The sequence below is a fragment of the Pseudomonas grandcourensis genome (genome assembly GCF_039909015.1).
Taxonomy (GTDB): Bacteria; Pseudomonadota; Gammaproteobacteria; order Pseudomonadales; family Pseudomonadaceae; genus Aquipseudomonas; species Aquipseudomonas grandcourensis.
Genome location: NZ_CP150919.1, coordinates 2,337,973 through 2,395,643 on the forward strand (window position 1 = coordinate 2,337,973; position 57,671 = coordinate 2,395,643).

Genomic DNA, 57,671 nt, shown 5'->3' on the forward strand with positions numbered 1-57,671 from the left:
GTGGCTACGACTATCAGAGCCTGTCCCCGGAAAATTCCGAAGGCGACCGCATCGGTGGTCGCTACATGGTCGCCGCCAGCGCGGAATATCAGTATTCCATCGCCGAAAAATGGCGGATCGCGACCTTTGTCGATCAGGGCAACTCCTTCAATACACTCGAACTGCCGAACCTCAAGACCGGGGTCGGTATCGGCGTGCGCTGGGTATCGCCGGTTGGGCCGATCCGCCTCGACCTGGCCCACGCGCTGGACGACGATGGCGGCATTCGACTGCACTTTTCCATGGGGCCTGAGCTGTGAAGCGTGGTTTGAAAGTAACGCTGCTGACGATAGCGGCGCTGGTGGCAGTGGTTGTCCTGACACTGGCCACGGTGCTGGGCACGGCGACGGGCAGCCGCTGGGCGTTGGGCTTCGTGCCGGGTTTGAGCCTGGAAAACTTTCAGGGCCGGTTGGGCGGGCAGTGGAGTGCCGACCGGGTGCTGTGGCAACAGGCCGACAACCGGGTTGAGCTGAGCAAGGTGATTTTCGCCTGGTCGCCGTTGTGCCTGACCCGCATGACCTTGTGCATCGAGCAATTGCAGGCCGATCAAGTCAGTTTGATGTTCCCGCCGGGTGCCGAAGAGCCAGACAGCGGCCCGATCACGCTCCCGGAGCTCAAGTTACCGTTGGCCATCGAACTGGGGGAGATCAAGGTCGGTAGCCTGTTGTTCAACGGCAGCGAAGAACTCAAGGGCTTGCAACTGGCGGCGCACTGGACGACGGCCGGTTTGAAGATCGATGCGGTGTCGTTGCAGCGCGATGACCTGAGCCTGAACCTGTCCGGCCTGCTGCAACCCTCTGGCAACTGGCCCTTGAGCGCCTCCGGTAAGTTGACCCTGTTGTCGACACCTGAACCTTTGGCGCTGGAATTGAAGATCGACGGCGACCTGCTGAAAACCCTGAACCTGAAAGCCGACAGCAGCGGTTACCTCAACGGGCAACTGACTGGCGAACTGCAACCGCTGGTGGAAAACCTGCCGGCCAAGGTGCGGATCACCGCCGATGGCTTCAAGCCCAGTGCCGATCTGCCAGATACCCTGCAACTCAATCAGCTTGAACTCACGGGTGCTGGTGACTTGAAGAACGGCTACGCGCTGCTCGGCAAAGCCACGCTGCCCGCCGAGCAAGGGCCCGTCGCCCTGGCGCTGCAAGGCAAGGTCGACGCCAAGGGCGCGCAGATCGCCGCGCTGGACCTGACCGCCAACGACAAGCAAAGCCTCAAGCTCACAGGGCTTGTGGATTGGAGCAAGGGCCTGAGCGCCGAGGCGAAGATCGACTGGCTGGACTTCCCGTGGCACAGGCTCTATCCGCTCATCGACGAACCGCAGGTAGCGCTTCGCACGTTCACCGGCGAAGTCTCTTACACCGATGGCAAGTACCTCGGTCATTTCGCCGCGGCGGCGGATGGCCCGGCCGGCGCCTTCACCCTGGCCAGCCCGTTCGCGGGCGACCTGACGAAAATCTACCTGCAACAGATTCAACTCCAGGCCGGGCAGGGCAAGGCCGAAGGGCACCTGAACCTGCAATTCGCCGACGGCATTGCCTGGGACACCGCGCTGGACTTGTCGGCGATCAACCCGGCGTACTGGGTCGCGGAGCTGCCGGGCACACTGGCCGGGCCGCTGCGCAGCACGGGCGAGCTGAAGAAAGAAGTGCTCAGCCTCAATGCCGACCTGGACCTCAAGGGCAAACTGCGCGGTCAGCCAGCGGTGATCCAGGCCAAGGCCGATGGCCGTGGCGAACAATGGAACCTCAACGCCCTGCAGGTTCGCCTCGGCGATAACAGCATCAGCGGCAAAGGCAGCCTGCAACAGAAACTCGCCGGCCAGATCGATCTCAAGCTGCCGCGCTTGGCCCAGCTCTGGCCGCAGCTGCGCGGTCAGCTCAATGGCCGCGTGGATGTCGCCGGCACGCTCAAGGCGCCCCAGGGCAAGCTCGACCTGCAAGGCTCGCAACTGGCTTTCCAGGACAATCGCCTGCAAAGCCTCAACCTGGACGCCACGCTGGACAGTGCGCAACGGGCGAAAATCGACCTCAAGGGCAGCGGCATCCAGGCCGGCGACACTTCACTGGGAACCCTGACCGCCAGCGGCCAGGGCGACATCAGGAACCAGAAGTTGAGCCTCGATCTGCAAGGGCCGAAGCTGAAACTGGCGCTGGGTCTGGACGGTGCGCTGGAAAAAGGCAATTGGCGCGGACGCCTGGCCAGCGGTGATATCCAGGCAGGTGGCCAGGACTGGAAGCTGCAAGGGCCGGCGAAACTCGAACGCCTGGCGGACGGCAAAATCAACTTTGGCGCCCATTGCTGGGCATCCGGACAGGCCAGCCTGTGCGGTGAAGACTCGCGTCTGATGCCCGAGCCGAAGCTGCGTTATCACCTCAAGCAATTCCCGATCGACAGCCTCGCACAGTGGTTGCCGAAGGATTTCGCCTGGCAGGGCCGGCTCAACGCCGACCTGCAACTGGACCTGCCGGCCAGTGGCCCGAACGGCCAGGTCAGCGTCGATGCCGGCGGCGGCACGTTGCGCATCAAGGAAAAGGACCAGTGGCTGGACTTCCCGTACCAGACCCTGAAACTGACCAGCAAACTCACGCCCAAGCGCATCGACACCGAGCTCAACTTCGTCGGCGGCAAACTCGGCGAACTGATGGTGCAAGCGCAGCTCAATCCGTTGCCAAAGAACAAACCGTTGAGCGGCTCGTTCCGTTTGAGCGGGCTGGACCTGTCGGTGGCGCGACCGTTCGTGCCGATGGTCGAGAAACTGACCGGGCGCTTGAATGGCAGCGGCACGATATCGGGTGGGCTGCTGGCGCCGCAGGTCAATGGCAGTCTGCAACTCAGCGACGGTCAGATCTCCGGTCCTGAATTGCCGATGGAGCTGAAAAACCTGCACGTTCAAGCGCTCATCGCCGGTGAAAGCGTGCAATTGAACGGCGGCTGGAACAGCGGCAAGGCCGGGCAGGGCAGCCTGAACGGCAACATCGCCTGGGGCCAGGCGCTGGTGGTGGACCTGGCGCTCAAGGGCTCGCAGTTGCCGGTCACTGTCGAGCCATACGCCAAGCTGGAAGTGGCACCGGACCTGAAAATCTCGATGAAGGGCGACGAGTTGGCCATCGCCGGTAAAGTGCTGGTGCCCAAAGGCGACATCACCATTCGCGAGTTGCCGCCGTCGACGGTCAAGGTCTCCGATGACACGGTGATCGTCGGTCAGCAGACCGAGGAGGGCAAACCGCCGCTGGCAATGAAGATGGACATCGAAGTGGTGGTCGGCGAGGACAAGCTGAGCTTTGCCGGATTTGGCCTGACCGCGAATGTGCAAGGGCATGTGCACATCGGCGACAACATGGACACCCGTGGCGAGCTGTGGCTCAACGACGGGCGCTATCGCGCCTACGGCCAGCGGCTTTCGGTGCGCCGGGCGCGCTTGCTGTTTGCCGGACCCATCGACCAGCCGTACCTGGACATCGAGGCCATTCGCAAGACCGACGACATCATCGCCGGCATTCGTTTGAGTGGCAGCGCCGAGCAGCCGACCACGCAGATCTTCTCCGAGCCGGCCATGAGCCAGGAGCAGGCCCTGTCCTATCTGGTGCTCGGGCGTCCGCTGAGCAGCAACGGCGAAGACAACAACATGCTCGCCCAGGCGGCCCTCGGTCTGGGCTTGATGGGCAGTTCCGGGGTGACCAGCGGCATCGCCAAGAACCTGGGCATCCAGGACTTCCAGCTCGACACCCAGGGCAGCGGCGACGCTACCAGTGTGGTGGCCAGCGGCAATATTTCCGAGAAGCTCAGCCTGCGCTATGGCGTCGGCGTGTTCGAACCGGCCAACACCATTGCCCTGCGCTACAAGCTGAGCAAAAAGGTCTACCTCGAAGCCGCCGGCGGCGTGGCCAGTTCGCTGGACATCTTCTACAAGCGGGATTTCTAAGCCCGCTTAAATCAAAAGATCGCAGCCTTCGGCAGCTCCTACGGGTGTACATAAAACCCTGTAGGAGCTGCCGAAGGCTGCGATCTTTTTTGCATTATCCGACGCCATTGATCAAGTATTTACCAAGCATGCTAACTATTGCGTTGACATTCGCTGCCTAGGCAGTAACATCTCGACATACATTCACTGCCTAGGCAGCTAATTGGTGTTCAGATGAAACATTTCTCTCCAGAAGATTTCCAGAATTGCCATCTCGGCCTGTTGCTCGGGCGTGCCGCGCTGCTCAAGGACCGGATCATCGATACCCACATGGAACCCCACGGCATCACTGCCGCGCAGTTCAAGGTGTTGATCATCATTGCCCAGTTCGGCGTCGATTCGCCGGGCGAGTTGTGCCGTCACCTGTCCCTGGACAGCGGCTCGATGACGCGCATGCTCGATCGTCTGGAGCAGAAGGGTTTCCTCGCCCGCCAACGCTCCGAGGCGGATCGCCGTCAGGTGCAGTTGGTACTGACCGAAGAAGGTCAGAAGCTGGCCGACCGCCTGCCGCACATCGGTGCCGAAGCCATGAATGAACTGGCCGGAGCCATCACTCCGGAAGAACTGAAAACCCTGGAGTTGATCCTGAAGAAAATTTTGGTGGCAGCCGGTGACTCGATCACCCTGCTGCGGGTAGGTGACAAATGAGCAGTAACCCCTTGCGTACCGGCCTGAGCCTGGTGCTGTTGGCCATGAGCGTCGCCGGTTGCGCCAGTTACAGCGGCCTGAAAACCGAAGGCGTGAGCCTCGACGCGAAAAACCTCAAGGCCGGGCAATCCCTCAGCGGTGTGACTTTGTCGCCCGCCGCCTGGCCGGAAAGCGACTGGTGGAAAAGCCTCGGCGACCCGCAACTCGACGGCCTGATCCGCGAGGCCCTGCGCGACAGCCCGGACATGCAGATCGCCGACGCCCGTGCCCATCAGGCCAGCGCTGCCGCTTCCGCCGCCGACGCCGAGCGGATGCCGACCCTGGATGCCAGCGCCGGTGTCAGCCGCTCGCGCCTGGCCCGGGACCAGGACCCGCGCGGGCAGGGCGACGCGTACGCCACCATTCGCAACATCAGCACCGGTTTTAATTACAACTTCGACCTGTGGGGCGGTCAGCGCGATGCCTGGGAAGCGGCCCTCGGCCAGGCCCGCGCCGCCGAAGTTGACCAGCAGGCTGCGCAACTGACCCTGGCCGCCGATGTCGCCCGGGCCTATAGCGATCTAGGCCAGGCACACATCGTCTACGACCTGTCCAATGAAGACCTCAAGCGCACCCGGCAAATGCTCGACCTGAGCCAGCGGCGCCTGACTGCCGGGATCGACAGTCAGTACCAGTTCCAGCAGACCGAAAGCCTGGAAGCCACCTCCCAGGCCAACCTGATCGACGCCGAAAAGCGCTTGAACAGCGCGAAAATCGCCCTGGCCGTTCTGCTCGGCAAAGGCCCGGACCGCGGCAATGAAATTGCCCGCCCGAACATTCTTCAGCCGGGTGCGGTAGCGCTACCTTCGGTGCTGCCGGCCGAGTTGCTCGGGCGTCGCCCGGACCTGGTGGCCGCACGCTGGCGGGTCGAAGCGGCGAGCAAAAGCATCGATGCCGGCAAGACCCGGTTCTATCCCAACCTGAACCTCAGCGCCGCTGCCGGTGCCGAATCCTTGTTGGGCGATGCGATGTTTGGTTCGGCCAGCCGCTTCTTCAACATCGCACCGACGATCTCGGTGCCGATCTTCGACGGTGGCCGTTTGCGCGCCGACCTCGATTCCCGCGACGCCGATTACGACCTCGCGGTGGCGCAGTACAACAAAAGCCTGGTCAAGGCGCTGGGGGATGTCAGTGACAGCATCAATCAGCTTCGTGATATCGGCCGGCAGATCGCTGCCCAGCAGCACGCCACCGACATCGCCCAGGATTCCTACAACACCGTGGTCCAGCGTTACGGTTCCGGCATCGGTAACTACCTGGACGTGCTCAGCATCGAGCAGCAGTTGCTCCAGGCCCAGCGCCAACTGGCCAACCTGAATGCCGAGCAGATTGACCTGTCGATCCAACTGATGCAGGCGCTGGGCGGCGGTTTCCAGCCTGAGGCCATCGCCTCGGCCAACGCCACGCCAGCCACGCTGACCCACTAATTCAAGGTACTTGTCATGGCCACTGCCGATACAACTCAACCTCCTGAAAACACCCAGGGCAACCCCAACTCGGGCAAGCGCAAGTTCATGCTGCTGGTACTGGCTGCCGCCGTCGTGCTGAGCGGCGCGGGCGTCTGGGCCTACCACGAGTTCTACGGGCGCTGGAGCGAAAGCACCGACGACGCCTATGTGAACGGCAACGTGGTGGAAATCACCCCGTTGGTCACCGGTACTGTGGTCAGCATCGGCGCCGATGACGGTGATCTGGTTCATGAAGGCCAGGTGCTGGTGAACTTCGACCCGAACGACGCCGAAATCGGCCTGCAAAACGCCCAGGCCAATCTGGCGCGTACCGTGCGCCAGGTGCGTGGCTTATACAGCGATGTGGACGGCATGAAAGCCCAGGTCAACGCGCAGAAAGCCGAAGTGCAAAAGGCCCAGGACAACTTCAACCGGCGCAAGAACCTCGCGGCCGGCGGGGCGATTTCCCAGGAAGAACTGTCCCACGCCCGCGACGACCTGACCTCGGCGCAAAACGCCTTGGCCAACGCCGAGCAAAAGCTCAAGACCACCAGCGCGCTGGTCGATGACACCGTGGTTTCATCGCACCCGGACGTGATGGCCGCCGCCGCGCAATTGCGTCAGGCGTACTTGAACAACTCGCGCAGCGTGCTGATTGCACCGGTCACCGGTTACGTGGCCAAGCGTTCTGTACAGCTTGGTCAACGAGTGCAACCTGGCACCGCGCTGATGGCGGTGATTCCGCTGGATCAGCTGTGGATCGACGCCAACTTCAAGGAAACCCAGCTGCGCGACATGCGCATCGGCCAGCCGGTGCAGATCGAGACTGACCTGTACGGCAACAGCGTGAAATACAGCGGCACCATCGATAGCCTCGGCGCCGGGACCGGCAGCGCCTTTGCCCTGCTGCCGGCGCAGAACGCCACCGGCAACTGGATCAAGATCGTGCAGCGCGTGCCGGTGCGAGTCCACGTCAACGCCGAAGAACTGGCCAAACATCCGCTGCGGGTCGGCCTGTCGACCATGGTCGATGTGGACCTGCACGATCAGAGCGGACCGGTGCTGGCGCAACAGCCACCGCAGAAGGCGTCGTTCAGCACCAACGTCTACGACCGTCAGTTGACCGAGGCCGACGCGATGATCACCCAGTTGATCCACGACAACAGCGCCGCGGTCAGCAAGACCGCGCAACGCTGATTCGCCAATCCGTCAGCTGCGCCGGCAACCGGCGCAGCGCCAGACCCGCTCCAAAAAAATCAGCTTCAAAGGATTCGCGATGAGCAATAACGCGTCTTTCACACCGCCCAGCCTGCTGCTCAGCACCATCGGCCTGTCGCTGGCGACCTTCATGCAGGTGCTCGACACCACCATCGCCAACGTGGCGCTGCCGACGATCTCCGGCAACCTGGGCGTGAGCTCGGAGCAGGGCACCTGGGTGATCACCTCGTTCGCCGTGAGCAACGCCATCGCCTTGCCGCTGACCGGTTGGCTCAGTCGGCGTTTCGGCGAGGTGAAGCTGTTTGTCTGGGCGACGCTGCTGTTCGTGCTGGCTTCGTTCCTGTGCGGGATTGCCACCTCGATGCCGGAACTGGTGGGTTTCCGGGTGCTGCAAGGGGTAGTGGCCGGGCCGCTGTACCCGATGACCCAGACCTTGCTGATTGCGGTTTACCCCCCGGCGAAACGGGGGCTGGCGCTGGCGCTGTTGGCGATGGTCACGGTGGTCGCGCCGATTGCCGGGCCGATCCTCGGCGGCTGGATCACCGACAGCTACAGCTGGCCATGGATTTTCTTCATCAACGTGCCGATCGGTCTGTTCGCGGCATGGGTGGTGACCCAGCAGATGAAAAAGCGCCCGGTGGTCACCAGCCGCCAGCCGATGGATTACGTCGGTCTGATCGCGCTGATCATTGGCGTCGGGGCTTTGCAGATCGTGCTCGACAAGGGCAACGATGCCGACTGGTTCGAATCCAGCTTCATCCTGATCGGCTCAGTGATTTCGGTAGTGGCCCTGGCGTTCTTCGTGATATGGGAAATGACCGACGAACACCCGGTGGTCAACCTGCGACTGTTTGCCCATCGCAACTTCCGCTACGGCACCATCGTGCTGATCCTGGGCTATGCCGGGTTCTTCGGGATCAACCTGATCCTGCCGCAGTGGCTGCAAACGCGGCTGGGCTACACCGCGACCTGGGCCGGTTTTGCCGTGGCCCCGCTGGGGATCCTGCCGGTGCTGCTGGCGCCGTTTGTCGGCAAATACGCACCGAAATTCGACATGCGCCTGCTGGCGGGCGGGGCGTTCCTGGCCATCGGCCTGAGCTGTTTCATGCGCGCCGGTTTCACCAATGAAGTCGACTTCCAGCACATCGCCATGGTGCAGCTGTTCATGGGGATCGGCGTGGCGCTGTTCTTCATGCCGACCCTGACCATCCTGCTCTCGGACTTGCCGCCGAGCCAGATTGCCGACGGTTCGGGGCTGGCGACATTCCTGCGGACCCTGGGCGGCAGCTTCGCGGCGTCGTTGACCACCTGGATCTGGATCCGTCGGGCCGATCAGCATCACGCCTACCTGACCGAAAGCATCACCCCCTTCGATCCGGCGACCCGCGAAGCGCTGACCAACCTGGGCGGGGCAGGGGCCAAGGCCTATACGCAGCTGGATCAGATGGTGGTCAGCCAGGCGTACATCATGTCCACGGTGGACTACTTCACCTTGCTGGGCTGGATGTTCTTTGGGCTGATATTGATTGTGTGGCTGGCCAAGCCGCCGTTTACAGCGAAGGCCGGGCCTGCGGCTTCCGCGGGGCATTGAGTCAACGCAAGCCCCTGTGGGAGCGAGCTTGCTCGCGATGGCGGTGGATCAGTCAACAGAGATGTTGAATGTTAATCCGCTATCGCGAGCAAGCTCGCTCCCACAGGGTTCTATGTTCGGCTGTTAGTTCGCGGGTGCTTCGAGTTGCGGCGGAGGCGTGAAATCAAAGGGCGCCAGCGCAAACCCTTGCTCATCCACCTGCAACGCCCACCCTTGCCGATCCCAATCCCCCAGCACAATGCGCCTGGCCGCTTGCTCGCCAAGCTGCAACTTGTGAATCGCCGGACGGTGGGTGTGCCCGTGGATCAAGGTCTTCACGCCGTATTCCTGCATGATCCGCGGAATCTCCTCGGGCGTGACATCGACAATGTCATTGGCCTTCATCCGCGTTTGCGCACGGCTTTCACTGCGCAGCTTGCGCGCCAGCTTGTGCCGGGTGCGCAGCGGCAGATGCCGCAGGATGAACAGCGTGATCGGGTTGCGCAGGTAGCGGCGCAGCTTCATATAGGCTTCGTCGCGGGTGCAGAGGCTGTCGCCGTGCATCAGCAGCACCGGCTCGCCGTTGAACTGCACGACACTCGGATCCTTCAGCAGGGTACAGCCGGCTTCTTTGCAGAAGGCCTTGCCGAGCATGAAGTCGCGATTGCCGTGCATCAGAAAAATGGCCGTGCCGCTGTCGCTGATGTCGCGCAGGGCCTGGCAGATGGAGCGCTGGAAGGGTGTCATGGCGTCGTCGCCAATCCACACCTCGAAGAAGTCGCCCAGGATGTACAACGCACTCGCCGAGCGGGCGCGTCCGGCGAGCAAATCCAGAAACGCCCGGGTAATGTCCGGGCGCTCCTCTTCCAGATGCAAGTCTGAAATCAGCAATATCACTCAATGATCTCGGCTTTCTCGATGATCACGTCGTCTGCTGGTACGTCCTGGTGGCCGGACTTGGAGGTGGTGGCCACGCCTTTGATCTTGTCGACAACGTCGGTGCCGGCGGTCACTTTACCGAATACCGCATAGCCCCAGCCCTGCACGTTCTTGCCGCTGTGGTTCAGGAAGCTGTTGTCGGCCACGTTGATGAAGAACTGCGCGGAAGCCGAATGCGGCTCCATGGTGCGGGCCATGGCAACGGTGTACTTGTCGTTGGAAAGACCGTTGTCAGCTTCGTTCTGGATGCTTGGGCGCTTGTCTTTCTTTTCTTTCATGCCTGGCTCGAAACCGCCGCCCTGGATCATGAAGTTACCGATGACACGGTGGAAAACGGTGTTTTCGTAGTGACCGGCTTTAACGTACTCAACGAAGTTGGCCACGGTGATCGGGGCTTTGTCGGCGTTCAGTTCGAGGACGATGTCGCCATGGTTGGTAGTCAGTTTGACTTGGGTCATGATCGGTACTCTTTTGAGATGAAGCATATCTAAGGAATTCGTGGTGTTGGAACATCGCGTCCCGCCACCGGTTCAGCCTTTTTGGCCAAGGTGCGCAGTTTAGCGTGCCAGACGCGAATTTCGAGGCTGTTTTTTCATTTACGGCCTATTAAATACGACGGTTTACAGAGTGCGCTCTGTCAGGTACTTGACGGCATCGGCTATGATAGCGGCTTTGTTTTGTCCGGCCTTCATTACGGCCACGCACTTGTACGTTCAAGGATCCTATGAGCAAGCCCACTGTCGACCCTACCTCGAATGCCAAGACCGGCCCTGCCGTGCCGGTCAACTTCCTGCGGCCGATCATCCAGGCAGACCTGGACTCGGGCAAGCACACGCAGATCGTCACCCGTTTCCCGCCTGAACCCAACGGCTACCTGCACATCGGCCACGCCAAGTCGATCTGTGTGAACTTCGGCCTGGCCCAGGAGTTCGGCGGCGTCACGCACCTGCGTTTCGACGACACCAACCCGGCCAAGGAAGACCAGGAATACATCGACGCGATCGAAAGCGACGTCAAATGGCTGGGCTTCGAATGGTCCGGCGAAGTGCGCTACGCCTCGCAGTATTTCGACCAGTTGCATGACTGGGCGGTGGAGTTGATCAAATCCGGCAATGCCTACGTCGATGACCTGACCCCGGAACAAGCCAAGGAATACCGTGGCAGCCTGACCGAGCCGGGCAAGAACAGCCCGTTCCGCGACCGCTCCGTGGAAGAGAACCTGGACCTGTTCGCCCGCATGAAAGCCGGCGAGTTCAAGGACGGCGCACGGGTGCTGCGAGCAAAGATCGACATGGCCTCGCCGAACATGAACCTGCGTGACCCGATCATGTATCGCATCCGTCACGCTCACCACCACCAGACCGGTGACAAGTGGTGCATCTACCCGAACTACGACTTCACCCACGGTCAGTCGGACGCCATCGAAGGCATCACCCATTCGATCTGCACCCTGGAGTTCGAAAGCCACCGTCCGCTGTACGAGTGGTTCCTCGAGCACTTGCCGGTGCCGGCCAACCCGCGCCAGTACGAGTTCAGCCGCCTGAACCTGAACTACACCATCACCAGCAAGCGCAAGCTCAAGCAGTTGGTCGATGAAAAGCACGTCAGCGGCTGGGACGACCCGCGCATGTCCACGCTGTCGGGTTTCCGCCGCCGTGGCTACACGCCGAAATCGATCCGCAACTTCTGCGAAATGATCGGCACCAACCGCTCCGACGGCGTGGTTGACTTTGGCATGCTCGAATTCAGCATCCGCGACGACCTCGACCACAGCGCCCCGCGTGCCATGTGCGTGCTGCGTCCGCTGAAAGTCGTGATCACCAACTACCCGGAAGGCCAGGTCGAGAACCTCGAACTGCCGTGCCACCCGAAAGAAGACATGGGCGTGCGCGCGTTGCCGTTCGCCCGTGAAATCTACATCGACCGTGAAGACTTCATGGAAGAGCCGCCGAAGGGCTACAAGCGCCTGGAACCGGCCGGTGAAGTGCGCCTGCGTGGCAGCTACGTGATCCGTGCCGACGAAGCGATCAAGGACGCCGACGGCAACATCGTCGAACTGCGCTGCTCGTACGATCCGGACACCCTGGGCAAGAACCCGGAAGGCCGCAAGGTCAAAGGTGTGGTCCACTGGGTGCCGGCTGCGGCCAGCGTCGAGTGCGAAGTGCGTCTGTACGATCGTCTGTTCCGTTCGGCCAACCCAGAGAAGGCCGAAGACAGCGCCAGTTTCCTGGACAACATCAACCCTGATTCGCTGCAGGTACTCACCGGTTGTCGTGCCGAGCCTTCGCTGGGCAATGCACAGCCGGAAGACCGTTTCCAGTTCGAGCGCGAAGGTTACTTCGTCGCGGATATCAAGGACTCGAAACCAGGTCAGCCGGTATTCAACCGTACCGTGACCCTGCGTGATTCGTGGGGCCAGTGATTCAAAGGATTTAACGTGCTTACGATCTACAACACGCTCACCAAGAGCAAAGAAGTCTTCAAGCCGCTCGATGGCAACAAGGTGCGCATGTACGTGTGCGGCATGACCGTTTACGACTATTGCCACCTGGGCCACGGCCGCAGCATGGTCGCGTTCGACCTGGTGACGCGCTGGTTACGCTTCAGCGGCTACGACCTGACCTATGTGCGCAACATCACCGACATCGACGACAAGATCATCAACCGGGCCAACGAGAACGGCGAGTCGTTCGAAGCGCTGACCGAGCGCATGATCGCGGCGATGCACGAAGATGAAGCGCGCCTGAACATCAAGAAGCCGGACATGGAGCCGCGTGCCACCGACCATATCCCGGGCATGCACGCGATGATCCAGACCCTGATCGACAAGGGCTACGCCTACGCCCCGGGCAATGGCGACGTGTACTACCGCGTCGGCAAGTTCATGGGCTACGGCAAGCTGTCGCGCAAGAAGATCGAAGACCTGCGCATCGGCGCCCGCATCGAAGTCGACGAGTCCAAGCAGGACCCGCTGGACTTCGTATTGTGGAAAGCCGCCAAGCCGGGCGAGCCGAGCTGGGAATCGCCGTGGGGCGCCGGGCGTCCGGGCTGGCACATCGAATGCTCGGTGATGTCCACCTGCTGCCTGGGCGAGACCTTCGACATTCATGGCGGCGGCAGCGACCTTGAGTTCCCGCACCACGAAAATGAAATCGCCCAGAGCGAAGCGGCCACCGGCAAGACCTACGCCAACGCGTGGATGCATTGCGGCATGATCCGTATCAATGGCGAGAAGATGTCCAAGTCCTTGAACAACTTCTTCACCATTCGCGACGTGCTCGACAAGTACCACCCGGAAGTCGTGCGTTACCTGCTGGTGTCGAGCCACTACCGCAGCGCCATCAACTACTCGGAAGACAACCTCAAGGACGCCAAGGGCGCCCTGGAGCGTTTCTACCACGCGTTGAAAGGCCTGCCGAACGTGGCTCCGGCCGGCGGGGAGGCGTTCGTCGAACGTTTCACCACGGTGATGAACGACGACTTCGGTACGCCGGAAGCCTGCGCGGTGCTGTTCGAGATGGTCCGCGAGATCAACCGCCTGCGTGAGAGTGATCTGAACGCAGCGGCCGGTCTGGCAGCCCGTTTGAAAGAACTGGCCAGCGTGTTGGGTGTGTTGCAGCTCGAAGCTGATGACTTCCTGCAAGCCGGCGCCGAAGGGCGTGTGGATGCAGCTGAAGTCGAAGCGCTGATCGCTGCGCGCCTGGCGGCACGTGCCGGCAAGGACTGGGCCGAATCCGACCGCATCCGCGACCAGCTCACTGCCATGGGCGTGGTGCTGGAAGACGGCAAGGGCGGCACGACCTGGCGTCTGGCTGACTGATTGCTGTAGTGCTTACAAAACAAAACCCGCCTTGTGCGGGTTTTTGTTTATGGGTAACTGAAAGTCTGCTGGTGCCTTGACTGACGCCATCGCGAGCAGGCTCGCTCCTACATTGGGTTTCCGCCAGGTTTGAGTTTTGTGAGCAACATAGATCCCCTGTAGGTGCGAGCCTGCTCGCGATGGTCTCAAGCCGAATACTACCGGTGCGATTCGCTCGTCATTCAGTCTGCCGCAATCGCTTGTAAAGGGTATTGCGGCTGACCCCAAGGCGCCGGGCCAGATACGAAATATTCCCCCCCGCCGCCTGCAACTGCCGGTTCAAATCCTCGACATCATTCAGGTCCACGGCCAACGGCTCCGGCGTATCGACCGGTTCCATCTCCAGATCGACAAAAAAATCATCCGGCAAATGCTCCGGGCGTATCGGTTGTTCCTCGGCCATCGCCAGTGCCACCTGCATCACACTGCTGACCTGACGCAAATTCCCCGGCCATGGGTGGCGGTCGAACAACTCCAATACCTCGCGGCTCAGTCCGGCCCATTGGCTGGGTTCGCGATGCTGTTCCCACAGGCGTTTGAACAGCGCCTCTTTGTCGCTGCGTTCTCTTAGCGGAGGCAGTTCCAAGGTCAGGCCGCCGATGCGGTAGTACAAATCCTCACGAAACCGCCCCAACTGTACCTGCTCGCGCAACGAGCGATTGGTCGCTGAAATGATGCGCAAGTCCACAGGGAACAACTCGCTGCTGCCTACCGGCTGCACGCAACGCTCCTGCAACACCCGCAACAGGCGCGCCTGGGTGGGAAGCGGCATGTCACCGATTTCATCGAGGAACAGCGTGCCTTTGTCGGCCTTGCGGATCAGCCCGATGCTGCCTTTCTGGTTGGCGCCGGTGAACGCGCCTTTCTCATAACCGAACAACTCGGACTCCACCAGTTCGGCGGGAATCGCTGCGCAGTTGACGGCGATGAACGCTTGTTTGCTGCGCGAGCTGGCCTGATGCAGGGCTTTGACGAACACTTCCTTGCCGACCCCGGTTTCACCATGGATCAGCAAGGGGATGTCTTTTTCCAGCAAGCGCTCGGCCTGACGCACGGCCTTTTCCACGCGGCTGTCGCCGAAATGCAGGGAGTTGAGGCTGATGGCCGCGGGTGCAGCTACAACCGGCTCGGTGAACACTCGGGGTTGAATCGATGCCTGTTTCGGCCGCTTCAACAGGCACTGGAAGCGATTGCGCCCGGAGGTTTGCAGGGCGAAGGGCAGGCCTTCGGGCTGGTTGAGCAATTCCAGCAGCGAGACCTTGAACAGGCTTTCGACACTGACCCGCGACAGGCTGATGCCCAGCAGATTGTCGGCCCGGCGATTGGCCGACAGCACTTGGCCGGTTTCATCGAAGATCAGTAACCCCGCCCATTGGCTGTCGAGGTTGTTCAGCCCGGTGTTGAACGTCAGCTGGAAATGCTGGCCGTGGAACAGGTTGAGGATCAGCCGGTTTTCCACGGTCTGGCTCATCATCTTGACCATGCCCAGGGTGTGGGAGGGCGGCAGGTAGCTGTCGCTGGACACGTCGAGCACCGCGATGACCTTGCGCTCGGCATCGAAAATCGGCGCGGCGGAACCGGTCATGAAGCGGTTGGCCTTGAGATAGTGTTCATCGTGCTCGATGTGCACGGCTTGTTCGCAGGCAAGAGCGGTGCCGATGGCGTTGGTGCCGGTGCAGCGCTCCATCCAGCTGGCGCCGGCGCTGAAACCCCGGGCCAGTTTCGGTTCGATAAAACGCTGGGTGCCCCAGGATGTGAGCACCTGGCCCTGATGGTCGGCGAGCATGATCAGGCAATTGGAGTTGCTCAGGATGTTCTCGTAGTAGGGCAACACTTCCTGATGGGTGGTTTGCACCAGTGAATGCTGGCTCTCCAGCAGTTGCGCGATGCCCGCGGCCGGCAATTGGTCGAATGCCGGCGTGCTCTGGTGACTGAGGCCGAACGCGCGGCAACGGGTCCAGGAGTCCTGGATGATGGCGTCGTGGGACAACGGCGATGCGGGTGCGGCCATGGCAGTCGATCTCTGAACAAGCTTTTATTGTTTTTATGGGTAGTTCCCTGTGGGAGCGAGCCTGCTCGCGAATGGGAGTGTCAGTCGACATTGATGTTGGCTGAACCACCGCTATCGCGAGCAGGCTCGCTCCCACAGGTTTTGCGTCTCTGGCCATGCTCGGGGAATGGCAAAAAAGCCTCCGTAGAGTGTTGTTCACTATTGTTCACTGTCAATGGGTGAGCTGTTCAATTGTTCATTTCCGATTGTTCATTTGTGTTCAGCAACGAACGCGGTTTTGCAGTCATCTTCGGGAATTTCAAGTTGAATCAATAGCTTGAATTTTTTGGCACGGATGTCGCTTAGTAGCTCCGGTCGCTTGACTCCAATAATAAAAAGGCCGAGCCATGTCACTCACCCTGGAACACGTCAGCCGCACCGTCGAGGGCCAGACCTGGATCGACGATGCCAACCTGAGTTTTGAACCCGGTTCCTTCAACGTTTTACTGGGTCGCACCTTGTCTGGCAAAACCAGCCTGATGCGCCTGATGGCCGGTCTGGACAAGCCCGACAGCGGCCGCGTCCTGATGAACGGCGTCGACGTCACCCAACGCCCCGTGCGCTTGCGCAATGTGTCGATGGTCTATCAGCAGTTCATCAACTACCCGACCATGACGGTGTTCGACAACATCGCCTCGCCACTGCGTCAGGCCGGTGTATCCAGCGAAGTGATCCAGAGCAAGGTGCTGGAAACCGCGAAGATGCTGCGCATCGAGAAGTTTCTCAAGCGCTATCCGCTGGAGCTTTCCGGCGGTCAGCAACAACGTACGGCCATGGCCCGGGCGCTGGTCAAGGATGCCGAACTGATCCTGTTCGATGAGCCGCTGGTCAACCTCGACTACAAGTTGCGCGAAGAACTGCGCCAGGAAATGCGCGAGTTGTTCAAGGCGCGCCACACCATCGCGATCTACGCCACCACCGAGCCCAACGAGGCCCTGGCCTTGGGCGGCACCACCACCATTCTTCACGAAGGCCGGGTGATCCAGAGCGGCCAGTCCGCCTCGGTCTATCACCAGCCGCAAACGGTGCTGGCGGCGGAGCTGTTCTCCGAGCCGCCGATCAACCTGATGCCGGGGCGCATTGCCGGCAACGAGGTGAGTTTCGCCAACTTCGTGCACTTCCCGCTGAACGTCGATCTGCGCCCGGTGGGCGAGGGCGAGTTCCGTTTCGGCGTGCGACCCAGCCATATCTCGCTGGTGCCGAGCAACGACGATGACCTCGAATTGGCGGTGACCGTCGAAGTCGCGGAAATCAGCGGCTCGGAAACCTTCCTGCACGTGCGCAACGAGCACTTCCTGCTGGTGCTGCACTTGCCGGGTGTCCACGAATACGACGTCGATGCGCCGATCCGCATCTACATCCCGACCCATAAACTGTTTGTGTTCGATACGCAGGGGCGGCTGGTCCAGGCGCCGGGCCGGCGTGTCACGAGGGTTGCCTGATGGCCGAAATCCGTTTGCAGAACCTCGCCCACAGCTACACCAAGACCCCGGCGGGACCGGAGGACTACGCGATCCGCGAAATGGACCACATCTGGGAGCAGGGCGGCGCCTATGCCTTGCTCGGTCCGTCGGGCTGCGGCAAATCAACCTTGCTCAACATCATTTCCGGGCTGCTCAGCCCGTCCCAGGGCCATGTGCTGTTCGACGGTAAAGCGGTCAACAACCTGACCCCGGAAAAGCGCAACATCGCCCAGGTTTTCCAGTTCCCGGTGGTCTACGACACCATGACGGTGTTCGACAACCTGGCCTTCCCGCTGCGCAATCAGGGCATGGCCGAAGCCAGGGTCCATAGCAAGGTGCAGGAAATCGCCGAGGTCCTCGACCTGCAGAACCTGCTGAGCAAAAAGGCGCGCAACCTTACCGCCGACGAAAAACAAAAAGTCTCCATGGGCCGCGGGCTGGTGCGCGATGACGTGTCGGCGATCCTGTTCGACGAGCCACTGACGGTGATCGACCCGCACCTGAAGTGGAAACTGCGGCGCAAGCTCAAGCAGATCCACGAACAGTTCAACATCACCATGGTCTACGTCACCCACGATCAGCTGGAGGCCTCGACCTTCGCCGACAAGATTGCGGTGATGTACGGCGGGCAGATCGTGCAGTTCGGCACGCCAAGGGAATTGTTCGAGCGCCCGAGCCACACCTTTGTCGGCTACTTCATTGGCAGCCCCGGGATGAACCTGATTGAGGTGCAGCCGCAACCGGGCGGTGTCGGTTTCGCCTCGACTCATCTGCCGCTGTCGGAGGCGATGCAGCAGCGTATTGCTGAGTCGGAGTGGAAAACCCTGAAGGTCGGCATTCGTCCGGAGTTCGTCCATGTGTGGGACGAGGCCTTTGATGAGGCGCTGCGGGCAAAGGTCGTACACGTCGAAGACCTGGGCACCTACAAGATCATGAGCCTCGACCTCCATGGCGCGCCGCTGAAAGTGCGCCTGGCCGAAGACAAACCGGTGCCGCAAGGCACGGCCTACATCAGTTTTCCGGCGCAGTGGCTGATGGTCTACGCCGATGAATTCCTCCTGGAAGCCCAAGCCAGCATTGAGGTGCAGCCATGAACAAGGTGCAGAACAACAAGGCCTGGTGGCTGGTGATGCCGGTGTTCCTGCTGGTGGCGTTCAGTGCGGTGATCCCGATGATGACCGTGGTCAACTATTCGGTGCAGGACATCTTCGACCAGTCCAGTCGCTACTTCGTCGGCGCCGACTGGTACAAGCAGGTGCTGCTCGACCCGCGCCTGCACGACTCGTTGCTGCGCCAGTTCATCTACTCGGCTTGCGTGCTGCTGATCGAAATCCCCCTGGGGATCGCCATTGCCCTGACCATGCCGACCAAGGGGCGCTGGTCTTCGGTGGTACTGATCATCCTGGCGATTCCGTTGCTGATCCCGTGGAACGTGGTCGGCACCATCTGGCAGATCTTCGGCCGCGCCGACATCGGTCTGCTGGGGGCGAGCCTCAAGGCCATGGGCATCAGCTACAACTATGCGGCGAACACCATGGACGCCTGGGTCACCGTGCTGGTGATGGACGTCTGGCACTGGACCTCGCTGGTGGCGCTGTTGTGCTTCTCCGGCTTGCGGGCGATTCCGGATGTGTATTACCAGGCGGCGCGGATCGACCGGGCTTCGGCCTGGGCGGTGTTCCGGCATATCCAGTTGCCCAAGCTCAAGAGTGTGCTGCTGATCGCCGTGATGTTGCGTTTCATGGACAGTTTCATGATCTACACCGAGCCGTTCGTGCTCACGGGCGGCGGTCCGGGCAATTCCACGACCTTCTTGAGCCAGACCCTGACGCAGATGGCGATCGGGCAGTTCGACCTGGGGCCGGCAGCCGCATTCTCGCTGGTGTACTTCCTGATCATCCTGTTGGTGTCCTGGCTGTTCTATACCGCCATGACTCACTCTGACGCCAACCGCTGAGGCCATCATGAGCAAGAGAAAGCTGATCCCACTGCTGATCTACATCCTGTTCCTGCTGGTGCCGATCTACTGGCTGCTGAACATGTCCTTCAAGAGCAACACCGAAATCCTCGGCGGCCTGACACTTTTCCCACAGGACTTCACGCTGGCGAACTACAAGGTGATCTTCACCGATCCGAGCTGGTACACCGGCTACATCAACTCGGCGTACTACGTGAGCCTGAACACGATTATTTCCCTGACCGTGGCCTTGCCGGCGGCCTATGCGTTTTCGCGTTATCGCTTCCTCGGCGACAAGCACCTGTTCTTCTGGCTGCTGACCAACCGCATGGCGCCACCGGCGGTGTTCCTGTTGCCGTTTTTCCAGCTGTATTCCTCGATCGGCCTGTTCGATACCCACATCGCCGTGGCCCTGGCCCATTGCCTGTTCAACGTGCCGCTGGCGGTGTGGATTCTCGAAGGCTTCATGTCCGGCGTGCCCAAGGAGATCGACGAAACCGCCTACATCGATGGCTACAGCTTTCCCAAGTTCTTCGTGAAGATTTTCATCCCGCTGATCGGCTCCGGCATCGGCGTCACGGCGTTCTTCTGCTTCATGTTTTCCTGGGTCGAACTGCTGCTGGCGCGAACCCTCACGTCGGTGAACGCCAAGCCGATCGCAGCGGTGATGACCCGCACCGTCTCGGCATCCGGTATCGACTGGGGCGTGCTGGCGGCGGCGGGGGTGTTGACCATCCTGCCGGGCATGCTGGTGATCTGGTTTGTTCGCAACCACGTGGCCAAGGGCTTTGCCCTGGGCCGGGTATGAGGAACTGATGATGGAATGGATGAGCTGGACCGTCCCCACGGCGGCATTTTTTGGTGTCATCGGCTTGATCCTGGTGGGCATGACCACCTGGGAATTGCGTTCGCCGAGCGTGCTTCGGCGAGGTTTTCTACCGATTGCCACCACCCGTGGCGATCGGTTGTTCATCGGTCTTCTCGGCAGCGCCTACCTGCATTTGCTGGTAATCGGCGTCACCGACTGGAGCATCTGGGTCGCCTTCGCGATGTCCCTGGTGTGGCTGTTGGCTGTGATGCGTTGGGGCTAGTCGAATCGCTCGGCAATGTTGCTCCGAAACTCAATAAGGAGGTCTCTATGTTCGACAAAAACAATAAGCTGCGACATAGCATTTCATTGGCAGCCATGCTGGCACTCAGCGGTTTGAGCGCGTCTGCCTGGGCCGATGCCTATGAAGACGCGGCGAAGAAATGGATCGGCGCTGAATTCAAGCCGTCCACCCTGACGGCCGATCAACAACTCGAAGAGTTGAAGTGGTTCATCAAGGCGGCCGAGCCGTTTCGCGGGATGAGCATCAAAGTGGTGTCGGAAACCATCGCCACCCACGAGTACGAATCCAAGGTACTGGCCAAGGCCTTCACCGATATCACCGGGATCAAGCTGACCCACGACCTGCTGCAGGAAGGCGACGTGGTGGAAAAGCTGCAGACCCAGATGCAATCGGACAAGAACATCTATGACGGCTGGGTCAACGACTCGGACCTGATCGGTACGCACTTCCGCTACGGCAAGACCGAATCGATCACCGACCTGATGGCCAACGAGGGCAAGAACTTCACTTCGCCGACCCTCGACATCAAGGACTTCATCGGCATCTCCTTCACCACCGCGCCGGACGGCAAGATCTACCAGTTGCCCGACCAGCAGTTCGCCAACCTGTACTGGTTCCGCGCCGACTGGTTCGAGCGTGCGGACCTGAAGGCCAAGTTCAAGGAAAAGTACGGCTACGAGTTGGGCGTACCGGTGAACTGGTCGGCCTATGAAGACATCGCCAAATTCTTCAGCGAAGACGTCAAGGAAATCGACGGCAAGCGCGTCTACGGGCACATGGACTATGGCAAGAAAGATCCATCCCTCGGCTGGCGCTTCACCGATGCCTGGTTCTCCATGGCCGGTGGCGGCGACAAGGGCTTGCCTAACGGTTTGCCAGTGGATGAGTGGGGTATCCGCGTCGAGGACTGTCACCCGGTGGGTTCCAGCGTGACCCGTGGCGGTGACACCAACGGCCCGGCGGCGGTGTTCGCCACCACCAAGTATGTGGACTGGATGAAGAAGTACGCGCCACCGGAAGCGGCGGGCATGACCTTCTCCGAATCAGGTCCGGTGCCGTCCCAAGGCAACATCGCCCAGCAGATTTTCTGGTACACCGCGTTCACCGCCGACATGACCAAACCGGGGTTGGCGGTGATGAACGCCGACGGCACGCCGAAATGGCGCATGGCGCCGTCGCCGCGCGGACCGTATTGGGAAGAGGGCATGAAACTGGGGTATCAGGACGTGGGTTCCTGGACCTTCATGAAGTCCACACCTGAGAAACAGAAACTCGCGGCCTGGCTGTATGCGCAGTTCGTGACTTCGAAAACCGTGTCGCTGAAGAAAACCATCGTCGGCCTGACGCCGATTCGTGAGTCGGACATCAACTCGCAGGCCATGACCGACCTGGCGCCGAAACTCGGTGGCCTGGTGGAGTTCTACCGCAGTCCGGCCCGCGTGCAATGGACCCCGACCGGGACCAACGTGCCGGATTATCCTCGCCTCGCGCAGTTGTGGTGGAGCCACATCGCCGAAGCCGCCAGCGGCGAGAAAACCCCGCAAGAGGCACTGGACGGCCTGGCCAAGGATCAGGACGCAATCATGAGCCGTCTGGAACGCTCGAAGGCACAAGCCACCTGCGCCCCGAAAATGAACCCCGAGCGCGACGCGCAATACTGGTTCGACCAGCCGGGCGCACCGAAGCCGAAACTGGCGAACGAGAAGCCTAAGGGCGAGACCGTGAGCTACAACGAACTGCTGAAGTCGTGGGAGGCGGCGCGTAAGTAACTTGGTTGGATTGTGAAAGGCGAACGGCACCGGAAGGTGCCGTTTTTTGTTGGTGTCTGTTCCACCGTCATCGCGAGCAAGCTCGCTCCCACAGTTGATCCATGGCATTCACAAATTTTGTGTTCACAGAGGACCCTCTGTAGGAGCTGCCCGCGAAGAGGCCATCCCGGCCACTACAAAACTTTGTCTGAGCAAATACTAGAGGATCAATTTTTGCGAAAGCGGGTAGGGCAACTGCAATCTTTTGAGGTGAACCCCCATATGCAAAAACGGCACCCGAAGGTGCCGTTTCTGTTTACTGCCGAATGTCGCTTAAGCGATCAACCCGCCAGACCCGATTGCTGAACCAGGTTCAGCAGCGGTTGTGGGTAGACGCCGAGGAAGAACGCGACCAGGGCGATGGCCAGCAGCATCACGCCGCCTGCCTTCTGTTCCCAGTGCAGCTGGGCGTCTACGCGACGCAGGTTTGGCTCGATCAGGTACAGGGTGACCATGACGCGCAGGTAGTAGAACACGCCGATGGCGCTGCCCAGTACCAGGGAACCGACCAGCCACCACTGATGGGACTCGACGCCGGTGGCGATGATGTAGAACTTGCCGATGAAGCCCGCGGTCAGCGGGATACCGGCCAGGGACAGCATCATCACGGTCAGGACGGCGGTCAGGTACGGACGGCGCCAGAACAGGCCGCGGTATTCGTACAGGGCGTCCGCGTCACGGCCTTTGTACGGCGAGGACATCAGGGTGATCACGCCGAAAGCACCGAGGCTGGTGATCACGTAGGTGACCAGATACACGCCGATGGCTTCCACGGCCAGACCCTTGCTCGCCACCAGGGCGATCAGCAGGTAGCCGAAGTGGGCGATGGACGAGTAACCCAGCAGACGCTTGAGGTTGCTTTGGGTCAGTGCCAGCAGGTTACCGAACAGGATCGACGCGATGGCGATGATGGTCAGTACGTCGCTCAGGACACCGCTGCTCGCTGCTGGCGAGATCTGGAACAGGCGCACCATCACCGCGAACACGGCCACTTTCGAAGCGGTAGCGAGGAACGCTGCGACCGGTGCCGGAGCACCCTCGTAAACGTCTGGAGTCCAGAGGTGGAACGGTACCAGCGACAGCTTGAACGCCAGGCCGATCAGCATCATGCCCAGACCCAGTTGTGCCAGCGAGCTTGGCAGGCCGGTAGCCGCCAGCGCCTGACCGATGCCGACGAAGCTCAGGGAACCCGAGTCTGCGTACAGCAACGCCATACCGAACAACAGGAACGCGGAGCCTGCAGCCGACAGCACCATGTACTTGATGCCGGCTTCCAGCGAACGCTTGTTGAAGAAGGCATAGGCCACCAGACCGTAGACCGGTACCGAGAGCAGTTCCAGGCCGACGAACAACCCGGCCAGGTGCTGCGCGCTGACCAGCACCAGGCCACCGGCGGCGGCCATCAGGATCAGCAGGTACAGTTCTTCACGGTTGCCCGGGTAACCCGTGCCGCCATCGCCGAGGTAGGCGTGGGCGAGGGTGACACAGGCGAGGGTGGCGACCAGGATCAGCGCCATGTACAAGCAAGCGAAGCTATCGATTTGCAGCAGTGGGGTCACCGCCAATGGCGCGACCTTCAAGGCTGGCAGGATCGACAGCAACGCCAGGTTCAGACCTGCCACGGAAATCAGGAAGGTCTGCGAGTGGTTGCGGCGCCAGGCGATCGCCAGCATCACCACGATGATCGTGGCGCTGGTGATCAACAACGGCGCAAGCGCGATAAAGTGTTGAGTCGTGAATTCCATAGCGCTCTTACCGGGCCGAAGCGAGTTGAGTGAAGGCGGTGCCGAGCCACTGCTGCACGCCATGCATTGTCGCGGCAGAGGTATCGAGGAACGGTTGTGGGTACACGCCGATGTAAATCAGCAGTGCGGCCAGACCGACCACCATGATCATTTCGCGACCGTCCATGCCATGCAGTACCGCATCCGATTTGGCCGGACCGAAGTACGCACGGTGGATCATGATCAGCGAGTAGACCGAACCGAACACCAGACCGGACGTGGCGATGATGGTGACCCATGGGGCGATCGGGAAGGTGCCGATCAGGATCAGGAACTCACCGACGAAGTTACCGGTACCCGGCAGGCCCAGGGACGCCGCTGCGAAGAACAGGCTGAGGGCCGGCAGGTAGGCGATCTTCGACCACAGGCCACCCATTTCACGCATGTCGCGGGTGTGGGTGCGTTCGTACAACTGGCCACTCAGGATAAAGAGTGCCGCGGCCGACAGACCGTGGGCCAGCATCTGCATCACCGCGCCCTGCAGCGCCAGTTGGCTGCCGGAGTAGATGCCGATCAGTACGAAGCCCATGTGGGAAACGGACGAGAAGGCAATCAGACGCTTGATGTCGGTTTGCGCGAACGCCAGGAACGCACCGTAGAAGATCCCGATCAGACCCAGGGCCATTGCAAACGGCGCGAACTCGGCCGAGGCATTCGGGAACAGCGGCAGGGCGAAACGCAGCAGGCCGTAGGCCGCGGTCTTCAGCAAGATACCGGCGAGGTCGACGGAACCTGCGGTCGGCGCCTGGGCGTGAGCGTCAGGCAACCAGGAGTGGAAAGGCACGACCGGCAGCTTGACCGCGAAGGCGATGAAGAAGCCGAGCATCAGGATGTACTCGGTGGTCATCGACATCTTGGTCTTCAACAGGTCGGCGTAGTTGAAGGTAATCACGCCGGTGTCGTTGAAGTTGACCAGTACCAGGCCCAGGATCGCCACCAGCATGATCAGGCCGGAAGCCTGAGTGAAGATGAAGAACTTGGTCGCCGCGTAGATCCGGGTTTTCTTGCCGTCCGAAGAACTGTGACCCCAGAGCGCGATGAGGAAGTACATCGGCACCAGCATCATTTCCCAGAAGAAGAAGAACATGAACAGGTCGAGGGCGAGGAACACGCCGACGACACCGCCCAGGATCCACATCAGGTTCAGGTGGAAGAAGCCCACATGACGCTGGATCTCTTTCCACGAGCAGAGTACCGAGAGCACACCCAGCAGACCGGTCAGCATGATCATCAACAGCGACAGGCCGTCGAGGGCCAGGTGCACGTTGATGCCGAAGCGCTGGATCCAGACGTGCTTGAACTCAAGCGCCCAGGTCGGGTCGGCGCCAGGCGCCGGGGCAAATGAATAGTCACCGTTGGCCCACAGCCAGAGGCCGAGGGAGAGCAGCAGGGACATGGTGATCAGCGCAATCCAGCGGGGGAGGGTGGCGCCGAAGCGCTCACCCATCCAGCACAGCAGGCCGCCGATGAAGGGAATCAGGATTAGCCAAGGCAGAATCATGACGGGTTCGTTTCCTTTCGCAAATTCGCAAGGTTCATATCAGACCGCTACCAGCACGACGGCGCCGATTACCAGCACGGCACCAGCAGCCATCGAGGCGGCGTACCAACGCAGTTGACCGGTCTCGGTACGGCTCAGGGCGGTGTGACCGCCTTTGGCCATGCGCGGGATCAGACCGATGGTCTGGTCGAGCGGGTCTTTGCGCAGGATGTGGCTGATCGCCAGGTACGGCTTGACGAACAGTTTGTCGTAGATCCAGTCGAAGCCCCAGGCGGCGAACCACCAGGCCGAGAGGAAACGGCCGATGCCGCTGTTGGCGACGGCGGTGACGAAGCGACGCTTGCCGAGGAACAGCAGGGCAGCCAGCAGGATACCGGCCAGGGCGATGGCGCCCGAGGCGATTTCCAGGCTGTGCTTGGCTTCGCCGCCGGCATGGCCGACGCTCTCCGGCAGCACGCCGTGCAGCGGCGGAACGATCATCGCGCCGATGGCGGTGGACAATACGATCAGCACCGACAGTGGCAGCCAGTGGGCAATGCCATGACCGGCGTGGGCTTCGGTCTTCGCTTCACCGTGGAACGCGATGAAGATCAGGCGGAAGGTGTACAGCGAAGTCATGAACGCGCCGACCAGACCTGCGTAGAGCAGACCGTCGTTGCCGCTGGCGAACGCTTCCCAGAGGATTTCGTCCTTGGAGTAGAAGCCTGCGGTGACCAGAGGCAGGGCCGCCAGGGCCGCGCCGCCGACGATGAAGCTGGCGTAGGCCAGTGGCAGTTTCTTCCACAGACCGCCCATCTTGAAGATGTTCTGCTCGTGGTGGCAGGCAACGATCACCGCACCGGAAGCAAGGAACAACAGGGCCTTGAAGAAGGCGTGGGTCATCAGGTGGAAGATCGCGCCGTCCCAGGCGCCGACGCCCAGGGCCAGGAACATGTAGCCGATCTGGCTCATGGTCGAGTAGGCGAGGATTCGCTTGATGTCGGTCTGGACCAGGGCTGCGAAGCCTGCGAGAACCAGGGTCACGCCACCGACGATGCCGACAAGGTGCAGGATTTCCGGCGCCAGGGTGAACAGGCCGTGGGTACGGGCGATCAGGTAGACGCCCGCGGTCACCATGGTCGCGGCGTGGATCAGTGCCGAAACCGGAGTCGGGCCGGCCATCGCATCCGCCAGCCAGGTTTGCAGCGGCAGTTGCGCGGATTTACCGACAGCGCCGCCCAGCAGCATCAGGGTGGCCATGACCATCCAGAAGTCGCCGGACTGGAATTTCTGCGGAGCCAGCACCAGCAGTTCCTGAACGTTCAGCGTGCCCAGCTGGGCAAACAGAATGAACAGGCCGATGGCCATGAACACGTCACCGATACGGGTCACGATGAAGGCCTTGAGTGCGGCGTTACCGTTGTTGCGGTTGCTGTAGTAGAAACCGATCAACAGGTACGAGCACAGGCCCACGCCTTCCCAGCCGAAGTACAGGAACAACAGGTTATCGCCCAGCACCAGGAACAGCATGCTGGCGATAAACAGGTTGGTGTAGGCGAAGAAACGCGAGTAGCCGTCTTCACCGCGCATGTACCAGGACGCGAACAGGTGGATCAGGAAGCCAACGCCAACCACTACACCGAGCATGGTCAGCGACAGGCCGTCCAGGTACAGGGCGAAGTTCGGGGTGAAGCCTTCCACCGCCATCCACTGCCACAACACCAGGGTGTAGTGGCCGCCTTCCGGCGGAGCGACGTTGAATTGCCAGATCACGTAGGCGGTAACGATCGCCGACAGACCGATGGAGCCGACGCCGATCAGCGCGGCCAGGTTTTCCGAAATGCGGCCGCGTGAGAACGACAGCAGCAGGAAACCAATGAGAGGGAATACGAAAGTCAGAAAGAGTAGGTTCATCCGCGCATCTCACTGGCAGCGTCGATATCGAGCGTGTGGAAGCGGCGATACAGTTGCAGCAGGATCGCCAGGCCAATACTGGCCTCGGCGGCTGCCAGGCTGATCACCAGGATGAACATGATCTGTCCATCCGGCTGCGCCCAGCGGCTACCGGCAACGATGAACGCCAGCGCGGAGGCATTCATCATGACCTCCAGGCTCATCAGCACGAAAAGGATGTTGCGGCGGACCATCAGGCCGACCAGACCGAGGCAGAACAGGATGCCGGCGACCGCCAGACCATGCTCCATGGGGATAGCAGGCATCGTCATTGCTCCTTGGCTTCGTTGCGGCCCAAGTGGAACGCCGTGACGGCTGCGGCGAGCAGCAGCATCGAGGCGAGTTCGACCACCAGCAGGTAAGGACCGAACAGGCTGATGCCCACGGCCTTGGCGTCTACGGTGGTGTGGCCGATGGCTTCACCGGTCTGGTGGGAGAACAGCACGTACAGCAGTTCCACCAGCAGCAAGGCTGCGAGGAGGACCGGGCCGCCCCAGATACCGGGCTTGAGCCAGGCGCGCTCTTGCTGAACCGAGGCCGGGCCCAGGTTCAGCATCATCACCACGAACACGAACAGCACCATGATGGCGCCAGCGTAGGCGATCACTTCCAGAACACCGGCAAACGGTGCGCCGAGGGCGAAGAACGTCATGGCCACGGCGATCAGCGAAATGATCAGGTAGAGCAGGGCGTGCACAGGGTTGGTGTTGGTGATCACGCGAAGCGTGGACACCACAGCGATACCCGATGCGAAATAGAAAGCGAATTCCATCTTTCTTCCTTAAGGCAGCAAGCTCTTCACGTTGATCGGCTGGGCTTCATTCTGCGCGGAGCCTTTCGGCTTACCGGCAATCGCCATACCTGCAACACGATAGAAGTTGTAATCAGGGTTTTTGCCGGGGCCGGAGATCAGCAGATCTTCTTTCTCGTAAACCAGGTCCTGACGTTTGAACTCGGCCATTTCGAAATCCGGCGTCAGCTGGATCGCGGTGGTCGGGCAGGCTTCCTCGCAGAGGCCGCAAAAGATGCAGCGCGAGAAGTTGATGCGGAAGAAGTCCGGGTACCAGCGACCGTCTTCGGTTTCAGCTTTCTGCAGCGAGATGCAACCGACCGGGCACGCCACGGCGCACAGGTTGCAGGCTACACAACGCTCTTCACCGTCGGGGTCGCGGGTCAGGACGATACGTCCACGGTAGCGCGGCGGCAGGTAGACCGGTTCTTCCGGGTACTGCAGCGTGTCGCGCTTGCGGAAGGCGTGGCTGAAGATCATCACCAGGCTGCGAAGCTGGGTGTAGAAGCCATGCACAATGTCAAAAATGTACTTCATGATTCTCTATCCTCACTGAGCCGCGACGGCGGGCGTGTTGAGCAACACGATCGCAGCGGTCACCAGCATGTTGACGAGGGTCAGCGGCAAGCAGAACTTCCAGCTGAAATCCATCACTTGGTCATACCGTGGGCGCGGAATCGAGGCGCGCAGCAGGATGAAGAACATGATGAAGAACGCGGTTTTCAAAGCGAACCAGATGAACGGGATCTGCGGCAGAATGCCGAACGGACCGTGCCAGCCACCGAAGAACAAGGTCACCAGCAGCGCCGAGATCAGCACGATGCCGATGTACTCGCCGACGAAGAACATGCCCCATTTCATGCCGGCGTATTCAATGTGGTAACCGTCGGCCAGTTCCTGCTCCGCTTCCGGCTGGTCGAACGGGTGACGGTGAGTCACGGCGACGCCAGCGATGAAGAAGGTCAGGAAACCGAAGATCTGCGGAATGACGAACCACAGGTTCTGCGCTTGGTATTCAACGATATCGCGCATGTTGAACGAGCCAACCTGGATCACGATACCCATCAGCGACAGGCCCATGAACACTTCGTACGATACGGTTTGCGCCGAGGCCCGCAAGCTACCCAGCAGGGCGAACTTGTTGTTGCTCGACCAGCCGGCGAACAGCACCGCGTAGACCGACAGGCCAGCCATGGCGAAGAAGAACAGGATGCCGATGTTGATGTCCGCGACACCCCAGGTCGGGGTGATCGGGATGATTGCGAAGGCAATCAGCAAGGCGCTCATGGCCACGACCGGCGCCAAAGTGAAGATCACTTTGTCGGCGAACGGCGGAGTCCAGTCTTCCTTGAAGAACATCTTGATCATGTCGGCCGCGATCTGGAACGCGCCGAACGGACCGACTCGGTTCGGACCGTAACGGTCCTGCCAGAGGGCGAGCAGACGACGTTCGACCCAGCTGAGCAGGGCGCCACAGACCACCACGGCGAGCAGAATCACCACGGCCTTGAGGACCGCGATGATGATGTCGATCACTTCAGGAGTGAACAAGGTCATTGAGCTGCCTCCTGCAGACCGTCAACGGATTTGCCAAAGATCGCTGGCGGAATGCCGGCGATGCCCGCAGGCAGTGCCACCAGACCGGCGCCCAGCTCTTCATTGATGCGCAGCGGCAGACGCAGGGTCTGGCCAGCCACGCTCAGGCTCAGCATGGCGCCGTCATTGACACCCAGGCGGTCGGCTTCGGACTTGGCCAGTGCAACATAAGCAGCCGGAATGCGCTCCTGAACCGGAGCGGCTTTCGAAGAGTTCTCTTCGCTGCCGAACAGGTGGAAGAACGGCACAACCTGCCAGGTGCCCTGGGCCGGGTTGAACGCGCGCGGAACGCTGGCGAACCAGTTCAGCGAGTCACCGGTGCTTTCGATCAGGCGGGTGCCCGGGTCGCCAGCGCGGATGTGACCGCCGACTTCGTCCTGGAACTTGTTCCAGGCTTGCGGCGAGTTCCAGCCCGGAGACCAGGCGAATGGCACTTGCTGACGCGGTTCGGCCGAGCCCGAGTAACCTTCCATCGAGAAGGCGAACGCGGTGTCCTTGTCCTGCGGGGTACGCGGTTCGTGCACGCTGATGTCGGCGCGCATGGCGGTACGACCGGAGTAACGCAGCGGTTCGCGGGCCAGTTTCATGCCCTTGATGCGGAACGCGGCGGACGGTGCGGCATCGACGATGCGATTCAGGATCGAGGTGCTGGAAGCGACGGCGGCGGTGGCGTGGTCGAGTTGGGTCCAGTCAATCGGCTGGTTCAGCAGGGTTGCGCGCAGGGCATGCAGCCAGCGCCAGCCTTCGTGAACCAGGATGCTCGCGTCCATGTACTTCGGATCGAAGACCTGGAAGAAGCGCTGGGCGCGGCCTTCCTGGCTGACCAGGGTGCCGTCGCCTTCAGCGAAGCTGGCGGCTGGCAGAACCAGGTGCGCGCGATCGCTGGTGGCAGTCTTCTGATGGTCGGCGACGATCAGCACTTTGGCGGCGGTCAGGGCAGCATCGACACGGGCCTTGTCAGTACGGGTGTACAGATCGTTTTCCAGCACGACGATGGCGTCGGCGTTACCGTCGATCACGGCTTGCAGCGCCGCGTCGACCGATTCGCCACCGAGCATGGCCAGGCCGAGGCTGTTGGCCTCTGGCACGATCAGGCTGATGGAACCGTTCTTCTCGCGCAGCTTCAGGGCCTTGGCGATGTTCGCGGCGGCTTCGATCAAGGCTTTGGAGCCCAGGGAAGTACCGGCGATGATCAGCGGACGCTTGGCTGCGAGCAGGGCATCGGCGATGCGCTTGGCCAGCTCGAGGGCTTCAGCGTCCAGACCTTCAACGGCCGGTGCGCTGGCGTCGAGGGCATGAGCCACGGCGAAACCGATGCGGGCCAGGTCGTCTGGAGCGGCGTGAACGCACTCTTCGGCGATATCGTCGAGCTTGGTTTCAGCCAGGCTGGCGATGAACAGCGGGTTCAGCGCGTGCTGGCCGATGTTCTTCACCGCTGCGTCGAGCCAAGGCTGGACGCGCATGGCGTCGGCCATGTCTTCGGCCTTGCCCTTGACCGATTGACGCAGGGACAGGGCCATGCGCGCAGCCGTTTGGGTCAGGTCTTCACCGAGGACGAAGATCGCGTCGTGGTCTTCGATGTCGCGCATGTTCGGGATTGGCAGCGGGCTGTCTTTCAACACCTGCATGACCAGGCGAATGCGCTCCAGCTCGGCAGCTTCGATACCCGAGTAGAAGTGCTCGGCGCCCACCAGTTCGCGCAACGCGTAGTTGCTTTCGAGGCTGGCGCGGGGCGAACCGATACCGACGATGTTGCGACCGCGCAGCAGGTCGGCGGCTTTATCCAGCGCTTCGTCGAGGCTCAGCTTGGTGCCGTTGGCCAGCAATGGCTGACGCGGGCGGTCTTCGCGGTTGACGTAGCCATAGCCGAAACGGCCACGGTCGCACAGGAAGTACTGGTTCACCGAACCGTTGAAACGGTTTTCGATGCGACGCAGTTCGCCGTAACGTTCGCCCGGGGAGATGTTGCAACCGCTGGAGCAGCCATGGCAGATGCTCGGCGAGAACTGCATGTCCCACTTGCGGTTGTAGCGCTCGGAGTGAGTCTTGTCGGTGAACACACCGGTCGGGCAGACCTCGGTGAGGTTGCCGGAGAACTCGCTTTCCAGGGTGCCGTCTTCAACGCGACCGAAGTACACGTTGTCGTGGGCGCCGAACACACCCAGGTCGGTGCCGCCAGCGTAGTCTTTATAGAAGCGCACGCAGCGGTAGCAAGCGATGCAGCGGTTCATTTCGTGGGAAATGAACGGGCCCAGTTGCTGGTTCTGGTGGGTACGCTTGGTGAAGCGGTAACGGCGCTCGTTGTGGCCGGTCATTACCGTCATGTCTTGCAGGTGGCAGTGACCGCCTTCTTCACAGACCGGGCAGTCGTGAGGGTGGTTGGTCATCAACCATTCAACAACACTGGCACGGAAGGCCTTGGATTCTTCATCTTCGATGGAGATCCAGGTGCCGTCGGTGGCAGGCGTCATGCAGGACATCACGATACGACCACGGGTGTCGTTCTCGTCGGTGTACTGCTTGACCGCGCACTGGCGGCAAGCGCCAACGCTGCCAAGGGCAGGGTGCCAGCAGAAATAAGGTATATCGAGGCCTAGCGACAGACATGCCTGTAACAGGTTGTCTGCCCCATCGACTTCGAGCTCTTTGCCGTCTACGTGGATAGTGGCCATGGTTCAAAGTTCTTCGTTGGCCCGGTGTCAGCGGGCGTGGCTAATGGAATCTTGTTATCCGCGTGAATCAACACAGCCGTTAAAGGCGTCATCACACGAAAAGCGAAGGGCACGGACCCTTCGCCTTTTTTAAGCGTTTACGCGCCGACTACGATCGGCCTTGCCAGAGGCGGGACGGCGGCGCTGACAGGCGCGATACCGGCTTCGAACTCTGGACGGAAGTATTTGATTGCGCTGCCCAACGGCTCCACGGCGCCCGGTGCGTGAGCACAGAAGGTCTTGCCTGGGCCGAGGAAACCGACCAGACCCAGCAGGGTCTCGATGTCGCCTGGCTGGCCTTCACCGTTCTCGATGGCCATCAGCAGCTTGACGCTCCATGGCAAGCCATCGCGGCACGGGGTGCAGAAGCCACAGGATTCGCGGGCGAAGAACTGCTCCATGTTGCGCAGCAGGGACACCATGTTGACGCTGTCGTCCACCGCCATGGCCAGGCCGGTACCCATACGGGTGCCCACTTTGGCGATGCCGCCGGCGTACATTTGTGCGTCCAGGTGTTCCGGCAACAGGAAGCCGGTACCGGCGCCGCCAGGCTGCCAGGCCTTGAGCTTGTAACCGTCGCGCATGCCGCCGGCGTAGTCTTCGAACAGCTCGCGAGCGGTGACGCCGAACGGCAGTTCCCACAGGCCCGGGTTCTTGACCTTGCCGGAGAAGCCCATGAGCTTGGTGCCCATGTCTTCGCTGCCTTCGCGGGCCAACGATTTGTACCAGTCCACGCCGTCGGCGATGATCGCCGGCACGTTGCACAGGGTCTCCACGTTGTTCACGCAAGTGGGCTTGCCCCACACGCCAACGGCGGCAGGGAAGGGCGGCTTGGAGCGCGGGTTGGCGCGGCGGCCTTCGAGGGAGTTGATCAGTGCGGTTTCTTCACCGCAGATATAACGCCCGGCGCCGGTGTGGACGAACAGTTCGAAATCAAAACCCGAACCCAGGATGTTCTTGCCCAGCAGGCCTGCCGCCTTGGCTTCTTCCACGGCACGGTTCAAGTGCTTGGCGGCGGTGGTGTACTCGCCACGCAGGAAGATGTAGCCACGGTAGGTTTTCAGTGCGCGGGCACTGATCAGCATGCCTTCGATCAGCAGATGGGGCAGTTGCTCCATCAGCATGCGGTCTTTCCAGGTGTTGGGCTCCATTTCATCCGCGTTGCACAGCAGGTAACGGATGTTGATGGATTCGTCCTTGGGCATCAGGCCCCACTTCACGCCAGTGGGGAAGCCTGCACCGCCGCGACCCTTGAGGCCGGAGTCTTTCACGGTCTGGACGATGTCGTCCTGAGCCATGTCGGCGAAGGCCTTGCGCGCAGCGGCGTAACCGTTCTTGGCCTGGTACTCGTCGAGCCATACGGCTTCGCCGTCGTCACGCAGACGCCAGGTCAGTGGGTGAGTTTCGGCCGAACGCTTGATGAGGTTGGCCGGACCGAAGGAAGTCAGGGTCATACGTAGCCCTCGAGCAATTTGGCAACGCCTGCTGGCTGCACATCACCGAACGTGTCGTCGTCGATCATCAACGCCGGCGCCTTGTCGCAGTTGCCGAGGCAGCAGACCGGCAGCAGGGTGAAACGACCGTCGGCGGTGGTCTGACCCAGGCCGATGCCGAGCTTGCTCTGGATTTCGCTGACCACGGACTCGTGGCCGCCGATGTAGCAGACCATGCTGTCGCAGACGCGAATGATGTGACGGCCCACTGGCTGACGGAAGATCTGGCTATAGAAAGTGGCCACACCTTCAACGTCGCTGGCAGGGATGCCGAGGATCTCGCCGATGGCGTACAAGGCGCCGTCCGGCACCCAGCCACGTTCCTTCTGGACGATCTTCAGGGCTTCGATCGACGCCGCGCGCGGGTCTTCGTAGTGATGCAACTCGTGCTCGATGGCCGAGCGCTCGGTTTCACTCAGGGTGAAACGGTCTGTCTGGATAAGCGTGCTGTTCATGCTTAGCGGTCCACGTCGGCCATAACGAAATCGATACTACCCAGGTACGCAATCAAGTCCGCGACCATGCTGCCTTTGATCACCGAAGGGATCTGCTGCAGGTGCGGGAAGCTTGGGGTACGAATCCGGGTGCGGTAGCTCATGGTGCCGCCATCGCTCGTCAGGTAATAACTGTTGATGCCCTTGGTCGCTTCGATCATCTGGAAGGATTCGTTGGCCGGCATGACCGGGCCCCACGAAACCTGCAGGAAGTGCGTGATCAAGGTTTCGATGTGCTGCAGGGTGCGCTCTTTAGGCGGCGGCGTGGTCAGCGGGTGATCCGCCTTGTACGGGCCTTCCGGCATGTTGCGCAGGCACTGGTCGATGATCCTGATGCTCTGGCGCATCTCTTCGACACGCACGATGCAGCGGTCGTAGGCATCGCCATTGGCGGCCAGCGGCACTTCGAATTCGAAGTTCTCGTAGCCCGAGTACGGGCGCGCTTTACGCAGGTCGAAATCGCAACCGGTCGAACGCAGGCCGGCACCGGTGACGCCCCATTCCAGGGCCTCTTTGGTGTTGTAGTCGGCGACGCCGATGGTCCGCCCGCGCAGGATGCTGTTGTCCAGTGCGGCTTTCTGGTATTCGTCCAGACGCTTTGGCATCCACTCGACGAAATCCTTGACCAGTTTTTCCCAACCGCGCGGCAGGTCGTGGGCGACGCCACCGATGCGGTACCAGGCCGGGTGCAGACGGAAACCGGTAATGGCTTCGATCACCGTGTAGGCGCGCTGGCGGTCGGTGAAGGTGAAGAACACCGGGGTCATTGCGCCGACGTCCTGGATGTAGGTACCCAGGAACAGCAGGTGGCTGGTGATCCGGAAGAACTCGGCCATCATGATGCGGATGACGTCGACCTTCTCGGGCACCTTGATGCCGGCCAGCTTCTCGACCGAGAGCACGTACGGCAGGTTGTTCATTACGCCGCCGAGGTAGTCGATACGGTCGGTGTACGGGATGAAGCTGTGCCAGGACTGACGCTCGGCCATCTTCTCGGCACCACGGTGGTGGTAACCGACGTCCGGTACGCAGTCGACGATCTCTTCGCCGTCCAGCTGCAGGATGATGCGGAACGCACCGTGCGCGGACGGGTGGTTCGGGCCGAGGTTGAGGAACATGTAGTCCTCGTTCGGGCCGGAACGCTTCATGCCCCAGTCTTCCGGCTTGAAGCGCGCGGACTCTTCCTCGAGCTGCTGCTTGGCCAGGTTCAGGGTGAACGGGTCGAACTCGGTGGCGCGGGCCGGGAAGTCCTTGCGCAGCGGGTGACCTTCCCAGGTCGGCGGCATCATGATGCGCGACAGGTGAGGGTGACCTTTGAAGTCGATGCCGAACATGTCCCAGACTTCACGCTCGTACCAGTTGGCGTTCGGCCAGATGCTGGTGACGGTCGGCAGGCTGAGGTCGCTTTCGGACAAGGCGACCTTGATCATTACGTCACTATTACGTTCGATCGACATCAAGTGATAGAACACGGAGAAGTCGACGCCGTTCGGCAGCCCTTGACGCTTGGTACGCAGACGCTCGTCCACGCCGTGCAGGTCATAGAGCATGACGTACGGCTTGGGCAGGTTACGCAGGAACGTCAGGACTTCGACGAGTTTGGCACGGGCAACCCAAAGCACCGGCATGCCGGTGCGAGTCGGCTGGGCGGTGAATGCCTCCGGGCCAAAACGGTTGTTCAGTTCGACGACCACATCCTGGTCGTCTGCCTTGTAAGGCGGGATGTACAGAGCACTGCCTGTAGTCATGGTTATTTTATCGCTTTCGGTCAACGTAAAGAATGAAACCAGGTTCTCGTTCTCTTAAAGAAGCAGATCTGGATCAGACTTCGTCGGGGCTGCGCAGGTTGGTGACTGCGATTCGCTGTTCGCGGCGCTTTTCCTTCTCGGAAGGCATCTCGGCGCGGTATACGCCTTGATCGCCGACGACCCAGGAAAGCGGGCGACGCTCCTGTCCAATCGACTCCTGCAACAGCATCAAACCTTGCAGGAAAGCTTCAGGACGGGGCGGGCAGCCTGGCACGTAGACGTCCACGGGCAGGAACTTGTCCACCCCTTGAACGACGGAGTAGATGTCGTACATGCCACCGGAGTTGGCGCACGAACCCATGGAGATGACCCATTTAGGCTCGAGCATTTGCTCGTAGAGACGCTGAATGATCGGTGCCATCTTGATGAAGCAGGTACCGGCGATAACCATGAAATCCGCCTGACGCGGCGATGCCCGGATAACCTCGGCGCCAAAGCGCGCGATGTCGTGGGGCGCCGTGAAGGCGGTGGTCATTTCCACGTAGCAGCACGAAAGACCGAAGTTATACGGCCACAGGGAGTTCTTGCGCCCCCAGTTGATCGTGCCGTTAAGCACGTCTTCGAGCTTGCCCATGAAAATGTTTTTGTGGACTTGATCTTCTAACGGATCGGAAACGGTTTCCCGCTGGCCAATCGGATACTGCTCGTTAGGAGCATCGGGGTCGATCCTGGTGAGATTGTATTGCATTGCCAAAGCCTCATTGTTTCAGCTTCGCTTGCCGCTTGCGCCGAGCTTCCGGAGCCCAGTCAAGGGCGCCCACTCGGAATAGGTAGACAAGGCCTGCCAACAGAATTGCTATGAAAACGAGAGCTTCGACGAATCCGGTCCAGCCGCTTTCGCGGACGGACACAGACCATGCAAAGAGAAAGAGGGCTTCGATATCGAAGATCACGAACAACATCGCGACCAGATAGAATTTGGCTGAGAGCCGCAAGCGGGCGCCACCTGTAGGTAGCATGCCGGACTCGAACGGTTCGTTTTTGCTGCGGCCCCAGGCTTTTGACCCAAGGAGGCTGGAGACACCCAGCATGAAGGCGCAGAGGCCGACGACGCCTAGAAGGAAAATGGCAAAGCCCCAGTTGTGGGCCATGAGTCCTGTCGCTTCGGGCATGCTGGTAATCCTTAACAGAGAGCAAGGGTCTCTGAGCTTGAAAAGAAACAAAAGCAGTGACGATATGTCGCAGCAATCAATCCCGCTGATTTTATGGCTAAACACCCGGCAAGTAAAATTCCTATAGCGAAATTTATTATAGGAATAAGGACATAGCGCGCTTCAAAAGCCCCGCAGGCCTTGCGGCTCGGGCATTAGCCGGCATTTCGCCAATTATGTTTTGTAGGGAATGTAACGAACATAGTTGCTGCTAAATGATAATCAATATTATTTGTCGCGGTTTTTAAACTGCTTGTCGTTCGGATACTCGGGAAGTTGTCTTATATGGGCGTTACTGCAAGTAGCGGAGGGGCGTGTTTTAGCGGGTTTTTCTGACAGCGAGGGCGCTCTGGATCAATGTTTTTCCGGATCATCACCATCCCCTGTAGGAGCGAGCCTGCTCGCGATAGCGGTGTGTCAGACACGGCATCTCCATCTGACGGACCGCTATCGCGAGCAAGCTCGCTCCCACAGGTTTTTTGCGGTGTTTGTTGAATCCCAGGCAAAAAAACGCCCCGAACCAGTCGGGGCGTCAGATGTGCAGCGCTGCGGTTAGCTTTCTATTCGGCCCGCAGCGGCTGATGTCTCAGGTGAAGCAGATCAGTGGAACTGTTCTTCTTCAGTCGAACCGGTCAGCGCGGTTACCGAGGACGAGCCACCCTGGATCACGGTGGTCATGTCGTCGAAGTAGCCGGTGCCCACTTCCTGCTGGTGAGCCACGAAGGTGTAACCCTTGGAGGCGTCAGCGAATTCCTGCTCTTGCAGCTTCACGTAGGCAGTCATGTCGTTGCGGGCGTAGTCGTGCGCCAGGTTGAACATGCTGTGCCACATGTTGTGAATGCCGGCCAGGGTGATGAACTGGTGCTTGTAACCCATGGCGGACAGTTCGCGCTGGAACTTGGCGATGGTCGCGTCGTCCAGGTTTTTCTTCCAGTTGAAGGAAGGCGAGCAGTTGTACGACAGCAGTTGGTCCGGGTATTCCTTCTTGATCGCTTCGGCGAAGCGACGAGCCTCGTCCAGGTCCGGCTTGGCGGTTTCGCACCAGATCAGGTCGGCGTACGGAGCGTAGGCCAGGCCGCGAGCGATGGCCTGGTCCAGACCGGCGCGCACTTTGTAGAAGCCTTCCTGGGTACGTTCGCCAGTCACGAATGGCTGGTCGTACGGGTCGCAGTCGGAGGTCAGCAGGTCAGCAGCGTTGGCGTCGGTACGGGCCAGGATGATGGTCGGAGTACCGGCAACGTCGGCAGCCAGACGGGCAGCGGTCAGCTTCTGTACGGCTTCCTGGGTAGGAACCAGTACCTTGCCGCCCATGTGGCCGCATTTTTTCACGGAAGCCAGTTGGTCTTCGAAGTGAACGCCGGCGGCGCCTGCTTCGATCATGCTCTTCATCAGCTCGTAGGCGTTCAGTACGCCGCCGAAACCGGCTTCGGCGTCAGCCACGATTGGTGCGAAGTAGTCGATGTAGCCAGCGTCGCCCGGGTTCTTGCCGGCCTTCCACTGGATCTGGTCAGCACGACGGAACGAGTTGTTGATGCGCTTGACCACGGTTGGCACCGAGTCCACCGGGTACAGCGATTGGTCCGGGTACATCGATTCGGCGGAGTTGTTGTCCGCAGCAACCTGCCAGCCCGACAGGTAGATTGCCTGGATGCCGGCTTTGACTTGTTGCACAGCCTGGCCACCGGTCAGGGCGCCCATGCAGTTGACGAAATCTTTCTCAGGACGGAAGGCTGGCTTGGCACCCTGGGTGACCAGGTTCCACAGCTTCTCGGCGCCCATTTTTGCAAAGGTGTGCTCAGGTTGAACCGAGCCACGCAGGCGGACGACGTCAGCAGCGGAGTAAGTGCGTGTCACGCCTTTCCAGCGCGGGTTTTCAGCCCAGTCTTTTTCGAGGGCTGCAATTTGCTGTTCGCGTGTCAGTGCCATGGGAGATAAACCTCGTCGCGTCTTTATGAAAAGTTGTTCTGCGGTGGAAAATTCCTGCGCTCGCTGACCAGAAGCTTTGATGGTCAAGTCGGATTCGGCGGGGAGGGCGACGGGATGAACGATCGGCTCGAGGGGAAGTGAGCAGGTAAAGGCGAACTGCGGGCGCATTCGGGCGTCGTGGGCCTTGGTGCGAACATCAGTGTGGTGCCGGGTTACCTATTACGCTTCCGTCCCTCGGGACAACTTCGTTCCAGTCGACAACCTCGTCAAACACACCTTGTGGGCGGTACAGACACGAAGCGGTTCGCGGGGTAGGTGCGAACATCGCCTCGAAGGCCCTTGCCAGGGCCTCTGATTAGCGGGAGCGAGGCCATCATGCCTTTGCTTTTTTGGCTCGTCAAACTTTTTGTAGTGCTTTTTTTCAGGCACTACATCTTTAGTCTAATGCGACTCATCAGTCAGGTTTTGGTGCTTTAGTCCAAAGTGTCGACTTTCACCCGCAATGTCATGTCGTTGCGGCTCTGGGTCGAGTAGCTGCGGGTCTGGCCCTGTTTGTCGGCCAGGGTCTGGCCGTTGACCCCGGCCAGCAGGATCCACTCACCGAGGTGGCCGGTGACGGTTGTGTCGGTGCTTTGCACGTTCACTACATCGGGACGTTCCTGGCTCATGCGGTCACGGTTGGTACTGATCGACAGGTGAACGATGTCACCGGTGACGTTTGCGGTGACGTAGAAGCCCTGGGTGACGTTGCGGTACTCGGTCTGGCTGCTGTAACCGCCATAGGAGTCGGTCTGGCTGCTGGTGATCGGCACGCTCTGGCCAACCTGGATCAGCGCCGGCGCGCCCTCGCTGGCCTGCACTTGCTGGATGCCGCCTTCGCGGCTGTCGGTGTTGTAGCTGATGATGCGGGTCTGGCTCGGCTTGGCACCGTTCACCGAATAACCCTGGTCGCCCTGGGTGTTGTTGTCGCTGGTATCGACGGTAATCAGCAGGCGCTTGGGTGCGGTGTCGAGTTGTGAAAGAAGGGCTTTAAGTTCGTCGATCTTGCGCTGATCGGCATTGACGATGAGTTGATTGCCATAGGCGCTGACCTGTCCTTCCTTGCCGATGAAATCCTGTGCCACCTGCAGCAGGTCGGCGCTGGTGCGGTAGTTCAGGGGCACGATTTCGGTGGCCGCCATGACCGAAAAACTGCAGGCCACCAGCAGGGTGCTGAGCAGGGTGCGTAGGGGCATATCCGTTATCTCCGCCAACTTGAATTGATGATAGTGCCAGTTTGTCGGCCTTGGGTGGGGCAAGTTGAATGGCGGACAGCAAAACGCCCCGGCATCCGGAGATAGCGGGGCGTTTTCGGGTGTTCTTCAGGGCCGCATCGCGAGCAGGCTCACTCCTACAAGGTCTAGCGCAATCCTTGTAGGAGCGAGCCTGCTCGCGATGGCCGCGACTAGGTATCAGGCCGAATGGCGGACCATGTCCACATGCGGAATCCCGGCTTCCAGGAACTCCTCACTGACCAAGTGAAAGCCCAGGCGCTCATAAAACGCCGTGGCTTGTACCTGGGCGCTGAGCATCTGTTGCTTCAACCCGCGCTCTTCGGCTTCGCCAATCACCGCTTGCATCAGCGCATCGCCGACCTTCAGGCCGCGCCAGTCCCTGAGTACCGAAACCCGGCCGACGTGCCCATCGGGCAGCAGGCGGGCGGTGCCAATCGGAAAGTCGCCTTCGTAAGCGAGGAAATGCACTGCATCAATGTCGTCGGCGTCCCATTCCAGTTCTGGCGGAACGGATTGCTCGGCGACGAACACCGTCTCACGAATGCGCCGGATCTCGGCGTTGTCCTTCTGCCAGTCTGCGACACGTACGTGAATCTTATTCATCGGCAAACCCCAGGCTTCCTTGCTTGACCAGTTCGCACAGCAGGCCGCGACCGTCTTCGTCGCTCAGCCAGTCGCCAAGGTTGTCGGCGTGCAGCGAGTCGGCGGCACAGATCATCTTCAGCAGTTCGCGCAGTTTGCCCGGCAGGTAACGGCTCTGGCCGCTGGCGAACAGCAGCAGGTCGTCATCGACTTCAGACCACGCCAGGCGTGCGCTCGGGTTGCGAATCAGGATCGCACCTTGCTCCAGGGCAGACATGAAGTCCTCTTCTTCGACGTCTTCCGGGCCTACTACCAGTTCCGGGTAGCGTGGCTCGGTCATGAACTGGCCGAACCAGGTCAGCAGCAGGCGCTCGTCGCTCATGTGCTCGGCCAGCAGGCCTTTCAGGCGGTCGAGTGCGTCGCGCTGGATCTGGTGAGGATCGGCAGTCGGCAAGGCGTCGGCGTCGGTGTAGCGTTCTTCGTCCGACAGGAACTGGCTGAGGAAATCAGTGAAGTGGGTCAGTACTTCAGCAGCGCTCGGTGCGCGGAAGCCGACCGAGTAGGTCATGCATTCATCAACGGCAACGCCGCAATGGGCCAGGCGCGGTGGCAGGTAGAGCATGTCGCCCGGTTCCAGCACCCATTCATCGGTGGCTTCGAATTCGGAGAGGATGCGCAGGTCGGCGTGGGCCAGCATCGGGCTCTCGGTGTTGCACATCTGGCCGATCTTCCAGTTGCGCTTGCCGTGGCCTTGCAGCAGGAACACGTCATAGTTGTCGAAGTGCGGACCAACGCTGCCACCCGGCGCGGCGTAGCTGATCATCACGTCGTCGATGCGCCAGCTTGGCAGAAAACGGAAATTTTCCAGCAGTTCGCTGACTTCCGGAACGAACTGATCCACGGCTTGAACCAGCAGGGTCCAGTCAGTTTCAGGCAGCTTGCTGAATTCATCTTCGGCGAACGGGCCGCGACGCAGTTCCCACGGACGCTCGCCATTCTCGATGATCAGTCGTGATTCGACTTCTTCTTCCAGCGCCAGGCCGGCCAGTTCGTCGGCGTCGATAGGGCTTTCGAAATCAGGAATTGCCTGACGGATCAGCAGCGGCTTTTTCTGCCAGTAGTCGCGCAGGAATTCCCGTGCCGTGATGCCGCCCAGAAGTTGAAGAGGAATATCAGGATTCATGTGTAACCTATTGAAAAAATGCACTTTTCAGACGGGAATAAAAACGCCCGGCGCGGCCGGGCGTCTTAAAAGGGTCTAGCGGTCGATCAGATGCGCTTGGCTTGTTCTACAGCGTTGCCGATGTAGTTCGCCGGGGTGAGCAATTTCAGCTCGGCCTTGGCGGCGGCTGGCATGTCCAGGCCGTCGATGAAAGTCTGCAGCGCTTGCGGGCTGATGCCCTTGCCGCGGGTCAGTTCTTTCAGCTTTTCGTACGGGTTTTCGATGTTGTAGCGACGCATCACGGTTTGGATCGGCTCGGCCAATACTTCCCAGCAGGCGTCCAGGTCAGCGGCAATCTTCTGCTCGTTGAGCTCAAGCTTGCTGATGCCCTTGAGACTGGCTTCGTACGCGATCACGCTGTGGGCGAAGCCGACACCGAGGTTGCGCAGTACGGTGGAGTCGGTCAGGTCGCGCTGCCAGCGGGAGATTGGCAGCTTGCTCGCCAGGTGCTGGAACAGTGCGTTGGCGATACCCAGGTTGCCTTCGGAGTTTTCGAAGTCGATTGGGTTGACCTTGTGCGGCATGGTCGACGAACCGATTTCACCAGCGATGGTGCGCTGCTTGAAATAACCCAGGGAGATATAGCCCCAGATATCGCGATCGAAGTCGATCAGGATGGTGTTGAAGCGGGCAATCGCGTCGAACAGCTCGGCAATGTAGTCGTGCGGTTCGATCTGCGTGGTGTACGGGTTGAAGCCCAGGCCCAGCTCGTCTTCGATGAAGGCGCGGGCGTTGGCTTCCCAGTCGATCTCAGGGTAGGCCGACAGGTGGGCGTTGTAGTTGCCGACAGCGCCGTTGATCTTGCCCAGCAGCGGAACGGCAGCGACTTGAGCGATCTGGCGCTCAAGACGGTAAACCACGTTCGCCAGTTCTTTGCCCAAGGTGGTCGGCGAGGCCGGTTGACCGTGGGTGCGCGACAGCATCGGCACGTCGGCGAAACGGATGGCCAGTTCGCGGATGGCGTTGGCGGTCTGGCGCATCAGCGGCAGCATCACGTCATCACGGCCTTCGCGCAGCATCAGGGCGTGGGACAGGTTGTTGATGTCCTCGCTGGTGCAGGCAAAGTGGATGAACTCGCTGACCTTGGCCAGTTCCGGCAGCTTGGCCGCTTGCTCTTTGAGCAGGTACTCGATGGCTTTGACGTCGTGGTTGGTGGTGCGCTCGATCTCTTTGACGCGCTCGGCGTGCTCCAGAGAGAAGTTTTCCGCCAGGGTGTTGAGCACAGCGTTGGCTTCGGCGGAGAACGCCGGCACTTCACTGATGGCAGGGTGAGCGGCCAGGCGCTGGAGCCAGCGCACTTCAACCAGAACGCGGGCACGGATCAGGCCGTACTCGCTGAAAATTGGGCGCAGGGCCTGGGTTTTGCCGGCGTAGCGGCCGTCAACAGGGGAAACCGCAGTGAGCGAAGAAAGCTGCATGGGGTGTTCTCGGACAGTCGGGCAACGAAATGGGGCGCGTATCATACATGAAAAAATCCGCCGGTCCGTCGCCAACTGACCGGCGTATTACGCGTATTGCTGAGTTCGGTGCTGTCGATGCGGGTTATTCGTTACGCATCAAGGGGTAAAGCTCTTTGAGTAATTTGCGGCGGCTGATCACCAGCTGCCAGCGATGACCGCCCAATTGCCGCCACAGGCGCGCCGAACGAATGCCGGCCAGCAGCAGGGCACGAATTTTCGAGGCGTTGCTCGGTTGTTGCAGGTTGCGCATGTCGCCGTGCACCTGGATGCGTTGGCGCAGGGTGCTCAGGGTGTCCTGATACAGCGCGCCGCAGGCGGCGATCACGTTTTCGTGGGCCGGGCCAAAGTGTTCGACCTGGGACTGAATCTGCGGCAGGCGCTTGCCGATCACGTCGAGCATGTCGTTGCGCTTGGCCAACTGACGCTCAAGGCCGAGCATGGCCAGGGCATAGCGCAGCGGCTCGCGCTGCAGGGCGCTTGGGTCGCGTTCGAGGGCGCCGATCAGTGCGCGATAGCCTTCACGCAGGTTGATGTCGTCGCCGCCGTAGACTTCCAGGGTGTCCTTGGGGTCGCGAATCAGCAGGCTGCCGAGCATGCAGGTCAGCCCGGCTTCGCTGGTCTGGCCGGTTTTGGCGATCCTGTCCACCAGCACCGCGGCGAGAAAGACGCCGCCCAGTGCTGTCAGTTGCTCCTGAATCGGGTTCATAGGGCCTGGCCCTTGCTCGTCCACGGCTCGGCGACTTCAATTACGCCGCCGCCGAGGCAGATTTCACCGTCGTAGAACACCACGGACTGGCCTGGAGTGACCGCACGCTGCGGATCATCGAAGGTCGCGCGATAACCGGTGGCGGTTTTTTCCAGGGTGCACGGCTGGTCGCTCTGGCGATAACGAACCTTGGCGGTCAGCTTGCGTGGCTGGCTCAGGTCGACCGGGTTGACCCAGTAGATATCGGAAGCGAGCAGGGCGCGGGAGAACAGCCACGGGTGATCATTGCCCTGGCCAACGATCAGCTCGTTGTTTTCCAGGTCCTTGATCAGCACATACCACGGCTCATCGCTGGCATCTTTCAGGCCGCCAATGCCCAGGCCCTGGCGCTGGCCGATGGTGTGGTACATCAGACCGTGGTGGCGGCCGATGATTTCGCCTTCGGTGGTCTTGATCTCGCCCGGTTGCGCCGGCAGGTACTGCTTGAGGAAGTCGCTGAAGCGGCGTTCGCCGATAAAGCAGATCCCGGTGGAATCCTTTTTCTTCGCGGTCGCCAGCTCGTATTTCTCGGCAATGGCGCGCACTTGCGGTTTTTCCAGTTCGCCGACCGGGAACAGGGTCTTGGCGATCTGCTCGCCGCCGACGGCGTGCAGGAAGTAGCTTTGGTCCTTGTTTGGGTCCAGACCCTTGAGCAGTTCGGTGCGGCCATCGATGTCGCGGCGACGCACGTAGTGACCGGTGGCGATCAGGTCGGCGCCAAGCATCATGGCGTAGTCGAGGAACGCCTTGAACTTGATTTCGCGGTTGCACAGGATGTCCGGGTTCGGCGTGCGTCCGGCCTTGTATTCGGCCAGGAAATGCTCGAACACGTTGTCCCAGTACTCTGCGGCGAAGTTGGCGGTGTGCAGCTTGATGCCAATCTTGTCGCACACAGCTTGGGCGTCCGCCAGGTCATCCATGGCGGTGCAGTATTCCGTTCCATCGTCTTCTTCCCAGTTCTTCATGAACAGGCCTTCCACCTCATAGCCCTGCTCGATCAGCAGGAGAGCGGAAACGGAAGAGTCCACGCCGCCGGACATGCCGACAATGACGCGCTTCTTTTGTGTGTCAGAAGGGGCTGGATCACGCATAGGGATTCAATGAGTGTCTTGAAAAAGGACGCGATTCTAGCAGGCTCAGGCCCGCAAGGCTAAAGAGAAGGACGGATCAATTCGAGGCCGAAGTGTTGGCCTGCCAGATAGTCGTCGATGCAGCGGATGATCAGCTCGCTGCGCCAGTTGTCGCTCTGCTCGATTAATTCCTCGCGGGTCAACCACTTGGCGCCGACGATGCCGTCATCCAGTTGATAGTCCGGGTGGTGTTTCAGTGGTTTGGCGATGAAGCAGACCCGCTGGTAGGTCACGCCGTTGCTCGGGGCGGTGTAGAGGTAAATGCCCAGTACGCCGGTCGGTTCGACGTCCCAGCCGGTTTCCTCGAGGGTTTCGCGCACGGCGGCTTCGGTCAGGGTTTCGTTCGGGTCCAGATGGCCGGCGGGTTGATTGAGCACCACGCGTCCGTGCTTGAGTTCTTCGACCATCAGGAAGCGGCCGTTGGCTTCGACGATGGTGGCGACGGTGATGTGGGGTTTCCAGTCCATGAGATGTCCTCAAATTCCAAAGTTGAAACACAGTCCTACAATGGATTTGTGTGAATTCTGAAAACACAAACCCCGGCACGGGGCCGGGGTTTGTGATGTTCCCTTGCAACCTTAAACCAGCGCAGCAACTGCCGCGTTGAAGGTTGCGCTTGGGCGCATGGCCTTGCTGATCAGCTCGGCGTCGGCGTGGTAGTAACCGCCGATGTCCACTGGCTTGCCCTGAACGGCGTTGAGCTCGGCAACGATGGTCGCCTCGTTCTCGGTCAGGGTCTTGGCCAGGGTCGCGAACTGCGCTTGCAGTGCGGCGTCTTCGGTCTGGGCAGCCAGGGCCTGGGCCCAGTACAGCGCCAGGTAGAAGTGGCTGCCGCGGTTGTCGATGTTGCCGACTTTGCGCGATGGCGACTTGTTGTTGTCCAGGAACTGGCCAGTGGCCTGGTCCAGGGTCTTGGCCAGAACCAGCGCCTTCGGATTGTTGTAGGTCACGCCCAGGTGTTCCAGGGACGCGGCCAGGGCCAGGAATTCACCCAGCGAATCCCAGCGCAGGAAGTTTTCTTCCAGCAGTTGCTGAACGTGCTTCGGAGCCGAACCGCCAGCGCCGGTTTCGAACAGGCCGCCACCGTTCATCAGCGGCACGATCGACAGCATCTTGGCGCTGGTGCCCAGTTCCATGATCGGGAACAGGTCGGTCAGGTAGTCGCGCAGTACGTTGCCGGTCACCGAAATGGTGTCCTTGCCATCGCGGGTGCGCTGCAGGGTGTACTTCATCGCGTCGACCGGTGCCATGATCTGGATGTCCAGGTCGGCAGTGTCGTGATCCTTCAGGTAAGCCTGAACTTTCTCGATCACTACGCCGTCGTGGGCGCGCATCGGGTCCAGCCAGAAGATCGCCGGGGTCGCGCTTGCGCGAGCACGGTTGACGGCCAGTTTGACCCAGTCCTGGATCGGCGCGTCTTTGGTCTGGCACATGCGGAAGATGTCACCGGCCTCGACAGCCTGTTCCATCAGCAGGTTGCCCTTGCTGTCGGTGACGCGAACAACGCCGTCAGCCTTGATCTGGAAGGTCTTGTCGTGGGAGCCGTACTCTTCGGCTTTCTTCGCCATCAGGCCAACGTTCGGCACGCTGCCCATGGTGGTCGGATCGAACGCACCGTTGGCTTTGCAATCTTCGATCACAGCCTGGTAGATGGTGGCGTAGCAGCGATCCGGGATCACGGCCTTGGTGTCGTGCAACTGGCCGTCGGTGCCCCACATCTTGCCGGAGTCACGGATCATTGCCGGCATCGAGGCGTCGACGATCACGTCGCTCGGCACGTGCAGGTTGGTGATGCCTTTGTCGGAGTTGACCATCGCCAGGGAAGGGCGAACGGCGTAGACCGCCTGGATGTCAGCTTCGATCTGCGCTTGCTGCTCAGCAGGCAAAGCCTTGATGCGAGCGTACAGGTCGCCGATGCCGTTGTTCAGGTTGAAACCGATCTGTGCCAGCACGTCAGCGTGCTTGGCCAGTGCGTCTTTATAGAACTCGGCAACGATCTGGCCGAACATGATCGGGTCGGAGACCTTCATCATGGTGGCTTTCAAGTGAACCGACAGCAGCACGCCTTGTGCCTTGGCGTCTTCGATTTCGGCCGCGATGAAGCTGCGCAGGGCGTTTTTGCTCAGTACCGCGCAATCGAGGATCTCACCGGCTTGTACGCTGGTCTTTTCTTTCAGGACGGTGGCGGTGCCGTCTTGAGCGATCAGTTCGATTTTCACGGCGTCAGCGGCGTCGATCAGGGCGGCTTTTTCGCTGCCGTAGAAATCGCCGGTGCTCATGTGCGCGATGTGGGACTTGGAGTCCTTGGCCCAGGCGCCCATTTTGTGCGGGTGCTTGCGTGCGTAGTTCTTGACCGACAGCGGCGCGCGGCGGTCGGAGTTGCCTTCGCGCAGAACCGGGTTCACGGCACTGCCCTTGATCTTGTCGTAACGCGCCTTGGCTACTTTGTCGGCGTCGCTGGTAACGGTCTCAGGGTAGTCCGGCAGTGCGTAGCCTTGAGCTTGCAGCTCTTTGATCGCGGCTTGCAGTTGCGGAACCGAGGCGCTGATGTTCGGCAATTTGATGATATTGGCTTCAGGCGTAACGGCCAGGGCGCCCAGTTCGGCGAGGTGGTCGGCTACGGCTTTGTCACCCAGTTGCTCGGGGAAGCTGGCCAGGATGCGCCCTGCAAGAGAGATATCGCGGGTTTCAACGGCGATATCAGCCGAGGCGGTGAACGCCTCTACGATAGGCAACAGTGAATAGGTGGCGAGGGCAGGAGCTTCGTCGGTGAAGGTATAGATGATCTTCGAGCGGGTGGGCATATTCGGATTAACTCTCTCTTCTTTGCTAAAGCGTGCGCAGAAACTCGAGGGCGCCGGGTAAGCGCGTTCGTTCAAAGTCATCCATGAGCCGAATATCGAGGTTTCGTTGCTGTGATGTTGGGTGCATCAGTAGGGTGTCAAGTAGCCGGGCTGCGGTAATAGACCGGCTTAACTGGCGGAAATGCTCGTCGTAGAGCTGTTCAACCTGACGTGACCCTTTAGTCAGCGGCGGCATTATACATAGGTAGCTGGCAATCTGCCGATGGTTCATATGCAACGAATGTCGTCCATTGGTCTAAAGGTCGCAGGGGCGAGCAGGGCGTAAGGTCATTCGTCGTGCTTGGTTTTGGCGCTTTTCCCTTTGCTTTCAGGCTTGTAGCGCGCCAGTTGTATGGCTTTGCGGCATATGGATAGAACATAGGGTTTGCGCGCCGATTCAACTGGGTTACGCTCGAACCAAGCCAGATGTTCAATCCAATCAATGGAGTTCAGCATGGGTTACAAGAAGATTCAGGTTCCAGCCGTCGGCGACAAAATCACCGTCAATGCAGACCATTCTCTCAATGTTCCTAATAACCCGATCATCCCCTTCATCGAAGGCGACGGCATTGGCGTCGACATCAGCCCGGTCATGATCAAGGTTGTCGATGCTGCTGTTAAGAAGGCTTACGGTGGCGAGCGCAAGATTTCCTGGATGGAAGTGTACGCCGGGGAGAAAGCGACTCAGGTTTACGATCAGGACACCTGGCTGCCTCAGGAAACCCTGGACGCGGTCAAGGATTACGTGGTTTCCATCAAGGGCCCGCTGACCACCCCGGTCGGTGGCGGCATCCGTTCCCTGAACGTGGCCCTGCGTCAGCAACTCGACCTGTACGTCTGCCTGCGCCCGGTGCGCTGGTTCGAAGGCGTGCCCAGCCCGGTCAAGAAGCCAGGCGATGTTGACATGACCATCTTCCGCGAGAACTCCGAAGACATCTACGCGGGCATCGAGTGGAAGGCCGGTACGCCGGAAGCCACCAAGGTCATCAAGTTCCTGAAAGAAGAAATGGGCGTCACCAAGATCCGTTTCGACGAGAACTGCGGTATCGGCGTCAAGCCGGTGTCCCTGCAGGGCACCAAGCGTCTGGCACGCAAGGCCCTGCAATATGTGGTCGACAACGATCGCGATTCGCTGACCATCGTGCACAAAGGCAACATCATGAAGTTCACCGAAGGTGCCTTCAAGGAATGGGCCTACGAAGTGGCGGCTGAAGAGTTCGGCGCGACCCTGCTCGACGGCGGTCCGTGGATGCAGTTCAAAAACCCGAAAACCGGCAAGAACGTCATCGTCAAGGATGCCATCGCCGACGCCATGCTCCAGCAGATCCTGCTGCGCCCGGCCGAGTACGATGTGATCGCGACCCTGAACCTGAACGGCGACTACCTCTCCGACGCCCTGGCGGCGGAAGTGGGCGGTATCGGTATCGCACCGGGAGCCAACCTGTCCGACACCGTGGCCATGTTCGAAGCCACCCACGGTACTGCGCCGAAGTACGCCGGCAAGGACCAGGTCAACCCGGGTTCGCTGATCCTCTCCGCTGAAATGATGCTGCGCCACATGGGCTGGACCGAAGCGGCCGACCTGATCATCAAGGGCACCAACGGCGCAATTTCCGCCAAGACCGTGACCTATGACTTCGAACGCCTGATGGAGGGCGCCAAACTGGTGTCGTCTTCCGGCTTCGGCGATGCGCTGATCTCGCACATGTAAGAAAACGCAGGCAAACAAAAAACCGCCTGATTCAAGAAGTTGAGTCAGGCGGTTTTTTTATGGCGGGATGACGGTGTGGACTTATACCGTAACGGTCTGTTGCGGGGCGGATGCCGTCGTTTTCGAAGCGTCCACCGGGTTGTCGATGTTGACCGCGTGCAGGCCTTTGGGGCCCTGGATGATGTCGAATGCGACAGCCTGTCCGGCCTTCAGGGTTTTATAACCTTCCATCTGGATGGCGGAGTAGTGGGCAAACAGATCTTCTGTCTTGCCGTCCTCAATGATGAAACCGTAACCCTTGGCATTGTTGAACCATTTGACCTTGCCGCTGACCTTGCCGCCTGACATACCCAACTCCCTCTGCAACAGACTCCATCACTGGAGTATCATCCAGTACATCCGCAGTCGAATCTGTAAATAAGATTGACTCCGCGGACCTTTTTTACCCACTGTGGGCTCTATTGGTTGTAACACCGTTTTGCCGATAGTCAAGCTGACCAGGCAGTCGGAGTTGAAATCGCTGATAGCCGCCCCCACCACTGTATTTGAACAACTGACGAACCTTTCTTTCCATGCATGCAATCAGCCAGATTCGACTAACATTCAATCAGGATCGCCCGGCTCTCCAAAAAGATCACCCGGGGGCACACGAGGACGATTCCGCAGGCATTGCTGTTCAGGAGGCAAAGCCGGCACTACAGGCGCCGCCGATGTACAAGGTGGTTTTGTTCAATGATGACTACACACCGATGGATTTCGTCGTCGAAGTGCTCGAGGTGTTTTTTAACCTGAATCGCGAGCTGGCGACCAAGGTCATGCTGGCCGTCCATACAGAAGGACGGGCAGTATGTGGAGTGTTTACCCGCGACATCGCTGAGACCAAGGCCATGCAGGTCAACCAGTACGCCAGGGAAAGCCAGCATCCGCTACTCTGTGAAATCGAGAAGGACGGTTAATCGCCGACCACTTGGGTATGAGGTGAAGCTATGTTAAACCGCGAGCTCGAAGTCACCCTCAATCTTGCCTTCAAGGAAGCTCGTTCGAAGCGTCATGAGTTCATGACCGTCGAACACCTCCTGCTGGCCCTATTGGACAATGAGGCTGCCGCCACCGTTCTGCGTGCGTGCGGCGCAAACCTCGACAAACTCAAGCATGACCTGCAGGAGTTCATCGACTCCACCACGCCATTGATCCCCGTGCATGACGAGGATCGCGAAACCCAGCCAACCCTGGGCTTCCAGCGTGTACTGCAACGTGCTGTGTTTCACGTACAGAGCTCGGGCAAACGCGAAGTGACTGGCGCCAACGTGCTGGTCGCGATCTTCAGTGAGCAAGAGAGTCAGGCGGTGTTCCTGCTGAAACAGCAGAGCGTTGCCCGTATAGATGTCGTCAACTACATCGCCCATGGCATTTCCAAGGTGCCGGGGCATGGCGATCACTCTGAAGGTGAACAAGATATGCAGGACGACGAGGGCGGTGAGTCTTCTTCCTCAGGCAATCCCCTGGATGCTTATGCCAGCAACCTCAACGAACTCGCGCGCCAGGGTCGGATCGATCCGCTGGTGGGGCGTGAGCTGGAAGTCGAGCGCGTTGCGCAGATCCTGGCGCGTCGCCGCAAAAACAATCCGCTGCTGGTGGGCGAGGCGGGCGTGGGTAAAACCGCGATTGCCGAAGGCCTGGCCAAGCGCATTGTCGACAACCAGGTGCCGGACCTGTTGGCCAACAGCGTGGTTTACTCCCTCGACCTGGGTGCCTTGCTGGCCGGTACCAAATACCGTGGCGATTTCGAGAAGCGCTTCAAGGCGTTGCTCAATGAACTGAAAAAGCGTCCGCAGGCGATCCTGTTCATCGACGAGATCCACACCATCATTGGTGCGGGTGCCGCGTCCGGTGGCGTCATGGATGCCTCGAACCTGCTCAAGCCGTTGCTGTCGTCCGGTGATATCCGTTGCATCGGTTCGACCACCTTCCAGGAATTCCGCGGCATCTTCGAGAAGGACCGAGCCTTGGCTCGGCGCTTCCAGAAGGTCGATGTGTCGGAGCCTTCGGTGGAAGACACCATCGGCATTCTGCGCGGCCTGAAGGGGCGTTTCGAAAGCCATCACAATATCGAATACAGTGATGAAGCCCTGCGTGCGGCCGCCGAACTGGCTTCGCGTTACATCAATGACCGTCACATGCCGGACAAGGCCATCGACGTTATCGACGAGGCGGGTGCCTACCAGCGCCTGCAACCGATCGAGAAGCGTGTGAAGCGCATCGAAGTGCCTCAGGTCGAGGACATCGTCGCGAAAATCGCGCGGATTCCGCCAAAACACGTCACCAGCTCCGACAAGGAATTGCTGCGTAACCTCGAGCGTGACCTGAAGTTGACCGTGTTTGGTCAGGATGCCGCGATCGACTCGCTGGCAACGGCGATCAAGCTGTCCCGTGCCGGCCTCAAGTCCCCTGACAAGCCTGTCGGTTCGTTCCTGTTTGCGGGGCCTACCGGTGTCGGTAAAACCGAAGCGGCGCGTCAGTTGGCCAAGGCCTTGGGTGTCGAGCTGCTTCGTTTCGACATGTCCGAGTACATGGAGCGCCACACCGTATCGCGTCTGATCGGTGCGCCTCCAGGCTATGTCGGGTTCGATCAGGGTGGTCTGCTGACCGAAGCCATCACCAAGCAGCCACACTGCGTGCTGTTGCTCGATGAGATCGAGAAGGCGCATCCGGAAGTCTTCAACCTGCTGCTGCAGGTCATGGACCACGGTACGCTGACCGATAACAACGGGCGCAAGGCGGATTTCCGTAACGTGATCGTCATCATGACGACCAACGCCGGTGCCGAGACCGCAGCCCGCGCTTCGATCGGTTTCACCTATCAGGATCACTCGTCCGATGCGATGGAAGTGATCAAGAAGAGCTTCACGCCGGAATTCCGCAACCGTCTGGACACCATCATCCAGTTTGGTCGCCTCAGCCATGAGGTCATCAAGAGCGTGGTGGACAAGTTCCTTACCGAGCTTCAGGCGCAGCTGGAAGACAAGCGTGTGTTGCTGGAAGTCACCGATGCAGCCCGCAACTGGCTGGCCGAAGGTGGCTACGACGCGGCGATGGGTGCTCGCCCGATGGCTCGCCTGATCCAGGACAAGATCAAGCGTCCGCTGGCGGAGGAGATACTCTTTGGCGAACTGGCCGAGCATGGCGGTGTGGTACACATCGACATCAAGGACGGCGAGCTGACCTTCGAGTTCGAGACCACGGCCGAGATGGCCTGACGTTCAGAAGCAAAACAAAAAGGCGTCGAGAGGCGCCTTTTTGTTGTCTATCAAATCACCGCGATCCCCTGTAGGAGGGGATCCATCAAATCGCAGGCAAACAAAAACGCCCGGCATAAGCCGGGCGTCTTGTATTGACTTGATTAACGGGCGCGGTAAGTGATGCGCCCTTTGCTCAAGTCATAGGGAGTCAGCTCTACGCGCACTTTGTCGCCGGTAAGAATACGGATGTAGTTCTTGCGCATCTTGCCGGAGATGTGCGCGGTTACGACGTGCCCATTTTCCAACTCCACACGAAACATGGTGTTGGGCAGGGTGTCGACGACAGTGCCTTCCATTTCGAAGCTGTCTTCTTTCGACATGCAGTAAAGCCCTCGGTGTCCAATGAATGGCCCGGTGCAACTGCGCCAGGCAAAAGCGGCGTGCATTGTGCCCGAAAAGTGGGGTTTAAGCCAAGGGGTTTAGGGCCGGCTCTAGTTTAGAACCACCCAGCGCTGATTAATCAGCAACTCAATAGGGCGATATTGAGTCTTGTAGTTCATTTTTTTGCAGTTTTTGATCCAGTAGCCGAGGTAGACCGCATCCAGCTCCAGCCGCCTGGCCTCGGCGATTTGCCAGAGGATTGCGTAGCGCCCAAGGCTGCGGCGCTCTTCGGCCGGTTCGTAGAAGGTGTAGACCGCCGAAAGACCGTTCGGCAGTAAATCGGTGACGGCGACGGCCAGCAGCCGGCCGTTCAGGCGAAATTCATAAAACCTTGAAAACGGCAGGTCCCGCACCAGGAATGTCGAGAACTGATCGCGACTCGGCGGGTACATGTCGCCATCGGCGTGACGCTGTTCGATATAGCGCTGGTAAAGGTCGAAGTACTCTTCGTTGAAGCCGGGCCTGGCCGGACGCACCTGCAAATCCACGTTGCGCTTGAAGATGCGTTTCTGTTGCCGGTTGGGGGTGAACTGTCCCACGGGAATGCGCGCTGGAACGCACGCATTGCAATTCTGGCAATGCGGCCGATAGAGATGATCGCCACTGCGACGAAACCCCATCTCCGACAGGTCTGCATAGACATGCACATCCATGGGCTGACTAGGGTCGAGGAACAGGGTTGTGGCCTGCTCCTCGGGCAGATAACTGCAAGAGTGCGGCTGAGTGGCATAGAACTTCAAACGCGCCAACTCGGTCATGATCAACCCTCGGGATAATGCTTTTGAATAAGTGTAAGCCAAGCGCGCAAATGTCGCTCAGCAAACCCAGGAGGCGGTGTTGGGTTGGTCCAGATGCCTGGCCAGATAGCTCGCAAATTCGCGGCGAGGAATCGCCCGGGCACCCAGGCTATGCAGGTGATCGGTGGGCATCTGGCAATCGATCAGCACGAAGCCTGAGTCTTTCAGATGGCGCACCAGTGTGGCAAAGCCGAATTTCGAGGCGTTGTCAGCGAGGCTGAACATGGACTCGCCGAAAAACAGCTGGCCCATTGCCAGGCCATACAATCCACCGACGAGTTCGTCCCCGTCCCAGACTTCCACCGAGTGCGCGTGTCCACGCCTGTGCAATTCGATGTAGGCGTCCTGCATGGCCTCGGTAATCCACGTGCCGTCAGCGTATTCCCGAGGGGCCGCACAGGCGCGGATGACGGCGGCGAAGTCCTGGTCAAAGGTCACTTGGTAGCGTTGCTGGCGCAGCAGTTTGTTCAGGCTGCGTGAGACGTGCAATTCGTCGGGAAACAGCACGGTACGCGGGTCTGGCGACCACCAGAGGATCGGCTGGCCTTCGGAAAACCATGGGAAGCAGCCGTGGCGATAAGCGGAGATCAGCCGATCAGCGGACAGGTCACCACCGGCAGCCAGAAGCCCGTTGGGGTCGCGCATGGCTTTTTCCAGCGGTGGGAAATGCAAGGTGTTGCGTTGTAACCAAGTCAGCATGGCATCCGGGCTTGCAGAAGGGGAGGGCAGTGGCGGGCTTTGGCCCGCCATAAAGTTTGCCTTCAAACGGTTGGAATGTCGTCCAGGTATTTTTCAGCGTCCAGCGCCGCCATGCAACCGGCCCCGGCAGACGTAACGGCCTGACGATAAACGTGGTCGGCCACGTCACCGGCGGCAAACACACCTGCAATCGCCGTAGCGGTGGCATCGCCTTCGCTGCCACCCTTGACCAGCAAATACCCGTCGCGCATTTCCAGTTGGCCCGTGAACAGGTCGGTGTTGGGTTTATGGCCGATGGCAATAAACACCCCGGCCAGCGGCAGTTCCTTGGTTTCGCCGGTGTGGCTGTCCCGCAGGCGCGCGCCGGTCACGCCGCTGGCATCGCCGAGCACTTCGTCCAGGTTCTGGTTCCAGTGCAGGCGGACGTTGCCGTTGGCAGCTTTTTCGAAGAGTTTGTCCTGGAGGATCTTCTCCGAGCGCAGCTTGTCGCGCCGATGGACCAGGTGGACTTCCTTGGCGATGTTCGACAGGTACAAGGCTTCCTCGACCGCCGTGTTGCCGCCGCCGACCACCGCAACTACCTGATTGCGATAGAAAAATCCATCACAGGTTGCGCACGCCGACACCCCTTTGCCGGCGAACGCTTCCTCCGACGGCAGTCCCAGGTATTGTGCGCTGGCGCCGGTGGCAATGATCAAGGCGTCGCAGGTATAGGTGCCGCCATCGCCAATCAGCTCGAACGGCCGTTGTTGCAACTTGGCGGTGTGGATGTGGTCGTAAACGATCTCGGTGGCAAAGCGTTCGGCGTGTTTTTGCATGCGATCCATCAGCACCGGTCCGGTCAGGCCTTCGACGTCGCCTGGCCAGTTATCCACTTCGACGGTGGTGGTGAGCTGGCCACCGGCCTGGATGCCGGTAATGACAACGGGCTTGAGGTTGGCGCGGGCGGCATAAACGGCCGCGCTGTAACCGGCGGGGCCGGAACCCAGGATAATCAGGCGTGAATGCTTCGCTTCGCTCATAAAAACACCTCATAAGCCTTTGTCACCAAAGAGAATGCATGCTCAAATTGAACAGCATGTCATTTGCTGTTGACTATGCTACACCCAAGGGTCTCAAGCATGGCGTCGTGCGTACAAACCCGTACAATGCCCTGCGTGTTACATATATTCAGTGCGCGCCATGTTTATAAAAACCGGGGCGCAGTGTTAAAAGTAGTCCCGGTAACGCGTGTTAACTTTTTTACCTGCCTGGATTGGGCAGTTTTTTCGCAGTTTTTATAGACATTCACCAGATGGACGCGCCATAGGCGCAGGAAAAGAAGCGTTTTGAAGAAATCCACCGCAGCACCTAAACCAGCCGTCGTACCGCTCTGGCGCCAGCACTTGCACTACCGACTCAAGGAAGGTGCGCTGATCGCCATCGGTGCCTTGTGCCTGTTCCTGATGATGGCCTTGTTGACCTATGGCAAGGATGATCCGGGCTGGAGTCATAACAGCAAGATCGACGATGTTCAGAACTTCGGCGGCCCGGCGGGCTCCTACAGCGCCGATATCCTGTTCATGGTGCTGGGTTACTTCGCCTACATCTTCCCGCTGCTACTGGCCATCAAGGCGTACCAGATCTTCCGCCAGCGCCACGAACCGTGGCAGTGGAGCGGCTGGCTGTTCTCCTGGCGCCTGATCGGCCTGGTGTTCCTGGTGCTGTCGGGTGCCGCGCTGGCCCATATCCATTTCCATGCTGCCACCGGTCTGCCGGCCGGTGCGGGCGGTGCGCTGGGGGAAAGCCTCGGTGAACTGGCCAGGAACGCCCTGAATATCCAGGGCAGCACGCTGTTGTTCATTGCCTTGTTCCTGTTCGGCCTGACCGTGTTTACCGACTTGTCGTGGTTCAAGGTGATGGACATCACCGGCAAGATCACCCTCGACCTGTTCGAACTGTTCCAGGGCGCCGCCAATCGCTGGTGGGCGGCCCGTACCGAGCGCAAACAGCTGGTGGCCCAGTTGCGTGAAGTCGATGATCGTATGGATGAAGTGGTCGCGCCGAGCGTCACCGACAAGCGCGAGCAGGCCAAGGTCAAGGAACGTCTGATCGAGCGTGAGCAAGCCCTGAGCAAGCACATGTCCGAGCGCGAGAAGCAGGTGCCGCCGGTGATTGCGCCCGCGCCGCCAAAGCCCGCCGCACCGAGCAAGCGCGTCGAAAAAGAGAAGCAGGCGCCGCTGTTC

49 protein-coding genes (2 of these 49 only partly in view) are annotated in these 57,671 nt (G+C 60.3%); 18 read left to right on the plus strand and 31 right to left on the minus strand.

Annotation, left to right across the window (positions count from 1 at the left end):
* The 6 genes from AABM52_RS10460 to AABM52_RS10485 form a co-directional block, all read left to right on the plus strand.
* Positions 1 to 299 carry the end of an autotransporter assembly complex family protein gene (locus AABM52_RS10460; RefSeq protein WP_347911679.1) on the plus strand. 1,429 nt of this gene lie to the left of the window's left edge, so 299 of the gene's 1,728 nt are visible here — the last part of the coding sequence; the start codon falls outside the window, past its left edge; the stop codon is at positions 297 to 299.
* Positions 296 to 3,967, plus strand: coding sequence for a translocation/assembly module TamB domain-containing protein (locus AABM52_RS10465; RefSeq protein ID WP_347911681.1), 3,672 nt, complete (start codon positions 296 to 298; stop codon positions 3,965 to 3,967). Before AABM52_RS10460 ends, AABM52_RS10465 begins: the two co-directional genes overlap by 4 nt.
* 213 nt (positions 3,968 to 4,180) lie before the next feature.
* On the plus strand, positions 4,181 to 4,654 hold the full coding sequence (locus tag AABM52_RS10470; RefSeq protein ID WP_347911682.1) for a MarR family transcriptional regulator: 474 nt from the start codon (positions 4,181 to 4,183) through the stop codon (positions 4,652 to 4,654).
* Positions 4,651 to 6,120, plus strand: coding sequence for an efflux transporter outer membrane subunit (locus AABM52_RS10475; protein ID WP_347911683.1), 1,470 nt, complete (start codon positions 4,651 to 4,653; stop codon positions 6,118 to 6,120). Before AABM52_RS10470 ends, AABM52_RS10475 begins: the two co-directional genes overlap by 4 nt.
* A 15-nt stretch (positions 6,121 to 6,135) precedes the next feature.
* Entirely contained in the window at positions 6,136 to 7,338 is a 1,203-nt protein-coding gene (locus tag AABM52_RS10480; protein WP_347911684.1) for an HlyD family efflux transporter periplasmic adaptor subunit, read from the plus strand.
* Positions 7,339 to 7,396: 58 nt separating this feature from the next.
* Positions 7,397 to 8,950, plus strand: coding sequence for a DHA2 family efflux MFS transporter permease subunit (locus AABM52_RS10485; RefSeq protein WP_347912607.1), 1,554 nt, complete (start codon positions 7,397 to 7,399; stop codon positions 8,948 to 8,950).
* Between the two features lie 123 nt (positions 8,951 to 9,073).
* On the opposite strand, the gene lpxH is transcribed toward AABM52_RS10485, so the two are convergent.
* Both lpxH and AABM52_RS10495 read right to left on the minus strand, forming a co-directional pair.
* On the minus strand, positions 9,074 to 9,826 hold the full coding sequence (lpxH, locus tag AABM52_RS10490) for a UDP-2,3-diacylglucosamine diphosphatase (protein WP_347911685.1): 753 nt from the start codon (positions 9,824 to 9,826) through the stop codon (positions 9,074 to 9,076).
* A complete protein-coding gene (locus AABM52_RS10495; RefSeq protein WP_046037821.1) occupies positions 9,823 to 10,326 on the minus strand; it encodes a peptidylprolyl isomerase in 504 nt (167 codons plus the stop codon). The genes lpxH and AABM52_RS10495 overlap by 4 nt, the downstream gene beginning before the upstream one ends.
* Before the next feature lie 266 nt (positions 10,327 to 10,592).
* Here AABM52_RS10495 and AABM52_RS10500 point away from each other — a divergent pair, with 266 nt between their 5' ends.
* Together AABM52_RS10500 and cysS are read left to right on the plus strand one after the other, a co-directional pair.
* The gene (locus AABM52_RS10500) at positions 10,593 to 12,290 is read left to right on the plus strand and encodes a glutamine--tRNA ligase/YqeY domain fusion protein (RefSeq protein ID WP_347911686.1); all 1,698 of its coding nucleotides are present in this window, start codon (positions 10,593 to 10,595) and stop codon (positions 12,288 to 12,290) included.
* A gap of 15 nt (positions 12,291 to 12,305) precedes the next feature.
* Positions 12,306 to 13,688 (plus strand): cysteine--tRNA ligase, encoded by a 1,383-nt coding sequence (gene cysS / locus AABM52_RS10505; protein ID WP_347911687.1) that lies wholly within the window; start codon positions 12,306 to 12,308, stop codon positions 13,686 to 13,688.
* Positions 13,689 to 13,905: 217 nt separating this feature from the next.
* Here the strand turns inward: cysS and AABM52_RS10510 are convergent, their stop codons facing one another.
* Entirely contained in the window at positions 13,906 to 15,738 is a 1,833-nt protein-coding gene (locus tag AABM52_RS10510) for a sigma-54-dependent Fis family transcriptional regulator (protein ID WP_347911688.1), read from the minus strand.
* A gap of 386 nt (positions 15,739 to 16,124) precedes the next feature.
* On the opposite strand from AABM52_RS10510, the gene AABM52_RS10515 reads away from it, so the two are divergent.
* The 6 genes from AABM52_RS10515 to AABM52_RS10540 are packed head-to-tail and all read left to right on the plus strand — an operon-like array spanning position 16,125 to position 22,078.
* The gene (locus AABM52_RS10515; protein WP_046037826.1) at positions 16,125 to 17,219 is read left to right on the plus strand and encodes an ABC transporter ATP-binding protein; all 1,095 of its coding nucleotides are present in this window, start codon (positions 16,125 to 16,127) and stop codon (positions 17,217 to 17,219) included.
* Positions 17,219 to 18,334 carry an ABC transporter ATP-binding protein gene (locus AABM52_RS10520; RefSeq protein ID WP_347911689.1) on the plus strand — a complete coding sequence of 372 codons (1,116 nt, stop codon included), beginning with the start codon at positions 17,219 to 17,221 and terminating at the stop codon, positions 18,332 to 18,334. Before AABM52_RS10515 ends, AABM52_RS10520 begins: the two co-directional genes overlap by 1 nt.
* The gene (locus tag AABM52_RS10525) at positions 18,331 to 19,197 is read left to right on the plus strand and encodes a carbohydrate ABC transporter permease (RefSeq protein ID WP_223464554.1); all 867 of its coding nucleotides are present in this window, start codon (positions 18,331 to 18,333) and stop codon (positions 19,195 to 19,197) included. The genes AABM52_RS10520 and AABM52_RS10525 overlap by 4 nt, the downstream gene beginning before the upstream one ends.
* 7 nt (positions 19,198 to 19,204) lie before the next feature.
* Positions 19,205 to 20,005, plus strand: a complete 801-nt coding sequence (locus AABM52_RS10530) for a carbohydrate ABC transporter permease (RefSeq protein ID WP_108219064.1) — start codon at positions 19,205 to 19,207, stop codon at positions 20,003 to 20,005.
* 10 nt (positions 20,006 to 20,015) lie between these two features.
* Entirely contained in the window at positions 20,016 to 20,288 is a 273-nt protein-coding gene (locus tag AABM52_RS10535) for a DUF2160 domain-containing protein (protein WP_032829366.1), read from the plus strand.
* 47 nt (positions 20,289 to 20,335) lie between these two features.
* Positions 20,336 to 22,078, plus strand: a complete 1,743-nt coding sequence (locus AABM52_RS10540) for an ABC transporter substrate-binding protein (protein WP_347911691.1) — start codon at positions 20,336 to 20,338, stop codon at positions 22,076 to 22,078.
* Between the two features lie 320 nt (positions 22,079 to 22,398).
* Here the strand turns inward: AABM52_RS10540 and nuoN are convergent, their stop codons facing one another.
* The 23 genes from nuoN to AABM52_RS10655 all read right to left on the minus strand — a co-directional run bounded on the left by nuoN (position 22,399) and on the right by AABM52_RS10655 (position 49,015).
* Positions 22,399 to 23,862, minus strand: a complete 1,464-nt coding sequence (nuoN, locus tag AABM52_RS10545) for an NADH-quinone oxidoreductase subunit NuoN (RefSeq protein WP_347911692.1) — start codon at positions 23,860 to 23,862, stop codon at positions 22,399 to 22,401.
* A gap of 7 nt (positions 23,863 to 23,869) precedes the next feature.
* Positions 23,870 to 25,402, minus strand: a complete 1,533-nt coding sequence (nuoM, locus tag AABM52_RS10550) for an NADH-quinone oxidoreductase subunit M (RefSeq protein ID WP_095943712.1) — start codon at positions 25,400 to 25,402, stop codon at positions 23,870 to 23,872.
* 39 nt (positions 25,403 to 25,441) lie between these two features.
* A complete protein-coding gene (gene nuoL / locus AABM52_RS10555) occupies positions 25,442 to 27,295 on the minus strand; it encodes an NADH-quinone oxidoreductase subunit L (RefSeq protein ID WP_347911693.1) in 1,854 nt (617 codons plus the stop codon).
* Positions 27,292 to 27,600, minus strand: coding sequence for an NADH-quinone oxidoreductase subunit NuoK (gene nuoK, locus AABM52_RS10560; RefSeq protein WP_007946416.1), 309 nt, complete (start codon positions 27,598 to 27,600; stop codon positions 27,292 to 27,294). Before nuoK ends, nuoL begins: the two co-directional genes overlap by 4 nt.
* Positions 27,601 to 27,602: 2 nt before the next feature.
* A complete protein-coding gene (gene nuoJ / locus AABM52_RS10565) occupies positions 27,603 to 28,106 on the minus strand; it encodes an NADH-quinone oxidoreductase subunit J (protein WP_347911694.1) in 504 nt (167 codons plus the stop codon).
* Positions 28,107 to 28,115: 9 nt separating this feature from the next.
* Positions 28,116 to 28,664 (minus strand): NADH-quinone oxidoreductase subunit NuoI, encoded by a 549-nt coding sequence (nuoI, locus tag AABM52_RS10570; protein ID WP_046037837.1) that lies wholly within the window; start codon positions 28,662 to 28,664, stop codon positions 28,116 to 28,118.
* Positions 28,665 to 28,673: 9 nt separating this feature from the next.
* Positions 28,674 to 29,681: an NADH-quinone oxidoreductase subunit NuoH gene (nuoH, locus tag AABM52_RS10575; RefSeq protein ID WP_046037838.1), complete on the minus strand. Its 1,008-nt coding sequence runs from the start codon at positions 29,679 to 29,681 to the stop codon at positions 28,674 to 28,676.
* Positions 29,678 to 32,392, minus strand: coding sequence for an NADH-quinone oxidoreductase subunit NuoG (nuoG, locus tag AABM52_RS10580; protein WP_347911695.1), 2,715 nt, complete (start codon positions 32,390 to 32,392; stop codon positions 29,678 to 29,680). The genes nuoH and nuoG overlap by 4 nt, the downstream gene beginning before the upstream one ends.
* A gap of 137 nt (positions 32,393 to 32,529) precedes the next feature.
* Positions 32,530 to 33,885, minus strand: a complete 1,356-nt coding sequence (gene nuoF, locus AABM52_RS10585) for an NADH-quinone oxidoreductase subunit NuoF (protein ID WP_347911696.1) — start codon at positions 33,883 to 33,885, stop codon at positions 32,530 to 32,532.
* Positions 33,882 to 34,379 carry an NADH-quinone oxidoreductase subunit NuoE gene (gene nuoE / locus AABM52_RS10590; protein WP_008020715.1) on the minus strand — a complete coding sequence of 166 codons (498 nt, stop codon included), beginning with the start codon at positions 34,377 to 34,379 and terminating at the stop codon, positions 33,882 to 33,884. The genes nuoF and nuoE overlap by 4 nt, the downstream gene beginning before the upstream one ends.
* Positions 34,380 to 34,381: 2 nt before the next feature.
* Entirely contained in the window at positions 34,382 to 36,166 is a 1,785-nt protein-coding gene (gene nuoC / locus AABM52_RS10595) for an NADH-quinone oxidoreductase subunit C/D (RefSeq protein ID WP_007981273.1), read from the minus strand.
* Between the two features lie 73 nt (positions 36,167 to 36,239).
* Positions 36,240 to 36,914 (minus strand): NADH-quinone oxidoreductase subunit B family protein, encoded by a 675-nt coding sequence (locus AABM52_RS10600; RefSeq protein ID WP_046037844.1) that lies wholly within the window; start codon positions 36,912 to 36,914, stop codon positions 36,240 to 36,242.
* A 10-nt stretch (positions 36,915 to 36,924) separates the two neighbouring features.
* Positions 36,925 to 37,338 (minus strand): NADH-quinone oxidoreductase subunit A, encoded by a 414-nt coding sequence (locus tag AABM52_RS10605; protein ID WP_003223812.1) that lies wholly within the window; start codon positions 37,336 to 37,338, stop codon positions 36,925 to 36,927.
* Positions 37,339 to 37,977: 639 nt separating this feature from the next.
* Complete coding sequence (gene aceA / locus AABM52_RS10610) at positions 37,978 to 39,303, minus strand: isocitrate lyase (protein ID WP_110662143.1); 1,326 nt, start codon at positions 39,301 to 39,303, stop codon at positions 37,978 to 37,980.
* Positions 39,304 to 39,776: 473 nt separating this feature from the next.
* Positions 39,777 to 40,538, minus strand: coding sequence for a secretin N-terminal domain-containing protein (locus AABM52_RS10615; RefSeq protein ID WP_347911697.1), 762 nt, complete (start codon positions 40,536 to 40,538; stop codon positions 39,777 to 39,779).
* 216 nt (positions 40,539 to 40,754) lie between these two features.
* Positions 40,755 to 41,180 (minus strand): GNAT family N-acetyltransferase, encoded by a 426-nt coding sequence (locus AABM52_RS10620; RefSeq protein ID WP_347911698.1) that lies wholly within the window; start codon positions 41,178 to 41,180, stop codon positions 40,755 to 40,757.
* Complete coding sequence (locus AABM52_RS10625; protein ID WP_223444756.1) at positions 41,173 to 42,342, minus strand: cupin domain-containing protein; 1,170 nt, start codon at positions 42,340 to 42,342, stop codon at positions 41,173 to 41,175. Before AABM52_RS10625 ends, AABM52_RS10620 begins: the two co-directional genes overlap by 8 nt.
* A gap of 86 nt (positions 42,343 to 42,428) precedes the next feature.
* Entirely contained in the window at positions 42,429 to 43,799 is a 1,371-nt protein-coding gene (purB, locus tag AABM52_RS10630) for an adenylosuccinate lyase (RefSeq protein WP_008053453.1), read from the minus strand.
* A 124-nt stretch (positions 43,800 to 43,923) separates the two neighbouring features.
* Positions 43,924 to 44,547 (minus strand): high frequency lysogenization protein HflD, encoded by a 624-nt coding sequence (gene hflD, locus AABM52_RS10635; protein ID WP_347911699.1) that lies wholly within the window; start codon positions 44,545 to 44,547, stop codon positions 43,924 to 43,926.
* Positions 44,544 to 45,677, minus strand: coding sequence for a tRNA 2-thiouridine(34) synthase MnmA (gene mnmA, locus AABM52_RS10640; protein WP_347911700.1), 1,134 nt, complete (start codon positions 45,675 to 45,677; stop codon positions 44,544 to 44,546). The genes hflD and mnmA overlap by 4 nt, the downstream gene beginning before the upstream one ends.
* A gap of 59 nt (positions 45,678 to 45,736) precedes the next feature.
* Positions 45,737 to 46,183, minus strand: a complete 447-nt coding sequence (locus AABM52_RS10645) for an NUDIX hydrolase (protein WP_347911701.1) — start codon at positions 46,181 to 46,183, stop codon at positions 45,737 to 45,739.
* 111 nt (positions 46,184 to 46,294) lie between these two features.
* Positions 46,295 to 48,520 (minus strand): NADP-dependent isocitrate dehydrogenase, encoded by a 2,226-nt coding sequence (locus tag AABM52_RS10650; RefSeq protein ID WP_347911702.1) that lies wholly within the window; start codon positions 48,518 to 48,520, stop codon positions 46,295 to 46,297.
* Positions 48,521 to 48,847: 327 nt separating this feature from the next.
* Entirely contained in the window at positions 48,848 to 49,015 is a 168-nt protein-coding gene (locus AABM52_RS10655) for a hypothetical protein (RefSeq protein WP_347911703.1), read from the minus strand.
* Between AABM52_RS10655 and icd the strand changes: the two genes are divergently transcribed.
* Positions 49,014 to 50,270, plus strand: a complete 1,257-nt coding sequence (gene icd, locus AABM52_RS10660) for an NADP-dependent isocitrate dehydrogenase (protein WP_007972065.1) — start codon at positions 49,014 to 49,016, stop codon at positions 50,268 to 50,270. The genes AABM52_RS10655 and icd overlap by 2 nt on opposite strands.
* A gap of 81 nt (positions 50,271 to 50,351) precedes the next feature.
* Here the strand turns inward: icd and cspD are convergent, their stop codons facing one another.
* Entirely contained in the window at positions 50,352 to 50,618 is a 267-nt protein-coding gene (gene cspD / locus AABM52_RS10665; RefSeq protein WP_347911705.1) for a cold shock domain-containing protein CspD, read from the minus strand.
* 224 nt (positions 50,619 to 50,842) lie between these two features.
* Between cspD and clpS the strand changes: the two genes are divergently transcribed.
* Complete coding sequence (clpS, locus tag AABM52_RS10670) at positions 50,843 to 51,226, plus strand: ATP-dependent Clp protease adapter ClpS (RefSeq protein WP_140680026.1); 384 nt, start codon at positions 50,843 to 50,845, stop codon at positions 51,224 to 51,226.
* A 30-nt stretch (positions 51,227 to 51,256) separates the two neighbouring features.
* Positions 51,257 to 53,527, plus strand: coding sequence for an ATP-dependent Clp protease ATP-binding subunit ClpA (clpA, locus tag AABM52_RS10675; RefSeq protein ID WP_347911706.1), 2,271 nt, complete (start codon positions 51,257 to 51,259; stop codon positions 53,525 to 53,527).
* Between the two features lie 143 nt (positions 53,528 to 53,670).
* Here the strand turns inward: clpA and infA are convergent, their stop codons facing one another.
* From infA to trxB, 4 genes are all read right to left on the minus strand, one after another.
* Positions 53,671 to 53,889 carry a translation initiation factor IF-1 gene (infA, locus tag AABM52_RS10680; RefSeq protein WP_002553999.1) on the minus strand — a complete coding sequence of 73 codons (219 nt, stop codon included), beginning with the start codon at positions 53,887 to 53,889 and terminating at the stop codon, positions 53,671 to 53,673.
* Between the two features lie 111 nt (positions 53,890 to 54,000).
* Positions 54,001 to 54,708 (minus strand): arginyltransferase, encoded by a 708-nt coding sequence (locus tag AABM52_RS10685; RefSeq protein WP_347911707.1) that lies wholly within the window; start codon positions 54,706 to 54,708, stop codon positions 54,001 to 54,003.
* Between the two features lie 57 nt (positions 54,709 to 54,765).
* Entirely contained in the window at positions 54,766 to 55,446 is a 681-nt protein-coding gene (gene aat, locus AABM52_RS10690) for a leucyl/phenylalanyl-tRNA--protein transferase (RefSeq protein WP_347911708.1), read from the minus strand.
* A 62-nt stretch (positions 55,447 to 55,508) separates the two neighbouring features.
* The gene (trxB, locus tag AABM52_RS10695) at positions 55,509 to 56,468 is read right to left on the minus strand and encodes a thioredoxin-disulfide reductase (RefSeq protein WP_347911709.1); all 960 of its coding nucleotides are present in this window, start codon (positions 56,466 to 56,468) and stop codon (positions 55,509 to 55,511) included.
* A gap of 306 nt (positions 56,469 to 56,774) precedes the next feature.
* Here trxB and AABM52_RS10700 point away from each other — a divergent pair, with 306 nt between their 5' ends.
* Positions 56,775 to 57,671: the beginning of a DNA translocase FtsK 4TM domain-containing protein gene (locus AABM52_RS10700; protein ID WP_347911710.1), read on the plus strand. Its footprint extends 1,515 nt past the window's final position; only the first 897 of its 2,412 coding nucleotides appear in the window; its start codon is at positions 56,775 to 56,777; its stop codon lies beyond the right edge, outside the window.

Excerpts from the sequence above, each read along its gene's own strand:
- AABM52_RS10480 (WP_347911684.1), top strand. The coding sequence starts at position 6,136 with ATGGCCACTGCCGATACAACTCAACCTCCTGAAAACACCCAGGGCAAC.
- AABM52_RS10645 (WP_347911701.1), bottom strand. The coding sequence starts at position 46,183 with ATGGACTGGAAACCCCACATCACCGTCGCCACCATCGTCGAAGCCAAC.
- purB (WP_008053453.1), bottom strand. The coding sequence starts at position 43,799 with ATGCAGCTTTCTTCGCTCACTGCGGTTTCCCCTGTTGACGGCCGCTAC.
- AABM52_RS10495 (WP_046037821.1), bottom strand. The coding sequence starts at position 10,326 with ATGACCCAAGTCAAACTGACTACCAACCATGGCGACATCGTCCTCGAA.
- AABM52_RS10500 (WP_347911686.1), top strand. The coding sequence starts at position 10,593 with ATGAGCAAGCCCACTGTCGACCCTACCTCGAATGCCAAGACCGGCCCT.
- nuoL (WP_347911693.1), bottom strand. The coding sequence starts at position 27,295 with ATGAACCTACTCTTTCTGACTTTCGTATTCCCTCTCATTGGTTTCCTG.
- AABM52_RS10650 (WP_347911702.1), bottom strand. The coding sequence starts at position 48,520 with ATGCCCACCCGCTCGAAGATCATCTATACCTTCACCGACGAAGCTCCT.
- clpA (WP_347911706.1), top strand. The coding sequence starts at position 51,257 with ATGTTAAACCGCGAGCTCGAAGTCACCCTCAATCTTGCCTTCAAGGAA.
- clpS (WP_140680026.1), top strand. The coding sequence starts at position 50,843 with ATGCATGCAATCAGCCAGATTCGACTAACATTCAATCAGGATCGCCCG.
- AABM52_RS10530 (WP_108219064.1), top strand. The coding sequence starts at position 19,205 with ATGAGCAAGAGAAAGCTGATCCCACTGCTGATCTACATCCTGTTCCTG.
- AABM52_RS10655 (WP_347911703.1), bottom strand. The coding sequence starts at position 49,015 with ATGCTGAACTCCATTGATTGGATTGAACATCTGGCTTGGTTCGAGCGT.
- nuoM (WP_095943712.1), bottom strand. The coding sequence starts at position 25,402 with ATGATTCTGCCTTGGCTAATCCTGATTCCCTTCATCGGCGGCCTGCTG.
- AABM52_RS10620 (WP_347911698.1), bottom strand. The coding sequence starts at position 41,180 with ATGAATAAGATTCACGTACGTGTCGCAGACTGGCAGAAGGACAACGCC.
- AABM52_RS10685 (WP_347911707.1), bottom strand. The coding sequence starts at position 54,708 with ATGACCGAGTTGGCGCGTTTGAAGTTCTATGCCACTCAGCCGCACTCT.
- AABM52_RS10510 (WP_347911688.1), bottom strand. The coding sequence starts at position 15,738 with ATGGCCGCACCCGCATCGCCGTTGTCCCACGACGCCATCATCCAGGAC.
- nuoK (WP_007946416.1), bottom strand. The coding sequence starts at position 27,600 with ATGCCTGCTATCCCCATGGAGCATGGTCTGGCGGTCGCCGGCATCCTG.
- AABM52_RS10600 (WP_046037844.1), bottom strand. The coding sequence starts at position 36,914 with ATGCAATACAATCTCACCAGGATCGACCCCGATGCTCCTAACGAGCAG.
- hflD (WP_347911699.1), bottom strand. The coding sequence starts at position 44,547 with ATGAACCCGATTCAGGAGCAACTGACAGCACTGGGCGGCGTCTTTCTC.
- nuoH (WP_046037838.1), bottom strand. The coding sequence starts at position 29,681 with ATGACCTTGTTCACTCCTGAAGTGATCGACATCATCATCGCGGTCCTC.
- trxB (WP_347911709.1), bottom strand. The coding sequence starts at position 56,468 with ATGAGCGAAGCGAAGCATTCACGCCTGATTATCCTGGGTTCCGGCCCC.
- AABM52_RS10535 (WP_032829366.1), top strand. The coding sequence starts at position 20,016 with ATGGAATGGATGAGCTGGACCGTCCCCACGGCGGCATTTTTTGGTGTC.
- AABM52_RS10540 (WP_347911691.1), top strand. The coding sequence starts at position 20,336 with ATGTTCGACAAAAACAATAAGCTGCGACATAGCATTTCATTGGCAGCC.
- AABM52_RS10520 (WP_347911689.1), top strand. The coding sequence starts at position 17,219 with ATGGCCGAAATCCGTTTGCAGAACCTCGCCCACAGCTACACCAAGACC.
- nuoC (WP_007981273.1), bottom strand. The coding sequence starts at position 36,166 with ATGACTACAGGCAGTGCTCTGTACATCCCGCCTTACAAGGCAGACGAC.
- mnmA (WP_347911700.1), bottom strand. The coding sequence starts at position 45,677 with ATGCGTGATCCAGCCCCTTCTGACACACAAAAGAAGCGCGTCATTGTC.
- AABM52_RS10605 (WP_003223812.1), bottom strand. The coding sequence starts at position 37,338 with ATGCCCGAAGCGACAGGACTCATGGCCCACAACTGGGGCTTTGCCATT.
- AABM52_RS10470 (WP_347911682.1), top strand. The coding sequence starts at position 4,181 with ATGAAACATTTCTCTCCAGAAGATTTCCAGAATTGCCATCTCGGCCTG.
- nuoN (WP_347911692.1), bottom strand. The coding sequence starts at position 23,862 with ATGGAATTCACGACTCAACACTTTATCGCGCTTGCGCCGTTGTTGATC.
- infA (WP_002553999.1), bottom strand. The coding sequence starts at position 53,889 with ATGTCGAAAGAAGACAGCTTCGAAATGGAAGGCACTGTCGTCGACACC.
- AABM52_RS10615 (WP_347911697.1), bottom strand. The coding sequence starts at position 40,538 with ATGCCCCTACGCACCCTGCTCAGCACCCTGCTGGTGGCCTGCAGTTTT.
- aceA (WP_110662143.1), bottom strand. The coding sequence starts at position 39,303 with ATGGCACTGACACGCGAACAGCAAATTGCAGCCCTCGAAAAAGACTGG.
- icd (WP_007972065.1), top strand. The coding sequence starts at position 49,014 with ATGGGTTACAAGAAGATTCAGGTTCCAGCCGTCGGCGACAAAATCACC.
- AABM52_RS10625 (WP_223444756.1), bottom strand. The coding sequence starts at position 42,342 with ATGAATCCTGATATTCCTCTTCAACTTCTGGGCGGCATCACGGCACGG.
- AABM52_RS10515 (WP_046037826.1), top strand. The coding sequence starts at position 16,125 with ATGTCACTCACCCTGGAACACGTCAGCCGCACCGTCGAGGGCCAGACC.
- AABM52_RS10475 (WP_347911683.1), top strand. The coding sequence starts at position 4,651 with ATGAGCAGTAACCCCTTGCGTACCGGCCTGAGCCTGGTGCTGTTGGCC.
- cspD (WP_347911705.1), bottom strand. The coding sequence starts at position 50,618 with ATGTCAGGCGGCAAGGTCAGCGGCAAGGTCAAATGGTTCAACAATGCC.
- nuoE (WP_008020715.1), bottom strand. The coding sequence starts at position 34,379 with ATGAACAGCACGCTTATCCAGACAGACCGTTTCACCCTGAGTGAAACC.
- nuoG (WP_347911695.1), bottom strand. The coding sequence starts at position 32,392 with ATGGCCACTATCCACGTAGACGGCAAAGAGCTCGAAGTCGATGGGGCA.
- nuoJ (WP_347911694.1), bottom strand. The coding sequence starts at position 28,106 with ATGGAATTCGCTTTCTATTTCGCATCGGGTATCGCTGTGGTGTCCACG.
- nuoF (WP_347911696.1), bottom strand. The coding sequence starts at position 33,885 with ATGACCCTGACTTCCTTCGGTCCGGCCAACCTCATCAAGCGTTCGGCC.
- aat (WP_347911708.1), bottom strand. The coding sequence starts at position 55,446 with ATGCTGACTTGGTTACAACGCAACACCTTGCATTTCCCACCGCTGGAA.
- AABM52_RS10525 (WP_223464554.1), top strand. The coding sequence starts at position 18,331 with ATGAACAAGGTGCAGAACAACAAGGCCTGGTGGCTGGTGATGCCGGTG.